The sequence below is a fragment of the Adlercreutzia sp. CNCM I-6207 genome (assembly GCF_977072305.1).
Window position 1 is genome coordinate 1 of record NZ_CDRVLZ010000011.1, and the last position, 56,541, is coordinate 56,541.

The window sequence follows — 56,541 nt, forward strand, 5'->3', positions numbered from 1 at the left end:
GCCCAAAGTGGAAAGGGTGCTCCGCCATTTGTTCATGGCCGACGCGAGTTTCCGCAGCTCGAGGAAGCGAGATAATCCCTATACTGGTTGACTGTCAAAATTAATTAAAAAAGATTTTGATCTCGCGCTCGGCGGACTCCGGGCTGTCGGAACCGTGGATCACGTTCTCGTCCATGATGAGGCCGAAATCGCCGCGGATGGTGCCCGGGGCCGCCTCGGCCGGGTTGGTGGCGCCCATGAGCGAGCGGCACTTGGCCACGGCGCCCTCGCCGGAGACGACCATCTTCACCACGGGGCCGGAGGTGATGTACGCGATCAGCCCGTCGTAGAAGGGCTTGCCCTCGTGCTCGGCGTAGTTGGCCTTCGCCTGCTCGGGGGTGACCATGCCCAGCTCCATGCGCTCGATGGTGAGGCCGGCGCGCTCGAAGCGGTTGATGATCTCGCCGATGTGCCCGTTGCGCACGCCGTCGGGCTTGATCATGGAGTAGGTCTGCTGGATAGCCATGGAAATCCTTTCGTTTGAGGGTCTTGCTTGCAGACGGCCCGCAAGGCGCGGGCCGGGATTGCTGAAATCGGAAAACGGCCCGATGCGCTTTAGGCCTGGCTTGGGAAGTACAGCTCCACGTTGCTGACCTTCCACGTGATGCCGTCGCGCACCATGGAGACGCGGTACTGCACCTCGCCGCCCTCCTCGGTCTTGGCCGTGGCGTACACCGTGGACTCGGTCATGGAGCGGCTCACGCCGTCGATAGTCACGTTGGAATCGGACACCACCGGATCGAGCATGGCCGGGATGGCGTCTTTGTCCACATCGGCGGAGAACACCTTGTCAGCGGCAGCGGACGGGTCGCTGAACAGCTCCCGGGTCACGGTCTGCACCGTGGGGTAGCCGTAGCCCTGAGTATAGGCGAACACGCCGGCCGCAGCGGCCAGCACGATGACGATGACGAAGAACAGCAGGATCTTCAAGCCGACGTTGCGGCGCTTGCGGTCCTGCTTGGCCAGACCGCGCGACCACTGCTCGAGCTCGGCGTCGGTGGCCGTGAAGAACCGGTCGTTGTCGACGTTCTCGTAGGCGCCCACGTAGCCGGGGAAGCTCGCCGGGTCGGCCTCGTAGGTGCCCTCGTCGTAGTAGAAGGCCTCGGAGACGTCGCCGCCCTCGTAGGCGCCCTCGTCGTAGACGCTCGTGCCGTCGGCGGCCACGTCGAGCCCCGACGTATCGGCCAGCTGCAGCACCTGGGTGGCCTGGTTCTGCTCGGACGTTCCCTGGGCCACGGCACCCACGGCGCGCTGGTAGTCGACGCTGGCCGAATCGGACAGGTAGTACGTCTTGTCGGCGATGGCCTCCTCGAAGGCATGCACCGCCTTCTCCATCTGGCCGCAGGCCACGTAGGCCTGCCCCAGGCTCGCCTGCAACTTGTTGCGCGTGGCCGGCTGCATGTCGAACTGCAGCGCGCTCTCGTAGGAAGCCACGGCGTCGGCCGGGCGGTTCAGGGCCATGAAGCACACGCCCAGGTTCAAAAGCGCCTTGGTGGGGTCGGGGTTCGACTCGTCCAGAGCGGCCTCGCGGAAGGCCACGCCGGCCTCGGCGGACTTGCCGAGCTTCATGAGCGCGTTGCCCATGCCCATGTAGGACTTGTAGGGAGTGGGGTTGGTCGTGTCGGCCACCGACTTCTCGAAGCAGTTGATGGCGTTCGTGTAGTCGCGCAGCGACGCGTAGGCCATGCCGAGGTTGCACTCCACCGTCGCCAGCGCCCGATAGGCCGTATCGGCCGTGGCCTGGCTGTAGGCCTGAATGGCCTCGCGCGGGTTCTTCAGCTTCACCAGACAGTTGCCGATCTGGTGGTAGAGAAGGCCCATTTCCCCGGGAGTGAGCGGGAAGTTCGTGTCCTGCAAGCATTCCGTGAAAGCCATCAGCGCGCCGCGGTAGTCACGCAGGCGGTAGCGCTCATTTGCTCGATCGAATAACTCGTTGTTCATAGACTTCCTTCACTCGACATTCGGGGCGCCGCTAAGACGGCGCGGCAGTGGGGTGAGACGGCTCGGACGGCGGGCGCCGACCCCTCTCGCGGGGCGGTACTTACTCGGCGGCGTTCTCGATGACGACGGACTCGATGACATCGCCGGCGCGCAGCTGTCCGATGACGTCCTTACCCTCGATGGTCTGGCCGAACACGGTATAGCCGGAGTCCAGGTTGTGCTGAGGGCCCAGGCACAGGTAGAACTGCGAGCCGGCGGAGTTGGGATCCATGGAGCGGGCCATGGCGAGCGCGCCGTCCTCATGGGAGTTGTTCGGGTTGGTGGTGAACTCCTCCTTGATGGAGTAGCCCGGGTTGCCGGTGCCGAAGGGGGCCATGCCCGGAGCGCGGCCGGCGGCCACCTGCTCGGGGGTCGCCTCGCGGGTGTTGGGGCAGCCGCCCTGGATGACGAAGCCGGGCACGTAGCGGTGGAACTTCAGGCCGTCGTAGAAGCCCTTCTGGGCCAGCTCCACGAAGTTGCCGACGTGGATGGGGGCGTCGTTGCCCGCCAACTGCACGCGGATGGGGCCCTTGGAGGTGTTGATGACGGCGATCTCCTCGCCGGTGGGCTGATATTCCGGGGTGTAGAGAGCCATGGGGCTCCTCCTTTGTTCTCGGCGACGCGGACGGCCGGCGCTTGGGGGCGCTGCGGGCGCGAATGCGTCTCATTGCATACGGGGAATGATTCTAGCAGGTTAGGAGCCGGACCGCTCGAAAATGCTAACCACTTCCACATGGTAGGTCTGCGGAAAGAGGTCGACGGGGGTGACGCGGATAAGACGGTAGCCCTCCCGCTCGAAACGGGCCGCGTCGCGGGCCCAGGTGGACGCGTCGCAGCTGACGTAGGCCACGCGCCGCGGCGAGGCGGCGGCGATGGAGGCCACGACCCCGTCGGCGAGTCCGGCGCGCGGCGGATCCACCACGAGCGCGTCCAACTCCCCCAGCTCGGGAAGCTCCCGGGCGGCGTCCCCACCGACGATGTCGATGTCGACGCTGGCTCGCTCGGCGTTGCGGCGCAAGTCGCGCACGGAGCTACCGGCCGACTCCACGGCCACCACCTCGGCCCCGGCCCGGGCGAGCGGCAGCGTGAAGGTGCCGGCGCCGGCGTAGAGGTCGGCCACGTAGTCGCCGGCCTCCACCTCCAAACCCGCGAGCACCAGCTCGACGAGCTTCTCGGCCTGGGCCGTGTTCACCTGGGCGAAGGAGGGGGCGCTCAGAAGCAGGCGGCTGCCGGCCACCTCCTCCTCCCAGCAGCCCTTGCCGGAGATGGCCTCCACCTTCTTCACCTTGCGCGCGCGCCCGGGATCGGCCACGACGCGGACGACGGAGGTGTTCTTCAGCGCGCTGGCGAGGGTTTTGGCCGCCGCGGCCCGCGGGAAGGGGCCCGGGGTCGTCCACAGGGCGATCTCCACATCACGGGTGCGCAGGCTGCCGCGCACCCCCACGCGGAACAGGCCCAGGTCGCTGCCGCCGGAGAGGTAGCGCAGCGCGCCCCTAAGCGCCTTGGGGGCACCTTCGATGTTCCGGTGGGCCAAGGGGCACGCGTCCAGCGAGACGACGTCGGCGCTCCCTTCGGGACGCATGCCCAAGATGAGGCGGCCGGCACCGTCGGCGCCGCAGGACAGCTCCAGCTTGTTGCGGTAGCCCCACTGGCGTTTCGAGGGCACGCAGGAACCGACAAGGGCCTCGGCGCGGGCCGCGTCCATATGGGCCGTGCGCACTAGAGCGTCCACCACGTTCGCCCGTTTGGCGACAAGCTGAGCCTCGTAGGCGAGGGGCGCCCAGGGACATCCCCCGCAGCCCGCCGCGCACGGGGGCGCCACGCGGTCGGGCGAGGCCTCAAGGATCTCGGCCGCACGCCCGCGGGCGAAGCGGGGCTTCTCCTCGGTCAGCTCCACGCGGACGACATCGCCCGGCACGGCCCCTTCCACGAACACAGTCTTGCCGTCAGACAGGTGCCCCACGGCCGCCGACCCGAAGCTCATGCGCTCGATGGGCACCACCTCGCCGGGCGCGCCCGAGGCGCACGGGGCCGAAGCGGGAGCCGTCGCGACCTCAGGGGCCGCCGCGTCCTGAGCCTTCGCCGTGTCGACGGAGCGGTCGGACGCGGCGTTATCGTTCCTGGTGGACGTATCGATCACTGGGGGCTCCTGTTCCGTTCTCGTTCCATCTGAGGGGTATTTTGCGGATTTGCCGTCCGCGGCGGCGCAATTGCCCTATAATAGCGCAGCACCCGCCTGGCGGGACCCTGAATTCGTGCCCTCGTAGCTCAGGGGATAGAGCACTTGCCTCCGGAGCAAGGTGCCGCAGGTTCGAATCCTGTCGAGGGCACCACCTTCAACGCGCAAGCCCCGCCCCCGCGGGGCTTTTTCATTGCCCTACCGCTGGCCCACAACGACGGTGAGGGCGTCGGGGACGCAGTCGATGAGGAAGTGCGTGCCGAAGAGGGGCTCCCCGTCAATCTGGGCCGGCGGCTCCTCCTCGAAGTCGAGCACGAGGGAGGACGCCCGCCGGAAATGGATGTGGTCGCTTCCCGCGTGCTTGCCGCCCCGGGCGCGCAGAAGGAGCGCCAGCGCCCGCATGGGCGAAAGCTCCGGCGTGGCCCAGCAGATGTCGAGCAGCCCGTCGTCGAGGCGCGCCTTGGGTGTGATGCGGAAGTGGCCACCGTAGGTGGGCCCCACCTGCACGGCTACCAGATAGGCATCGTCCCATTCCGGATGAGGGGCGCATCCCGGCTCCGCCCCCAGGACATCCATCTTGAAGGAAAACACCTGCAAGTGGTGGAACAGCTGATCGACGGCACTTTCCAAATAGAGCATGGTGCCGGCGCGGCCGGACTTCTGGCGACGGTCCATGGTGTCAAGCGCGATAGCGGCGTCCAAACCGAAGGAGAGCGTCTCGGCGAAGTAGCGGCCGTTGACGCGCCCCACGTCGGCCCGCACCGTTTGAAAGCGCAGAATTTCGGTGACCGCCGTGGGGACGGAGTAGGCCATGCCCAACGTCTCGGCGTAATCGTTGCCGGAGCCCACGGGGATGACGGCCAGGACCGGGCGATCCTGGGGGGCGCGGGCCATAAGGCCGTTCACCACCTCGTTCACCAGGCCGTCGCCGCCGAGCGCGATGACGCAACCCACGTCGGGGCCCAGCTCGCGAGCCAGCGACTCCCCGTGGCCGGCCCAGGCCGTGGTAAGCATTTCGAAACGCCCGTCGCCCACGCGCTCGCGCAGAAGCCGCGCCGCCTCGGAGGCGGCCACGGCCCCTCGCCCGCTCTTCGACACGGGATTTGCGATGAGGACGATGCGCCCCTCTTCTATGGAAGGAACCACGACTTGCCTCCTAACCAAGCAGCCGACGCAACGCCGACCTGCGATTTCCCTCATTCTAGCACCGAGTACCGTGTCCCTCACCTACCAAGTCGCGCTGTTCGCAACTCGTTTTCGAAACGGAGGGGTCGCCCGCTCGCTACTCGAGGACGGCGCCGGTGTCGCCGTCGAGGAAGATCTTGCGCGTCACGAAGTTGTACACCATGACGATGGCCGTGGCGACGATCTTCACGATGAGGTAGCTCACGCCCAGAACCGACGAGCCGAGCCACATGAGCAGATCGTTCACCCCCAGGCCGATGACGGAGAGCACCACGAAGATGACGAACTCGCGCCGGCGCGAAAGCCCTTGCTTGTGCGTGAACACGTAGCGCATGGAGGCCAGGTAGTTGAAGACGACCGACACCGTGAAGGAGATGGTGGCGCTGATGAGGTAGTTCACGCCGGCCAGCTCTGTGAGCGCCACCATGAGGCCATAGTCGATGACGAAGGCGATAACGCCCACCACGCCGAACTTCATGAACTGCTGGACGAGCTTTCCCATCGTATTCTCCCTAAGGCCTTTCATAAAGAAACCCCGCTCGCAAGCGGGGTTCAGCGATTCTCAAGTGGTGCCCCCAACGGGAATCGAACCCGTATTTCAGCCTTGAAAGGGCCGCGTCCTAACCGTTAGACTATGGGGACCGCTTAAAACAGCTTGCATAGTATGGCAGAGTGCACCGCACTTTGCAAGGACGTCGTTCGCTTTTTCTCGGCGACGGCCCTAGCGCTCGGCATCCGCCTCCATCACCCGGTACACGCTCATCTCCCACTGGCGCCGGTGGGACTTCGCCACGGTGTCCAGGATGAGCCCGGCCGTCCAGGAGAGCGCCGCCACGATCATGAGCGCCACGGCGAGCACCGCGGAGGGGAGCTTCGCCACGTAGCCGGTGCCGAGGTACTCCGCCACCACCGGCAGCCCGAAGCACAGCCCCACCACGGCGAGCGCCAGGCCGAGCCATCCGAAGAAGGCCATGGGGCGGTAGTCGCGGAACAGGCTCGCGATGGCCGCGAGCACGAGCATGCCGTCGGAGAAGGTGGACAGCTTGCTCTCCGAGCCCTCGGGCCGGTCGCGGTAGTCGATGGGCACGTCGGCCACCCGCCAGCGGCGGTCCACGGCCCAGATGGAGATCTCGGTCTCGATCTGGAAGCCCCCGCTCATGACGGGCATGGTCTTCACGAAGGCGCGGGTGAAGGCGCGGTATCCCGTCATGACGTCCTCGAAGGCGTAGCCGTAGATCACCTTGATGAGCCGACGCACCAGGTTGTTGCCGAAGTTGTGGAAGGGCCGCTCGTTCTCCTTGCCGTAGGCGCCGTTGGAGATGCGGTCGCCCACGGTCATGTCCGCCTCGTCGGCCGCCAGAGGCGCGATGAGGTCGCCGGCCGCCTCGGCCGGGTAGGTGTCGTCGCCGTCGACCATGAGGTAGTACTCAGCGTCGATGTCGCGGAACATGGAGCGCACCACGTTGCCCTTGCCCTGGCGGGACTCCCGGCGCACCACCGCCCCGGCCGCCGCCGCGATGTCCGCGGTGCCGTCGGTGGAGTTGTTGTCGTAGACGTAGATCGTCGCCTCGGGCAGCGCCGCGCGGAAGTCGGAGACCACCTTGGCGATGGTGGGCGCCTCGTTGTAGCACGGGACGAGCACGGCCACCCCCTCGCCGCGCCGGGCCGCATCCACCGCGGCAGCCGTGGCCTCGGCGTTGGAAACTGTCGCTATATCGGTCATGGGAAGACAAACCTCCTGTCCATTGTTGACCGCGTCCATTATCTTAAATGAACGCGGGGGCGCGGAAAATCCCCCGAGAAAAACTTTGACCGAATCGGCGAAAAGCCCCTGCGACCCATAAGCGGATTTTCTGGCATCTTGGCGGGCTTGCCGCCGACGCGGGGCCGATGCGGGGAAAATAGGCTATGATAGCTTCCATGAACACACCTGCATCGAAATCGACGGAGCCCTCGGCTCAGATCGCTCCCGCCCCCGCCCAGACGCTCGCCGTCCCTGCCGAGCCCTCGCCCTCCCCCCTCGCCACGGGCGCCCAAGGCGCCACGGCCGCCGAGGCCATTGCGCGCGCCCTGGCCGAACCGGCCCGCACGGCCGAGGAGGCCGTCGCCCGGCCGCTCATCCTCGTAGTGCACGCCTCGGTGGGCTCGGGCCACCGCTCGGCAGCCAACGCCATCGCCGAGGCGCTGGAGGAAGCCGGCGAGGCCGCCCGCGCGGCCGGGGACGACAACTCGCTGGAAGCGCGCTCGGAAGTGCGCGTCCTCGACATCCTCGATTTCGGGCGCATCGTGTTCGACGGCGACAAGACCGCCTCCATGTTCACCGGCTGGACGCGTCCCTTCTACGACCTCACCTGGCGCTACACCCTCACTGGGCGTCTTCTGTGGGGCGGCGGCACCATTTGGGCGCGCCTCATGTACCCGAAGTTCACCGAGTACGTGCGCCGCCTGCGGCCGGCGGCCATCGTCGCCACCCACATCACCGCCGCCAACGTGGCCGTGAGCGCTCGCATGATCACGGGCCAGAGCTTCCCCATCGTCTGCGTGCCCACCGACTACGAGGCCGAGGGGCTGTGGCCCCATCTGCACACCGACCTGTTCTGCGTCGCCAACGAGTCCATGGCCGAGACGCTGCGCCCGCGGCGCGTGCCCGAGGACCGCATCCTCATCACCGGCATCCCCGCCAGCCCCGCCTTCTCGCGAACCTACGACCGCGCTAAGGCCCGCGAGGCCTTCGGACTGCCGCAGGACAAACAGGTGGTGCTGGCGCTCGCCGGGGCGAAGCTCCCCCAACCCTATGTGCACTTCCGTGCCGCCATCGGGGAGATGCTCCCCTTCATGCACGCGATGCCCTCGATGCAGCTGGTGATCGTCGCCGGGGCCGACGAGGACTACGAGCGCGAGCTGCGGCGCCAGGTGGCCGAATACGGCCTGGCCAACGTCACGGTACTCGGCTACGTGAACGCCATGGCCGAGCTCATGGAGGCCGCCGACGTGGTCATCTGCAAGCCGGGAGGCCTCACGGTGACCGAGTGTTTGTGCGCCCATGCGCCCATGATCCTCTTGGGCCGCGCCTACGGCCAGGAGAAGGCCAACGTGCGCATGCTCACCGCCGCCGGAGCCGCTATGGCCGCCACCACGCCTCGCGAGCTCTTGGACACCCTGCGCCACATCAGCGACCACTCTGCGAGCGCCCATGCCATGCTGATGAACGCCTCCATCCTGCGGCGCCCCAACGCCGCCGAGGACATCGCCCGGGCCACCTTCGCCCTCATCCGGCGCGAACCGCCGCGAGACGCGAAGCTGCGGGCCAAGCACTTCCTGCACTTCTACTGGGGCAAGAAGCCGGCCCACGTCCGCTAGGACGCCCCAACCGCTACCGCCACGATCCGAACCACGAAAGAGAGCTTCATGACCACCTTTGCCGAACTCGGCCTTTCCGACGCCGTTCTTGCCGCCGTCGATCATCTCGGCTACACCGAGCCGACCCCCGTTCAAGCCCAGGCCATCCCGCTCGTCCTCCAGGGGCGCGACATTATCGCCGCCGCCAAGACCGGCACGGGAAAAACGGCCGCCTTCTCGCTGCCGAGCCTGGACGTCCTCGCCCGCGCCGAGCGCAAGAAGGCGCCGGCCATGCTCGTCATCACCCCCACCCGCGAGCTGGCCATGCAGATTCAGGAAGTCTGCCAAACCATCGCCCGCACCCGCGGCCTGCGCGTCGCCAATGTGGTGGGCGGCGTGAAGATCGAGCCGCAGATCGACCGCCTCGCGCGCGGCGTGGACGTGCTCATCGCCACGCCGGGGCGCCTCATCGACCTCATGAACCAGAAGGCCGTCGACCTCTCCCAGGTTCAAGTGCTCGTGCTGGACGAGGCCGATCGCATGCTCGACATGGGATTTCTCCCCTCGGTGCGCCGCATCGTGGAGGCGACGCCGAAAAGCCGCCAGACACTTCTGTTCTCGGCCACCATCGACAAGGGCGTGCTCGACCAGGTGGACGCCATGCTGGACGATCCGGCCATTGTGCAGATCGCCGCGAAGGGCGAGACGGCCGACACCGTGGAACAGTACATCGCGCACGTGCCCCACACCCTGAAGCCCGACCTTCTGGCGGCACTTTTGAAGGAGCGGGGGCACAAGCGCGTCATCGTCTTCGCCCGCACGCGCCATCGGGCCGATGCTGCCTGCCGCAAGCTGAAGCGAGCCGGCTACCACGCCGAGGCCATCCATTCCGACCGCTCCCAGAACCAGCGCAAGCGCGCCCTGGACAACTTCGCCTCCGGCGAGACCGACATCCTCGTGGCCACCGACGTGCTGGCCCGCGGCATCGACGTCGACGAAGTGTCCTATGTGGTGAACTACGACGTGCCCACCCAGGCCGAGGACTACGTGCACCGCATCGGCCGCACGGGCCGCGCCGGAGCCGAGGGCTTCGCGATCACCTTCGTCAGCCCCGAGAACAAAGACGAGCTGGCGGCCATCGAGAAGCTCATCAAGCGCGACATCCCCGAGATCGAGATCGCGGGCTTCAACTTGGAAGAGGCCGCCGAGGCCGCAGCCGAGCGCGCCACGCGGGCCAATGCCCGACGCGACCCCGAGCTGGCAGCGGCCGCCCGCGAGCTCGCCAAGAAGGAGAAGCGCCGCGCCAAGGAGAAGGAGCGTGCCGAGCAGGCTGCCGCCGAGTCGCGCCAGCGCGGCACGCGCAAGAAGCAGGGCGGCAAGAGCGCCGGCGCCGCGCACAGCTCGAGGAAGAGCGGGACGGGATCTAAGGCGGCTCCGAAATCCAAAGCGCCCAAGGGCGGCAACCGCGCGAAGACGGGTTCCGCGGCGGCAAGCGGCGCGCCGCGTACGTCGAGCGACTTCCGCCCCGGTCGCGCCCATCGCGCTGCCGTCGCCGCCAAGCGCAGCGGCGGCAAGCGCCGCGGCTAAGAGCATCTACGTCATAAGTTTTCCGTAGGGGGCGACCTTGGTCGCTCCCTGTCGCAAGGATCGCCATCGCCGAGAGGGCCGACCGAAGTCGGCCCCTACGGAGTCGTGCACAAGCCGACCATTGCCGGAACATGGCGGTGGCAGCCGAACCACAGCGGCCCGTTGCGCCCGCGAGCGGGCAAGCCGTCCAACGTTCGGGCTGCTCGCCGGGAAGATACCCTCCGTTTGCCGTACTCCACATTCAGCGGAGGATTGTTCGGGTATTGTAACCTCAGTATTTCTGGGGAAGGGAATATTGCATGAAGATCGCTGTCGCTTGCGACGGACTCGATATAGCCGCGGCTGCGGCCACCTGCTCGAGCTTTGCCTGTTACACCACGCAAAGCGGCGTCGTCACAGGCTGCAGCAACGTGCCGAACATGGGGCTCACTCCGCGCGAGCGGGCCTCCATCCTGCAGCAAATGGGCGTCGATGCCCTCATAGCCCGTCAATTCACCCCCGAGGGCCTCGCGGCCTTGGACGAAGCGGGCATCGAGGCCGTCATCTCCAACGCCGCGTCCCCCCGCGAGGCGGCGGATCTGTACCTTTACCGCACGCTCATGGGTGAGGAGGGCCTATCGGAAAAGAGCATCAAAGAGGAGCCTCTCGGCGAGCTGGACGACGCCTTCGCCCGCATCGAGCTTAAGCTCGTCGCCCAAAGCGCTTAGCCCTCGCTCGCACTCCCTCAACGAAAAAGGACCCCGAAGGGTCCTTTCTTTGTGCGCTCTTTCGAACGAAGCAAATTAAGCCACAGCTTTTTTCGCAACTTCCACCAGGGCGGCGAAGGCCGTCGGGTCGTTCACGGCCATGTCGGCGAGCACCTTGCGGTCGAGCACGACGCCGGCCTTCTTCAGGCCGTTCATGAACACCGAGTAGGACAGGCCGTTGATGCGGGCCGCGGCGTTGATGCGGGTGATCCACAGGCGACGGATCTCGCGCTTCTTGTTGCGGCGGTCGCGGTACATGTACTGAAGCGAATGCTGCACCTGCTCCTTCGCGGCGCGGTAGGAACGAGACTTCGCACCGTAGTAGCCCTTCGCACGATTGAGGACGGTACGACGCTTCTTGCGGGCATGGACGGAACGCTTTACACGAGGCATATCTTAATCACTCCTTGAAGACGAATGGGACTAGCGAAGGCCGAGCTGGCGCTCGACGACCTTGGTATCCGCCTTGGCGACCTCGGTCTCGTGGCGGAAGTTGCGCTTGCGCTTGGGGCTCTTCTTGGTGAGGATATGGCTCTTGAACGCCTTGGCGCGCATGAGTTTGCCGGTACCGGTCTTGCGGACGCGCTTGGCCATACCGCGATGGGTCTTCATCTTGGGCATTAGTTGTCCTTTCCTTCGTCGTTCTTGGAATCCTTTTTCTTTTTCGCGGTCGCGGGCAGAGGCGCGATGAGCATGTGCATGTTGCGCCCCTCCATCTTCGGCTGGTTCTCGATGACGGCAACGTCCTTCAGGTCGTCGGCCAATCGTTCGAGAATGGAGAGGCCCTGCTCGGGGTGGGCCATCTCGCGGCCGCGGAACATGATGGTGATCTTCACCTTGTTGCCGGCCTCCAAAAAGCGCAGCACGTGCTTCTTCTTGGTGGTGTAGTCGCCCACGTCGATCTTCGGCCGGAACTTCATTTCCTTAACCTCGATCTTGTTCTGGTTCTTACGAGCCTGCTTGGCCTTGATGGCCTGGTCGTACTTGAACTTCCCATAGTCCATGATGCGGCATACGGGCGGCGTGGCGTTCGGAGCGATCTCCACCAGATCGAGATTCATGTCGTCGGCGATCTGTTGGGCCTGGTGCGTGGGATACACGCCCATCTGGTTCCCGTCGAAATCGATGAGACGGCACTCGCGCGTGATGATCTCGTCGTTGAGCCGGGGCTCTTGAGCAGCTATCGCGCTCACCTCCCTTTCGTGTTCTCACACATAAAAACCCGCCGGGCCAACAAGGCGCACGGCGGGCTTACACGCAAAGTTTCTATCTGCGGGTACCCATCAGCAGCCTTGAAAGGCGCCGAACCAGGTGGAGAGCTTTCGCCCTCGCTTGATTGACAGCTTGCCCAGTATAGCGTTGCCGTCGCTCCCGCGCAAGGGAAATTCTAGGAGTTTACATATATGAAGATGGTGCGGACGGTGTCGGCCAAGTTGTCCGAGGCGTTGGCCATGGAGTAGTCGTAGGAGAGCACCGCCGACCAGGCATGGGGCGCACCGTCGATGTCCACCTCGCCGTTGAAGGAGCAGTACTCCTTGGTGCGGGTCGTGCCGTCGGTGTCGAAGGAGGTGTAGGACTCCGCGTCCTCGGGCAGCTCCACGGCGCCCTCGGGCACCGACACGCCGGCTTCGGCCAGGGTCTTCTCGATGATGTGCTCGGTGCGCACGGCATCGGCGAAGCTGAGGGAGCCGTAGCCGAGCGAGCTGGTGGACGTGGAATAGCCCGCCTGAATGATCTTGCCGTCGGCGTCGAGTCCCAAATACACCGTGGGCGTACCCGTACGGCTGTCGGCCGGCTCAGCGGTGAGCGCGACGCGCACCTCGCTCTTGATGGGGTTGCCCTCCTCGTTCACCGCCCGGGGCTCGGCGGCCGTGGCGCCGTGCTGCAGGATGTCGATGGCCTCCTGCTGGGTGTGGCCCAGCAAGCTCACCAGGTCGGGCACCGTCGTCACCTTGGCGGCATCGGCGGAGTCCGTCGCGTCCTCGGAGGCGATGGCGGCGACCTCCTGCTCCGAGGAGAGCGCCTGCTGCACCGCGCTGGAAGAGGCCTCCTTGTACAGCTGAACGCCGAAGTAGACCATGGCGGCCAGAATGAGCACGAGCAGGATGATGACCACGATAAGAATGCGGCGCATACGGCGCGACTTGCGCATGTACTCGGGCAGCTCCGCCTTCTTTCGGGCCTTCTCGTTCATCTCACTCGCGTGCTTGGCATGGCGCCCGCGCGAGGCGCCGTCGCCCTTCTTCGCGCCATGGGCGGCCTTGCTCGCAGGCTTGGTTGGCGCCACGTCGGCCGTCACCACGCCGAGGGACACAGCGTCGGGCACGGGCGAGGCGTCCGCGGCATCGGCGCCGTCGGCGTCCAGCGGACGACCGGCGTAGAAGTCCTCGAAGACCGCTTCATCGGGAAACGACTCGCCGGCGGGCAAGCCCTCGTCGTCGAGTACTTCCCCATCGCCCAAGTCCACCTCTTCGAAGACGCCCTCCTCGTCGACGACGACATCCTCCCCGATGATGGAGCCGTCGCCCTCGTCCACGGGGGGCATGGCCGTGGTGAAGCCATCCGCCGACACGGGGTGGAAGGCCTCGGTGAGGCCCATGGCATTGCCGTCGTCGGCGCTAATGCCGGCGTCGCGGTTGCGCTTGCTTCTTCTCACCATGTGCTCGCTGTTCCTCTCGCTTCTCGAAGGCCCACGGGGCTAGTGGGCCAAAAGGTACCAGGCCGCAAAGGCGACAATGCCCAGCACGGCCACGACGATGATGACCTTCTGGGTCGTGGACATCTTGGTCGCTTCCAAGTCATCGAGGGTCGTCTCATGGTAGGAGGCGGCATCGGCGGTCTCTCCCGCACCCTCCTTTTCCACGGCGGCCTCTTCCACAGCCTCCGCTACCGCGTCGTCGGCCTCTTCGGCGGCCGGCTCGTCGACCGGCTCCTCAAGGGGCGCTTCCTCGACCGGCTCCTCGGCGGCCGGCTCTTCTACGACGCCGGCCTGGATGACCACATCGTCGTCATCGTCGGCCGTGACCGTGATATGCGAGAACTCCTTGGAATTCGCCATGGGAGCTTGCATCCTTTCTGTTTGGGGTTGCCCTATTATAGCCGATGGGCCGCGCGGCGCGCATCCGCTGCACCAGTTCTGCATCCGGGCACCACGCGAGGGCGCCGCGCGAGAGCCGCCGGGCCGACGCCCGCAGAGCCGTCGCGGCGGCCGCCCCTCAGCACCCTTTAGGCCAGAAGGTCGACGACGTTGAATCCCTCGCCGCTGGCACGGATGACCTCACCGTTGCCGAAGCAGCACACCGGTCCGGCCCCGGCGATGGCGTCCACCGAGGAGGCCAGCGCGCGCACGTCATCGATGCCGGCTGCGCACACCTCCTCGCGCACCCGGGCCCGGTCTTCCAAGGTGGCGCCGGAGAAGTATAGGCCGTCCTGGCGACGCAAAAGCTCGCGGGCCTTGGCCGGCGCGTCCAGGGAGGCCACCGTGGAGACCACGTAGCCGTCCATCTCCGATTCCGTGGGGTTAAAGACGCCGGCGAGCCAGTCGCCGGAGGTGCGGAAGCGCTCGACGGTCTCGTCGATGCGCGGGTCGCGGTAGGAGTAGAAGCGGCTCGAGCCCGAGCGCGTCGTCTGGAAGCCGGCCCCGTAGGCGCCGCCCTTCACGCGCACCTCCGTCCACAGAAAATCGTAGGACAGGATGCGCGAGGCCAAAAGCCACGCGCCGCCGTAGGGCTCGCCGAGCAGGCGGCGGTCCCAGCCGCAGGCGGTGTAGGTGACGTCGCTCGCCACGACGAAGGCCTCGTGCCCATCCTCGGGCGCCGGCACCGTGAGCACCGGGGCGCCCGCCATGCCGCCGAAAGGCGAAGACGCCTCCCGGAAGGCAGCGAGCGCCGCCTCGTCGCCCCCGAAGGAGAGCGTGCAGCCGCCGTCGGTGAACAGGCGGCGGGACAGCTCGGCCAGCTTCGCGGAAAGCTCGCAGGCCCGCTCGTCGAAGCTCGCGAGCAGCTCCTTCAAGAAGCGGTAGAAACCGACGCCGGAGAGCGCCTCGCGCACCACCCCGGCCGGCAGGTAGTAGGAGGCGACCCGCGCCATGGCGGCGCTGTGGCCGGCCGAGGCGAAGGCCTGCTCCATGGCGATGCGCCGCTGGCCCAAGATGTCGCGGATGCGCTCGGTGTCGGAGAAATCGGTCTCGCGCAGCACTTCCTCGGCCAGGTGTGCCGCCCAGGGCACCTCCTCGTCAAGGGCGGAGGAGCCCATGACGAACATCGGGCGCAGCCGCTCGCGGTTCTCGGCGTCCTCGTGCACTTCCACGGCGAACCCGAGGTTGCCCAGATGGGCCTGAACGAGGGTGTCCAGTTCGGCTGCCGTGTGGCGGGACGTATCCAACTTGCCGAGCACGCAGGCCAGCACCGTGGCGTAGGGCAGCTCGTCGAAGGCGAGGCCGTCCATGGCGAAGTAGCGATAGGCGTAGGCGATGCCGCGGCAGGGCAGATAATGGCGGATAAGGCGCCAGGGCCCGCACTCCCCCACCTCCCACATCGCCTCGGCGGGCGCCTCGCCGATATCGGCCCGCGAAAGCTGCGGAAGTTTCGCGAGGGCCTCCGGCGCGTCCGGCGCCTCCTGGGCCTCGCGCAGCGCGCGCACGGCCTCGCGGATAGACGCGGCCTCGTCCTCGGTGAGCGCCGCGGCCGCCTCGCGCTCGCCGGCTGCCTCGGCCTCTTCGGCGGCCTCGTCGCTTTCCGTGGGCACCACCTCGGCGCAGGCGCGGTGGTCGTTATCCAGGAACAGCTCGCGCAAAAGCGCCTCGAAGTACCCCTCCTCCACCTTCTCGCGCAGGCTGGCGAAGACGTCCTCGAAGCGCAGGTAGGCCGCCGGGTCGTCGTCGGAGTACAGCCATCCGGCCATGGCGGACATGGCCAGCACCACGCCGTCGGGGTAGCCGAAGTTGCGCTCGCGCATGACGAACTCGGCGTGGGAGAGGGCCGCCCGCACCAGCTCGCGGTCGAGCCCGCCCTCGGCGAGGCGCCGGGCCTCGGCTTCCACGATGGCGCGCAGCGCATCGGCGGCGCCGGGCCGGGCGCCGCGCAGGGACACCACGGCGAAGGGCTGGGCCACGGAGTCGGCCACATACCCGATGGCGTCGTCGGCGATGCCCGCGTCGAGCAGCGCCCGCTTCAGGGGCGACTCGTTGGCCCCCATGATGGCGTCCATCAGGATGTCGGCGGCCACAATGCGCTCGCGCTCGGCGGCACGCCCGATGACGAATCCCACGGCAGCGCAGGCGTTCTCCGGTGCGGTGGCCATGGGCACGACAACTGGCTCGGGAGCCACGGGAGCCTGCAGCCCGAGCGGATTGATGTCCAGCGGCCCGCGCTCTTTCGCGGCCAGCGGCGCCAAATAGCGCTCGTCTAGAAAGCCGAGGAAGCGGTCGGCATCCAGGTTGCCGTATAGGATGATGTAGGCGTTGTCGGGACGGTAGTGGCGCCGATGGTTCTCGAGAAAGCCCTCGTAGGTGAGCGTTGGGATTGCCGCCGGCGTGCCGCCAGACTCGAAACGGTAGGTCGTGTCCGGGAACAGCGCCGCCGACAGCCCGTCGTAGAGCACGGAATCGGGCTCGGAGAGCGCGCCTTTCATCTCGTTGTACACTACGCCGTTCACCACAAGGCGCTCGCCTTCTCCCTCCCCTTCCAGCTCGCGGTGCCAGCCCTCCTGCTGGAAGATGACGGGGCGCCGGTAGATATCGGGGTGGAAGACCGCGTCCAGGTAGACGTCCATGAGGTTGACGAGATCCTGCTCGTTGGTGGACGCCACGGGGTACATGGTCTTGTCCGGGAAGGTCATGGCGTTTAAGAACGTCTGCATGGAGGTCTTCAGCAAATTGACGAAGGGCTCCTTCACCGGGAACTTCTCCGATCCGCACAGCACCGAGTGCTCCAAAATGTGGAACACGCCGGTGTCGTCGTCGGCCGGGGTCTTGAAGGTGATGGAGAAGGCCTTGTTGGCGTCGTCGTTCTCGATGAACATGAGGCGGGCGCCGGAGGCGGCGTGATGCATGAGGTGCACCGTACCCTCCACCTCACTTATCGGCTCGCTTTTCACGGCGGTAAAGCCGTGGGAGGCGGCCACCTGTTCCAAATCGGTCATGGTCTGTCTTCCTTTCGAAGGGTTCCTGCGAAGGGCCCCGCGACCGGCCCTGGCGGCCCGGCGCGGAGCAACGGAGTGTTCGTGAGTATTCTACCCGTCCGCGCGTCGCCGTTTCCAACCAATATGGTGTCGTTATGATTTCTCCGCGACGGGGGAATTTTCGCTATAATCAGCCCCGAACTATCTAGACGAGACGAGACAGATACGGAGTATCCCATGCTCGAACTTAAGAACCTGGTGTTCGAGGTGCCGGCCGACGACGGGGGCACCAAGCGCATCATCGGCGATCTCTCCCTGACCATTCCCGACGACCGCTTCACGGTCATCACCGGACCCAACGGCGGCGGCAAGTCCACGCTCGCCAAGCTCATCATGGGCATCGAGGAGCCCACGAGCGGCCAGATCCTCTTCAACGGCGAGGACATCACGGACAAATCCATCACCGAGCGCGCCCGCCTCGGCATCGGCTACGGCTTCCAGCAGCCGGCCCGCTTCCGCGGCATGAAGGTGAAGAAGCTGCTCGATATCGCCGCCGGCAAGAAGCTGCCCATGCTCGCCTGCAACGAGTATCTCTCGAAGGTGGGCCTGTGCTCGGCGAGCTACCTCACCCGCGAGGTGGACAAGTCGCTTTCAGGCGGCGAGGTGAAGCGCATCGAGATCGCCACCATTCTGGCCCGCGACCCGAAGCTGGCCATCTACGACGAGCCCGAGGCCGGCATCGACCTGTGGAGCTTCGACCGCCTCACCGAGACGTTCCGCGACATCCACGAGGCCCGCGACGGGCGCTCCATCGTCATCATCTCGCACCAGGAGCGCATCATCTCGCTGGCCGACGAGATCGTGCTTCTGCGCGACGGCCGGGTGGCCGAGACGGGCACGCCGGCCGAGCTCATGCCGCGGCTCGGATTCGCGGCCCGCAGCCTGGACGATCACGGCTGCCCGCTTTCCACCCCCACCGAGCTGCACCTGACCGAGATCCCCACCACCTGCTAAACGTCACCAATGCGGGCGGACTGCCGGGTATTCCGATTCGCTCAGACAGTCCTCGCTTTGGGGAAGTGTCCACTGGACACTTCCCGTCGCTGCGGAACTCGCTCGGTCGGAACACCCGCCATCCCGCCCGCCGCACGTCTTTTCTAGTTGCAAAAGGAGACAACTATGACCGTTGATCTTTCCCCCATCGACGAGAACCTGCTCGCCGAGATCGCCAATATGCACGGCATGCCGAAGGGCGCCTTCAACGTGCGCAAGGACGGCGAGCTGGTCGAGCGCCATTCCTCGGCCTACATTGACATTTCCACCAAGACCGACAACCCCGGCATCGACATCCGCATCGCGGACGGCACCAAGGGCGAGACGGTGTACATCCCCGTCATCGTGACGAAGTCGGGCTTGAAGGACGTCGTGTACAACACCTTCTACGTGGGCGAGAACTGCGACATCACCATCATCGCCGGCTGCGGCATCCACAACGATTCCCACGACGCCTCCGAGCACGACGGCATCCACAGCTTCTATCTGGGGAAGAACAGCCGCGTGCGCTACGTGGAGAAGCACTACGGCGAGGGCGAGGGCACCGGCGAGCGCATCCTGAACCCCACCACCAACGTGTACATGGAGGAGGGCTCCTCCTGCGAGATGGAGATGGTGCAGCTGCGCGGCGTGACGAGCACGGTGCGCGACACGAACGCCGAGCTGGGCGCGAACGCCAAGCTGGTGCTCACCGAGAAGCTGCTCACCCACGGCAACCAGACCGCCATTTCCAACATGAAGGTGGAATTGAAGGGCGAGGGCTCTTCCGTGCAGGTGATCTCCCGCTCGGTGGCCCAGGACGACTCCGTGCAGGTGTTCAACCCGCTCGTCATCGGCGAGTGCGCCTGCCGCGGGCACGTGCAGTGCGACGCCATCATCATGGGCAACGCCAAGGTGAAGGCTATCCCCGGCATCGAGGCCGCCAGCGAGGACGCCATGCTCGTGCACGAGGCCGCCATCGGCAAGATCGCCGGCGACCAGATCGTGAAGCTCATGACGCTGGGCCTCACCGAGGAAGAGGCCGAAGCCGAGATCCTGGACGACTTCCTGAGCTAGGCTCCAGCTAAACTCGACAAGCCCGCAAAGCAAGCGGTCCGACGGAACTTGCCGTCGGACCGCTTTTGTGTTGAGAGGATGAGGCGGATCGCTACTCGGTCGCGTCCTCTTCGCCGGAACTGCCGGAGTCGCCTGCATCGCCGGAGTCCTCGCTGCCGGAGTCGTCGCCGGCGCCGGTATCGCCGGACTCATCGGAGCTGTCCGACGAGTCGCCGGAGCCGGTGTCTTCGGAGCCTGTGTCTCCCGAGTCGCCGGAATCGCCGGAGCCTGCGTCGCCCGAATCGCCCGCATCCTCGCTATCGGATCCCGTGGCGGCGTCGGCGGCGGAAGCCGTTAGATCGCTGACCACCGTGAGGTCGCCCAGGGCCACGGTGGTGCCGAGCCACTTGCGCTCGATGACGTTGATGGTGCCGTCGCTCACCAGGCGCGCGAGCACGTCGCCGGCGGCCGTCTGCAAATCGACGTTCTCGTTCGAGACGCCCATGCAATAGCCAGTCGGCGACATGAGCATGGCGACGATGGACACGTCGAGCCCCTGGCCATGGGCCGCGTACAGGCCGATGACGGCGTCGGCGGCCACGTACTGCACGCTTCCGGCCTCAAGTGCCTCGAAGGCCTCCTTCAGGCTGTCGGTGGGCGTGAGGCTGGACTCGCCGAACCCGTTGGAGACGGCCCAGGCGCTCTTCGAGGAAACCTGGGCGGCGAAGGTGGCGCCGGAATCCTGCGTGGGAATGCCCGCGTCGGGGCTCAGCGCGAACAGGGCGATGCCCGTGGGCAGGTAGGAGGCCGAGCGCCAGAAATCGCCGTCGCTCGCGGAGTCGTCGATGCCGAGCACCACGTCCACCGTGCCGTTGGCGAGCGCCCCGGCCGGATCGCTGCCCACGTCCACCACCGACAGCTTCAGCCCCAGCTCGTCGGCGAGAGCCGCGGCGATGTCCACGTCGATGCCGATGATCTTGCCGCTGCCCATGCCGGCCAGAGGCGGGTTCTCGGTGTTGACGCCCACGCGCAGGGTGCCCTCCTCGCCGATGACCGGGGGCGCCACCTCAGCGGACTTCAGCTCCGGCTGGTAGGTGCCCGATCCAGTGCATCCGGCCAGGCCGAACAGGCCGACCGCGAGCAGCGCCGCAAAGGCAACCGCAACGAACGAACGCTTTCTCACATCATCCTCCGTCTAATTCAATCGGTACGTTGCCTCTTTCGACTGACCTAGTCTTTGACCCCACACTCGCGCACCGGGGCGTTCGCTTGCGCTAGTAGCCCTCTCGCCCGTCGCGGCGTCCGTGCCGCGAAAATGTCAGCGGGCGGTGCGACTTACCTCTAGGATACGCCATGCTCACGGCGGGCAATGCCCACGCGCTTACGTGGATCCTTTCGACCGCATCTGCCATGGACTTGGAAAGACGTCGCGCCTTTCCGCAACTACAGACCCGAAAGAAGCATCGCTAAGTGTAGCAGAAGTGGGCTTAGACGGGGCAAAGCCCCGCAGAACCTCCGAAGTGCGAAAGCCGTGCGGCTGGCGCGGGGCGCGGGATGGGACGCGAACGCGGTCGGCGCGGGGAGCGAAACGGGACATTCCCGCGTCATTGCCACGGTCGTGCGCGCGTAGACTGCCCCCATGAAGCCGATGAAAGGACAGATGGCGCTCTTCGATGAGCGAAAACCGGCGAAGAGCCGTCGGGAGGGCGCGGCCGCGAAACACGCCGCTCCCTCCCGCCGCCTGCGCGCGAACTGGCGCGCCGTACGCGATTTCGCCGCGGACATGGTGACCGAGACGCTCTACCCCACCCGCTGCGCGGTGTGCGATAAGCCCGGCGCGGTGCTGTGCGGTTCCTGCGCCGCAGCGCTCCCCTACATCGACGCGCTGACGGCCTGCCCGCGCTGCGGCGCGCCCTTCGGCGTCGTGCAGTGCTCGGAGTGCACGTCCGTGCTGATGGAGCCCTTCGGCTACAAGGAGCCGCCCTACGACGAGATGGCGAGCGCCCTCGTGCTTACCGAGGCCGTCCGCCGCATCGTAACGGTGTACAAGGACCAGAACGAGCGCGGCCTGGCACGGCCCATGGCCCAGATCATGGCCCGCTACCTGCCGCCCCGCTGGATGGGCGCAGCGCCGGTCGTCACCTTCGTGCCCGCCACGGCCGCCGCCCGGCGCCGGCGCGGCTTCGACCACGCCGAGCATCTGGCCCGCGAGCTGTCGTTCATCGCCGGGCTGGACTTCGCCCCTCTGCTCGTGGCCGCCCGCAGCCGCGACCAGCGGAAGCTGGGACGGACGGGGCGCATCGGGAACATGAGGCACTCGCTCACCGCGCTGGCCGGCGCCAGCATGCCCGGCGCCGTCATCGTCGTGGACGACGTGTGCACCACCGGCGCCACCCTGTTCGCCGCCACCGAGGCCCTGCGCGCCGCCGGCGCCAAGATCGTCCGGTGCCTCACGTTCGCGCGAACCTAGGGCACAGCCTTTCGCCCCGAGGATGCGCGAGACGCATCCTCGGGGCGGGGAGCTGGCCGACCCGCCCGTTTCGCTACCTTAGGCAACGGGAGAAAGGCAGGCAAATGGACCTTTGCGATTGGGTTCGTTTTGCGGCTTGCTTGCTGAACCTGATGGCTCGAATCCGCGAGTACGCGGATTCGAGCCGAAAGGCAAGGCGGGCACGTCATGCAAGACGGCCCAAATAACAAACGGTTCAGGGGAGATTTCACTGGCCAGTGGCTCCCCTCGAGCCTGCCTGATATTCTAGCAAGCATCGCTAGAAAATGAAAGGAGCTATTTCGAGGAGAGACGGACGCCCTCGGCCTCGGAGAACTCGGCGACGTCCACCGAGATGGAATGGCGGATGGGCTTCCACGCCGCTTTTTTCACCAGAGCGATGAGCGCGATAGGAATGTAGGTGAGCATGAAGAAGGGGAAGGTAAACATGTAGCGGATCTTTTTCGCCGTGGTGGTGCGGATGGAGTCCCATTCCACGAAGGTGGTGAGCACGCCGAAGACGAACATGAACACGATGTAGTTGCACAGGCAGAACACGACCGAGGTCACCGAGCTCGCGATGGCCACACCCGTGGACATGACGCCCGTAGCCGCCAGCACGATGATGATGGTGTTGAACAGAATGGAGATGATGGAGAGCAGCATGCCCGGAGCGATGGTCATGAGCATGTCGTAGCAGGCGAAGCGGTAACCGCGCGGGTTGGTCAACGTGCCTTTCACCAGGCCGCCCGCATAATGGGCGAACACCTGGTAGAAGCCCTTGGCCCAGCGGAAGCGCTGGTTCCACGAATCGCGGAAGGTGATGGGCTGCTCGTCGTAGAGCACCGCCGTCGGGCAGTAGGAGATGCGCACGCCGTCGATGATGGAGGCGGCGGAAAACTCGATGTCCTCGGTGAGCAGGTGCCACTTCCAGCCGCCGGCGGCCTTCAGGATGTCGGCGGCGATGAAGAAGCCCGTGCCCGACACGGCACAGGAGGTGTTCAGCGTGAGGCGCGCCTGGTTCAAGAACTTCGCCTCGCGCAGGAACCATACGCCGTAGCCGGCCGAGATCCAGTTGCTGCCGAAGTTCTTGGAGTTGCGGTAGGAGGTGGAGGCCTTCGCACCGTTATCGAAGGTGGCGTTCATCTCGCGGAAGTAGTTCACATCGAGCACGTTGTCGGCGTCGAAGACGAAGAACGCCTCATAGTCGCGATCGGCGTACTGCTCCCAAATGGCCTTCAGGCCGTAATCGAGCGCATAGCCCTTCCCCACCAGCTTGTCGTTGCTGCGGGGGAACACGATGGCGCCGGCCTCGCGGGCCACGTCGGCCGTGTTGTCGGTGCAGTTGTCGGCGATGACGAAGATGTCGATGAGCTCGGCGGGATAGTTCTGCACCTTGATGGAGTGGATGAGGTCGGCGATGACCGTCTCCTCGTTGCGCGCCGCCACCATGACCGCATAGCGGTGGTTGGCGCGCGCCACCTTCTTCGGCGCCCGGCGCGTCAGCACCACGAGCACGTAGAAGAGCTGGTAGGTATAGCAGATAGTGAAGGTAAGAAACACGCAGAAATTGAAGATGTCGACGAAGGACAACGCCGACACTTGCGATGCTACGGTATCGAACACCTTGAGGCTCCTAGGACATGACATGCGCCCGCACGGTCAGTGGCGTGGGCGCGGCTGCACAAACGGCTGAAAGTATAGCCCTTTCGAGCCAAGTTGGCAGCGCCAGTTGGGCCATGACGGCCGAAATGGGGGCAATCGAGGCCAAAGTGTTCCTTTTCACCGCATTTGCCCCACACCCCCTCCACACCTGTAAGGGAAGCGTAAGGTTTTTCCGACAACCGGGACACCGCCCCGCACCGCCTGGGAGCTGTGCTACCCTGTTCCCCATGCAATGGCACCCCGGCGGAACCGCGCCCCGGCAATCGCGCCCGCGCCGCGCCCGCCTTCAAGAAAGGAAGCAATCTGTGAGCCAAGCCTGCGACATTCTTGACATCAACCTGGCCGACGAGGGGCAGGCCCGCATCTTGTGGGCCGACCGCGACATGCCGGTGCTCGCCCGCATCCGCGAGCGCTTCGCCGAGGAGCGCCCGCTGGAGGGCGTGCGCATCGGCGCGTGCATGCACGTGACCACCGAGACGGCGAACCTCATGCGCGCTCTTGTGGCCTCGGGCGCCGAGGTGTGCCTGTGCGCCTCCAACCCGCTTTCCACCCAGGACGACACCGCCGCCTCCCTCGTGCGCGACTACGGCGTGAAGGTGTACGCCATCGCCGGCGAGGACGCCGAGACCTACGAGCGCCACATCGCCGCGGTGGTGGCCAGCGACCCCCAGATCATCATGGACGACGGCGCCGATCTGGACACCGCCCTGCACACCAAGTTCACCGACAAGCTCGCCGGCGTCATCGGCGGCACCGAGGAGACCACTACCGGCGTGGTGCGCCTCATGGCCATGGCGGCCGAGGGCGCGCTGGGCTACCCCGTCTTCAACATCAACGATGCCAACACCAAGCATTGCTTCGACAACCACTACGGCACGGGCCAGTCCACCTTGGACGGCATCGTGCGCGCCACCAACCGCCTTCTGTGCGGGCGCACCATCGTCGTGTCGGGCTACGGCTACTGCGGCAGCGGCCTGGCCCAGCGCGCCCGCGGCATGGGCATGGACATCATCGTGTGCGAGGTGGATCCCCTGAAGGCGCTCGAGGCCCACATGGAGGGCTACCGCGTGATGAAGGCGGAGGACGCCGCCCGCTTCGCCGACGTGTGGGTGACCGTCACCGGCGACTGCAACGTCATCGACGAGCCGGCCTTCAAGAACATGAAGGACGGCGCCATCATCTGCAACTCGGGGCACTTCGACTCCGAGATCAACATGAAGTGGCTCAAGGCCAACGCCGTGAAGATCGAAGAGCTCAAGCCGCTCGTGGAGGAGTACACCCTGCCCGACGGCCGCACCATCACCGTGCTCGCTGAGGGTCGCCTCGTGAACCTGGCCTGCGCCGAGGGACATCCCGCCAGCGTGATGGACATGAGCTTCGCCAACCAGGCCCTGGCCGCCGAGTACCTGTACAAGCACGCCGACGAGCTGGAGAACAAGGTGTACGACGTGCCGGCCGCCATCGACGACGACGTGGCGCGCGTGAAGCTGGAGACGCTGGGCATCGAGATCGACACCCTCACCGAGGAGCAGATCGCCTACATGAACAGCTGGAACTTCTAGGACCGAGAGACAGATCGCGCAAGTCGGGGGCGCTCCTGTGCGGGGCGCCCCTTCTCGTAGGCGCGGGCCGCTAGCGGGGCTTGCGCGCCTCCAGGGCCACAAGGCGGTAGGTCGCATCGTCGCCGGGCACCGTGGGAACGCGATGGTCGAACACGCTCCCCCGATCGGCGGCCACCTCGTGCTCCTCGCGCAGGGCGGGGACCATGAAGCCGGCCTCGGCCAGCCAGCCCATCAGCTGCGCCCGCGAAGGAGCCGCCTGCACCGCGTTGCCGAGACGCTGGGCCGCCTGCACGAGAAGCGCGCGGGTCGCCGAGGGCCCCTCGCTCTCGGCCACCGCGCACTCGATGAGAAGCGAGCCGCCGGATACGAGCACCGCCCAGCATTCCCGCAAAACCCGAGGCGGATCGGAGAAGAGCGCAAACGAGCTGTTCAGGTACACGTAATCCGCCGACTCCGGCGCCACCGCCTGCCTCAGCTGCTCGGGATAGGCTACGGCGAACGCCATATTGCTGCGAGGCATCCGGCTGCGCTCCAAAGCCGCCGGCACGCCGGCGCGGGCCTCGTCGATGAGCGCCGACCGCCAGTCGATGCCCACGACGCGCCCCGTCGGACCCACGAGTTCGCTGAGCTTATAGCAGCCCTTGCCGCGCCGGCAGCCCACGTTCACAACGCAGACTCCGGAAAGCGCACGCCGCGGCAGCTCCATATGGCAGCGGGCCGGAAAGCCCCCTTCCCGGGGAAGCCCGTCGTAGTGTCGTCGCAGTGCGTCATCCGCCATGCCAGCCTCGCTTTCTCGATTTCGGGTATTATACTCGCACCCGTACATTTCCGAGAGAGGAGCGCCATGATCGTCACCACCACGCCCACCGTCGAGGGCTACCGCATCACCGGCTACTACGGCATCGTGTTCGGCGAGGTCATCACCGGCATCAATTTCCTGAAGGACTTCGGCGCCGGCATCCGCAACCTGGTGGGCGGCCGTTCGGCCGGCTACGAGGAGGAGCTCATGCAGGCCCGCAACGAGGCCGTGGCCGAGATGCAGCAGCGGGCCGCCGCGCTCGGGGCCCACGCCATCGTGGGCGTGGATATGGACTACGAGGTGCTCGGTCAGGGCAACATGCTCATGGTGACCGCCTCCGGCACCGCCGTCACCGTCGAGGCGGCGTAGAGGGTTAGCCGCGAGGAGTTCACGTACCCCGCGAGCGTCATGCCGCGCCCGCGGGCCTCGCGCACGGCCGCATCGGTAGGACCCGATAGCGACGCCACCGTGCCCACGCCGAGGCGCGCCGCCTTGCGCAGCATCTCGCTGCTGACGCGTCCGGTGGTGGCGAGCAGGAACCCCGTGGCGTCGATGCCGCGCGTCAGGCAGTGCCCGGCCAGCTTGTCGAAGGTGTTGTGGCGGCCGATGTCCTCGTAGAGGGCCACCATCTCGTCCCGGCAGAACAGGGCCGAGCAATGGGTGCCGCGCGTAGCCGCGTACTCGCGGGCCCCCACGCGCATGGCCATGACCGCACCTCGGATGAGGTCGATATCCCCCGGGGTCGGGACCGGCAACGTCTCGGGGAGGGAACAAGCGCCGGTCCCGACCGCAAGGGAGGGAAGAAAACGGCCCGAGGGGGCGGCTAGCGCCTTTCCCCCGAACCCGGAGGTAATCACAGGCGCAGCGGGACGCCGCACCGGATGGGAGAGCGAAAGGCGCGCGATGCGTCGCGCCGCATCCATGTCGAAGGCGACGACTTCGCGCACATCGCCGATGACGCCCTCACTGAACAGGAAGCCGTACACGAGCTCGGAGAGGTTCGCGTTCGAGCACATGAGCGTTGCGAGCTCGCAGCCGTTCGCGACGATGGTCAGCTCGTGCTCGCAGATGACCTCGATGGCCTCGGCGGCAATATCGCCCTCGTCGCAGCAGACCACGGAGAAGTAACTCCGCGGGAAGGCCTCGCACTCCCCCGCCACTCGCACCGCGCGAGCTTGCACTGTGTTTTCCACGACTCCCCCTCTCAGGAGGCGGCCCGGGCAGGGCCGCCCCTCTTCTCGGCTTCATGCGGGGCGACTCCGCAGAGAGCCGCCCCTCGCCTCTGCCCGAACCCGTTAGGCGGGCAGCTGCACGCCGTACTCGCTCACCAGACGATCGGCGATCTCGGGAACGCCGGCGGCCTCGAAGGTGGAGACCTTCGGCATGCCGGTGGCCACATCGAAGCCCATGACCTCGTACCAGGCGTCGAGCATCTTCTCGTAATGCTCCTTGGTCAGGCCTGTCTCGGTCTGATAGAAGCTGTTCTCCAGATTCTCGGCCGAGTACTCCTGGTACACCTCGTCGAACAGCAGATCGTCGTTGCGGTCGCAGCCCTGGCGGGTGAGGATGGCGCGCTCGAGCAGGAACATGCGCTCGCCGAAGGCCGCCTCCTCCTCCTCGCCGAAGTCGATGCCCGTGACCACCTTGAACAGCTTCTTCGGAATATCGAAGTCGCCCTCGTGGCCCTCGGTGTAGTTCGAGTAGATGCCCATGGCGCTCATGGCGATGTAGCAGAAGATCAGCGAGTCGTCCAAAGCCTTGAACTGGTGGTTCCACTTGCAGAACGGGGCGATGGAGTCGCTCTCCCAATCCCAGTTGCGGATGTCCTCGTAGACCTGGGGGCTGCCGAAGAGCTTCGTGGAGTTGCCGTCGACCAGCGCCTGCCACTCGTCGGAGCCCGGTGGGAGCAAATCGCCGTTGGAGCCGAACAGGAGGTAGGTCTCGGCACCGGTGCAGCGGATGTCGGTGGCGTTAAGGTTCGAGGTGGCGAAGCGCAGCAGACCGGGGGCCAGGTACGCGCCGGGGATGTACCAGCCGCAGACGCCGCCGCCGTTGTGCTTAGGGCTGTTGCGGATGCCGCGGATGGCACGATAGAAGTACTTGGCCTCAGGCGTGCCGATGTACTCCTCGAGGAAGTAGCGCCAGCCCTTGGCGATGGCGGCACCCACCTCGGTGGACTGGTAGGCCACCGAGTACATGAGCTCGCGGGTGAAGTCCTCGGTACCGAAGTTCGTCCAGTCGATGCCGGTGTTTTCCTCGGTGAGGATGTTGCCGGCCTGGAAGATGGGGTCGAGGCCCTGGAACCAGGTGTTGCAGTCGGACAGGCCCAATCGCTCGTTCAGCGTCAGGCGCTTCATATGGGCGCGCCCCACGTACTCGCCGCACGCGGCGCTCTCGGCGGAGACCGGAATGGCCTCGGTGCAGCGCAGCTGGCCCAGGCTCATGCCGGATCCGTCCTTGAAGCGGACGCCGTAGCCGCAGCCGCCCCAGGGGCAGGAGTAGCAGCCGGTGTAGGCGATCTCGAGCTTGCCCTCCGGGTCGCGGGCCTCTTTGTACAGGTCGGTGTCGGTCAGGGGAAGCGACGCCTGCCAGGAGCCCACGTAGGAGTTCGCCGGCGCCTCGGGCGTCGTCTCGTAGAGCTTGCGGCAGCACAGGTTCTGGGTGTACTCCACCAAATCGAGCAGGCCCTGGGGATCGGCGACCTTCACGGAGCCGGTACCCTGGATGGAGATGGCCTTCAGGTTCTTCGAGCCCATGACGGCACCGAAGGAGCCCATGCCCGTGGCCGACGACTCGTCGGACAGGATGGTGGAGAACATGGACATGTGCTCGCCGGCAGGACCGATGGAGGCGATCTTCGCCTTGTTGCCGGAGCGGCGGTACAGCTCGTTCTGTACGGCGAAGTTGTCCATGCCCCACAGGTCGCGGGCATCGCGGATCTCGGCGATGTCGTCGTTGATGTAGAAGTACACCGGATAGGGCGCCTTGCCCATGAAGATGATGCCGTCGTAGCCGGCGAACTTCATCTCGGGCGCAAACGAGCTACCGAAGCTTGAGCGGGCGAAGGAGCCGGTGTCCGGGTAGCCGGCCGGCGAGACCGCCTGCACGAAGGTGCGGCCACCGTCGAGCATGGTGCCGGTGAGGGAGCCGGTAAGGAACGTGAGCACGTTCTCCGGATCCAGCGCGCCGGCGGTGGTCGGGCACTCCGTCCACTGGATGATGGAGCCGAGGCCGCGGCCGCCGATCCACTTGTCGGTGTCGTAAGTGTTGGTGGGGATCTTCTCCACGGTCATATCGGTCAGGTTGACCTTCAGCAGGGTACCGACGTACCCGTAGTATTCGTCTGCCATTGAAATCTCCTCAGATAGATGTGCGGTAAGACGGTGGGCCTAGTACTCCTCGTCGACGCCCTTGACCCAGTAGCTGATGTCGCCGATGAGCACGACTTCGGCGATCTGGGACGGGTCGTCGATGGCGAAGCTGAACTCGAGGGGCAGATGCTCGTGGATGGACATGCACCACATGTGCTCCTCACTCGAGCCGAGCACATTGCCGGACGCGTCCTTGAAGTCGCAGTGCATCTTCACGCGCAAATCGGCGCCGTCCGACGAGGTAACCTGGCCCTTGACCTGCACGCCGCCGTCGGCGGGCACGAGGGCCCAGTCCTGCTCGTCCATGGCCTTGCCCGCATGGGGGCCGGTGTACTCCTTGGTGAAGGTAACGCCCTCGAGCGCGCCTTCCGTGGATTTCTCCACGTAGTCGTCGATGCCGGGACGGACGACGGTGTACTCCTCCCAGGAGAGCTGCGAGGCACCGAGCGGGCAGCGCTTCACGCACATCGGGTCGCCGCCACACAGGTCGCACTTGATGCAGGTGTTGGTGGCGGGGTTGTACTTGATGCGCGAAGCGGCCGGCGCGAACACGCAGGCGTTCAGGCAGGTCTGGCAGCCGACGCACTGCTCCTGGTCGATGACGCGGGCGCCGGTGGCCTCGTCCACGTGCAGGGCGCCTGTGGGACAGGCCGCCAGACAGCGGGCGTCGTCACACTGCTGGCAGTACAGGACGTCGGTCAGATAGGCCTGCTGCACGTCGGTCTCCACCTTGTTGCGGGCCAGCTGCGGGTTGATGAGCTGCTCGTGGGACAGCACGCAGGTAAGCTCGCAGGTGCGGCAGCCGGAGCAGATGTACTGCTGGTGCACCACGTGGCCCTTGGCCTTGGGCACCGCCTCCCCGGTGCTCGCCAGCTCTCCTTTGCCGGCAGGCGCGCAGCCCGCAAGGCCGGCCATCACCGCGGCGCCGGCGATGAGGCCGCCGCCGGTGAGGAACCCGCGACGAGAGACGCCCTTGGCGCCCTCCTCCGCGACGGCCGTCTCTTCAATAGATGTAGCCATACTACCTCCCCCTTCTTCCTGGGATCGAAACGAAACGCTAGGGGCGCGCCCCTCTCTGCGACGCTCTCCCCTTACGCGTTGCATTCTACGGAGGGCCGCCGGCACCGAACGTGCACGGCGCACGAGTCGGAGGGGCTACATTGTGGCGCGCATCACAATGTTGGCCGCCGCAATGGTGCACAATGCACGAAGCGGCGAATACCCTGTTTGGGGAATGGGGAGCGCCGCCCCGTTGAGGGACAATGGATCGGGGAAGTTGCGAAGAGGAGGGGCTCCATGAGACTCAGGGATTTTCAGAAGGCCGAGGAGTTCGGCGTCATCCACTGCCCGGTGCGCCACCTGTGTCCCGTGGGCTGCGTCTGCGGACTCGGCGATACGGAGCGCTTCGAGGGAGGCGACAAGATCATGCCCGCCGTCGTGGAATACGACAAGGGCGACCTCTTGTGGACCGACCACCGCTACGAGCACCACGTGTTCGCCATCCGCGAGGGGGTCGTAAGCTGCATGGCCCATATCGACCCGGACGGCGAGGCCCCTTTCACCCTCTACGGCGCCGGCATCGCCGTGGGCGTGGCCGACTTGTACGTGCCGCGCGTCTCCACCAACACCTACCATTTGCACGCCCTCGTGCCGGGGCGCATCTGCTCGCTGCCCTCAAAGGCGCTCAAGCGCTGTCTGGAGACGCTGCCCGGCGACCGCCAGCAGCAGATCCTCGCGGCATCGGCCTACAACCAGGCTACCGGCGCGCTTATACAGTCAATGATATCCTCGCGACCTCTGGTCGGCCAACGCCTGGCCCTTCTGCTGTGCGCCCTGCACTCCCTGGTGCGCCGCAGCGGCCAGGAGCCCGGCGCGCTGCGCGTGACCCACGACGAGCTGGCGGCGCTCACCTTGTCCGACCGTGCGTCGGTCACCCGCGCCCTGCACCAGCTGCAGAACGACGGCCTGGTGACCCTCGGCTACCGCGCGGTGACGGTGAGCGAGAGCCTCCTCGCCCAAAACGCCACCTGGGTAGAAGAGACCTGCAACCGATTCACTATCCCGCAGAGCTAGGCCCGCGCTTACCGCATCGCGAAGGCGTCATCCAAGGTATGGGCCACACCTTCCGGCAGTCCAGCTCGGTCGTCGAAGTCGGGACAATGGCAGAGAGGGTTTTAGCTGCAATATACTGCCATTTAACTGATCATTTTATCTTCTAATGGCAAGATATTGCTCGTTATGAGAGTGAAGGGCCCGCTAAGAATTTAATCCTCGGGAAGGGAGCGAGTCTTGCCGCAGACGACCTTCACGCCTACGGGCATCTCGCCCTCGGGCAGACCGCTCTGGACGGTCTCGGCTCCTTCTACGGTGGCGTAGGGCCAGTCGAGGATGCCGCCGAAATCGTACACCTGGGCATACCCCAGATCGGACAGCTTTTGAGCCGCCTCAGCCGAACGCACACCGCTTCGGCAGTACACAAGCACCGGCGCGTCCTTATCCGGCGCGACCTCCTCAGCCGTCTTCGCGTCTATGGCGTCCAGGGGAAGCAGCCGTGCATTCACGATATGGCGCTCGGCGTACTCATCGGCCGTGTGCACGTCGAGCACGGCAACCTTGTCGGAAACCATCAAATCGTGGGCCTCGTCGGCAGATATCTTCCGCACGGCGCCCGCATCTTTCCGAACATCAGCGAACTGCCCCTCCGAAGGGCCCTGACCATCCGGCGCTCCCGCGCAACCCACCGCGCCGGCCAGCGCGGCAACGAGCAGCATTGTGAACGCCCCCGCACGCGCCATCCATACCCCACGCTTTATCACATTCATCGGAATCTCCCTCTCATCTCACCAAAGCGGCTATGCCATCGCCTCGAGCAAACGGCACGGCAATGTCTCCCATTGTAGACGAGACGACGGCAAAAATCCGAACTTACGCCGCCTCGCCGCCTTCCAACCCGCGCGCGGTCTCCAGCATGGTAGACAGCTCGTAGGGGCTGCCGTGGCGGACGGCGCAGATCTCGGCCATGATGGAGAGCGCTATCTCGGCGGGCTCGCGGCCGCGCAAGTCTAGCCCGATAGGCCCGTAAATGCGGGCGATCTGCTCGTCGGGGCATCCCTCCCCCGCCAGCTGACGGCAGCGGGAGAGCTGGGTGGTGGAACGGCCCAAAGAGCCGATATAGAACGCCGGCGAGGCCAAGGCCGCCTGAAGGGCCGGCACGTCGATCTTCGGGTCGTGGGTGAGGGCGCAAACCGCCGTGTTGGCCGTAAGGCGCACCGGGCCATCCTCGGCGAAGGCCTCCTGGGGCCAGGCGTGCACGAGCTCGTCCACCCCGGGGAAGCGCTCGCCGGTGGCGAAGACCCGGCGCGGGTCCACCACCACGGTGCGGAAGCCCATGACGTGGGCGATCTCTGCCAGGCGCATGGCGATGTGCACGCCCCCGATGCAGACGAGCTGCGGTGCGGGGCGCACGCGGGCGAAGAACCAGTCGATGCCGCCTTCGATCACGTGGCCCGCGTCCTCGGAGGCGGGGCGGGCCGCCACGGCCTCGGCCACGGCGAGCAGGCAGTCGGCCTCCCCCGCCGTCGCCACGGCCGCGCCGTCGCACCGGGCCACGGCCACTTCGGCCGCCACCGCGGGCGCAAGCGAGGCGACGGCGGCCGTAAGCGCCTCTTCATCGGCCACGATGGCCATGGCGCCGAGGGCATCCATTCCGCCTTCTCGGACGGCCGCATCGTCTTGGGAGGGATCGTCGACGCGGTCGCCCGGGAAGACGGCCTCCACCGCCGTCACGCGCGCATAGGCCGCATCGGCCCGAATCAGCGCCTCCTCCACGGCGAACAGGGCCCGGGGCAGATCGCCCACGAACACCTCGATGTTGCCGCCGCAGGATAGGCCCACTTCCTGGGCGCGGCGGGTGGAGGCATGGAACTTCTCCAAGGAGGAGAGGCGGCTGCCGGCGCATTCCATGGCCACCTGGGCCACGGCGCCCTCGATGCAACCGCCGGAGACCGAGCCGGCCAGGCGCCCGTCGTCGGCGACGGCCATGACAGATCCGGGCACGCGGGGCGAGGAGCCCCAGGTCTTCGTCACCTGGGCAAGCGCCACCGCGCGCCCCTCGTCGAACCACCGCCGCACATCGGAAGCAACCTCGCGCATGATCTCTCCTCCTCTGGATCGGCAAGGGCAGAGCCCTTGCCCTACGGATTCATCCCTACAGTTCGTGGCAAGTGAGGCAGTCCTCGTCGGCCAGGTTCTGGTCGGCGTGGCTCTGGGGCACCTGGGTGCCGGCCCCCTGGCCGTCGGCCGTGTGGCAGGTGGTGCAGGCCGTGCCCTTGGTCTCGCCGTGCACGACTTCGGGAATGTCGCAGGCGATGCCGTAGACGGGCACGTACTCCCCCTCGCTGTAGTCGGTAATGCCCTCGAGGGGCTCGAGGTTCTCGGACACCACGCCTCCGGCCGCGCCGCCGGCGATGCGCTCCTGCTGGAGCTGCTCCTCCTCGGAGCCCTCGATAGCGGCGCCGGCAGTCACCTCGGCCTCGGCCGCCGGGTCGTAGGGGGTGTACTCACCCTTCACCACCATGTCGTTGGAGGCGAGCCCGTCGGTGGGCGCTATCTCCGTTGCCGCCGGGGCGCAGCCCAGGCAGGAGGCGGCCAGGGTCGCCGAGCACACGAGCGCCCCCAGAACCGTCCTTCTCTTCGCAATCTTCATCATGATTTCTCCTTCGTTCATCGCCTGCGGGCGATTGGCTTACTCGTAGTCGGGGGCCAGTGGCGCCGCAACGGCGGCCAGGGCATCGAGGCTGAGCCCCACGGCCTTGAACTCGACGGGCGGCACCTGGGCGTCCTCGGCCATCTCGGCGGGGAAGGCCGCCGGCCCCTCATAGGCGAGCACCGTGACGGGGCGCCGCGTGCGCAGGGTGCGCAGACGCGAGATGAAGGCCCCCAGATGGGAGGGAGAGCCCATCTCGCCCGGCGACAGCACCGTGCAGACATGGTCGGCGGCCACCTGGCGCTTCTCCTTGCGATCCACGAGGGGCCGCACGTCACGCACCCCGTCCAGCTGGTACAGAAGCAGCACCCGGTGCCCCATGAGGTTCTCGGTGTTGCCGCCAGCGGAGGTGTCGCGAGCCGGGGGCGCCATCACGTCGTAATAGTCGATCTCGCGCGCCGCCTCGCACTTGCAGGCGAACACGCGCCCATCGGCCGTCTCGAAGACCGCCTCGGGGTGGCGCAGCTCGCGGGAGGGCACCTGCCAGCCCATGCGCACCTCGTCGGTGGGCACGGCCACCAGCCGCCGACCGTCCTCGCTGGCCACGGCCCAGAACCGCACGGGGCGAAGGGCCGCCATAATACCCAGGTAGACCCAGGCCTCGTAGGCGCAGCGCATAAGCACGTCCGCCGAACGGGCGGCCTCGGATGCGGCCCGGCCGTGAACCTCGGCCAAGGGCACGCGCCCGGAAGCCGCATCCACCACCAAGGACGAGAGCGGCTCCGCCAGGGCGCGGTGCGCGTCAGTGAGGAAGTGCTCGAGACGCTCGGGGAGCCGATAGGCCCCAAGCCCCGATGCCGCCAGCAGCTCCTCGCGCCCGTCGCCCAGCGCGCGGGCGAGGCGGCCCGCCTGGGGCAGCCGCTCGCCGAGCACCTCGGCAGCCAGCAGGTCGGCCACCTCGTCCACCTGGTCGTAGAACGCCTGGCGCACGGGAGCCGCCACGGAAAGGGACGAGGGGCAAAGGGACACACCCTCAGTGTCTGAGGCCCACTGGCGCAGCTGGGCCAGCGAGCGTCCCCAGGTTGTCTGTCGTTCGGCCATGAAGCCCACCTCCGCGCGCTCGCCGCTAGGCGATGGCCTCAAGCGTGCGCTTCACCAGCGTGCGCGCGATGTCCACCTTGTAGGCGTTCTTGCCCAGGGGCTTGGCCACGGACACCGCCGCCTCGCCGGCCTTCGCCGCGCTATCGGCAGTCACGCCCGCTGCCACGGCCTCCTCGGCCTCCTTCGAGCGCCAAGGAGCCGGGTGCACGCCGCCGAGCACCACGCGGGTCTCGCCGCCGGTTGCAGCCACAGCGCAGTTCACCACGGGGAAGTCGATGGACTTGCGCAGGGCGAACTTCTGAAACGCGCTCTTCTCGGCCTTGGGCACGCGGAACTCCTTCACCACTTCCCCGTCCTCCAGCACGTTGGAGCGGTGGCCGTGGGCGCCGAAGAACTCCTCGGCGGGAACCTCGCGCTTGGTGGTGACCACCGTGGCGCCCAGGGCCACGAGCGCCGGCGCCGTGTCGTGAGAGGACACGGCGAAGCAGCCGTTGTCGTCGCCGAAGATGGAGTGGTAGCGGTTGTCGCCGATGCGGGCCGGGCAGGTGGCGCCGCCCTTGCGCCGGCAGTGGAAGCGGTCGTCGGGCACGCGGAAGTACCAGCAGCGGTGCATCTGGCAGACGTTGCCGCCGATCGTGCCCATGTGGCGGATGGTGGGCGACGCCACACGTCCCGCCGCCTGAGCCAGCGCCGCGGCATAGGTCTTCACCAGCTCGTTCTCGGCCACATCGGACAGCTTCGCCAGGGCGCCGATGCGCAGCGCGTCGCCGTCCTCCTCGATGGCGTCCATCCCCTCGATGGTCTTCAAATCGATGACGGTCTCGGGGTACTCCGGGAAGATCTCGTCTTTCAGGGTGCCCAGAAGATCGGTGCCGCCGGCCATGACCCAGGCCTTCCCGCTTGCCGCCTCTTTCGCGGCCTGATCGGCCGAGGTGGCCTGCATGTGCTTGAAATGCTTCATGGTTCAATCCTCCTTTAGGCCTGCTGCTTGGAAGCAAGGGCGGCCAGAACCTTATCCGGGGTGAAGGGCTGGACGTTCACCCAGGCGCCGATAGCGTTCTGGATGGCCAGGCCCACCAGGCCCGCATTGGTGTGGGCGTGGGCCACACCGGTGGAACCGTAGGCGCCGCCGCCCATGCGCGTCTCCACGGGCACGCCCTCGATCTTGGGCTGGTCGAGCGCCGTGGGCACCTTGTAGTCGTACATGTTGCCGTTCAGCAGCACGCCGGTGTTCTCGTCCCAGATGAGTTCCTCGCGAAGGGAGCGGCCCTCGGCCTGGGTGAGCGCCATCTCGATCTGCCCCAGGGCCGAGGCCGGGCGGATCACCTTGCCGAAGTCGTGGGCCGACACGTAGTCGGTCACTTCCACAAGACCGGTCTCCGGGTCGACGGCCACCTCGCAGAAGTCCACGTTCATGGTGCGCACCACGTCGTTTTGGAAGGGAATCTCCGGCTTGCCGCAGAAGCCCACGGCCAGCTGGCCGGTACCCGTGATGGGCATCTGCTGCGTCGGGTCGGCCTTCAGGGTGATCATCGAGTCCACGAGGTCCACCTCGTCGGGAGTCACGCCGAACAGCGCCGCGCCCGTGGCGAGAATCTGGGCCTTCAGCTGCACGGCCGCCTCTTTCGCCGCCCAGGTGCAGGTGCTGCCGCGGTCGGCGGCGTCGCCGTTCTGCCAGTTGTTGTAGTTGGGGGCGTAGTAGACGATGACGTCCTCCAGCTTCATGCCCATCTCCTCGGCGATGACCAGCTGCACCGCGTCGGGCCAGTAGGTGCCGATGAGGGCCTCGGAGTAGGGCATGTAGATCTTGCCGTCCACGCCCATGCGCAAGTTGATGTTGTAGGAGATCATGCCCCAGGTCATGGACCAGCAGGCGCGGGCGGCCACGCCGTGGAGGCGGCCGTCCTCAAGGGTCTTCTCGCCGGCCTTGTGCCATTTGGCGTCCCAGTCGAAGGCCTTCTTCCCCGCCTCCATGCAGGCGGACAGCGAGGGGTCGGTCACGCTCACGTTCTTCATGATGACGTCGGTGATGGGCATGCCCAGCGCGTCGGCGATATGGGCGAAGGCCAGGTTCACCGGCTCCCACATGTCCTTGCCCGGGTCGGCCGTGGTGCAGGCGCCGTTGGTGACGTAGTAGGCCATCTCGGAGTAGATGTTCGGGCAGCTCGTCGACTTGAATGCCTGGGCGTTGGGCGGCAGCACCAAATGCCCGTGGGTCTTGTCGCCGTAGCCGCCGCGGGCGCCGGACTGGTGCACGTTGCGCGACTGCACCGCGTGCAGGGTACCGTCGTCGTTGTAGCCGATGCGGGCCGTGATGTAAGTCTGCGGCACGGCGGCATCGAAGGACTGGCGACGGGTGTTCACGAAGCGCACGGGCACGCCGCCCAGGCGCTTGGAGAGCACCGGAGCCAGCTGGGCGCCGCGCTTCTCGACGAAGTCGCAGTAGCGCGAAGCCATGTACGGCGTGAGCGCGCGGAACTTGTCGGCATGGCTGCCGAAGCCCATGAAGGCCGACACGATGGGGCCGTTGGAGGGAAAGTGGGCGTGGTTCGTGACGTAGCACATCTTCTCGCCATCGGGGTTGCCCCAGGGATCGTCGTCCCAGTAGCTGAAGTAGGCCGGCGGCATGCTTCTGAACTGGCTCCACATGGGGCGGCCGTACTCGATGACCTCCACGTGGTCGGATTCCTTCAGGCCCTGCTCCACGTTGCCGATCTCCCATTCCACCGGAGCGCCGAAGGTGTTGCCGGTCATATTGGAGTCGGGGTTCATCTCGGGGCGCAGAATGGGGGCGCCGGGCTTGGCGGCCTCGCGGCAGTCGGTGATGAAGGGCAGGGCCTCCCATTCCACCGCCACGGCGTCGAGGGCCCGCTTGCAGGCCTCCTCGTTGTCGGCCACCACGACGACACCCACCTCGTCGCCCTCGAACTCGGCCTCGTCGCCCAGAAGGGGGCTCGCGCCGAACTCGTAGTAGGAGGGGCGGTACTTCGGCATGGAGGCGATCTCCTCGTCCTCGTAGGTGAGCACGAGGTGCACGCCTTGCACCTTCTCGGCCTCGGTGATATCGAGGCTCTTGATCTTCGCGTGGCCGTAGGGGCTGTGCAGCGCCATGGCGGTGAGCGTTCCGGGCATCCACAGGTCGGTGGGATACTTGGCCGCGCCCGAGATCATGTCCCAGGACTGGCGGCCCGGGTGCTCCCAGGTGCCCACGTACTTGAAGTCGGTGCGGTCGTCGTTAACGCCCGACAGGATAGATTCGCAGCTGGCTCCCATTAGTTGCCTCCCTTCATGGCGCTGGCGGCCTCCTGGATAGCCTGCACGTGGCGGCTGTAGGTGCCGCAGCGGCAGATGTTGCCGGCCAGCTCCTCGCGGATCTGCTCCTCGGTGGGCTCGCCGTACTTCTCGATGATGTACTTGGCCACGGTGAACTGGCCCGGCGTGCAGTAGCCGCACTGGGCCGCGTCGTGCTTGGCGTAGGCCTCCACCAGCGGGCGGAAGCGCTCATCGGCGGCAATGCCCTCGGAGGTCTCGATGGCCCTGCCCTCGCACTGGACGGCCAAGGTGGTGCAGGCGAGCGCCGGCACCCCGTCGATGAGCACCGTGCAGCTGCCGCAGCCACCGCGGTCGCACATCTCCTTGGCACCGCCGGCGAGCCCCACGGCCTTCAGCAGCGTCTCGCGCAGGGTCCACTGGGGCTCCACCTGCACCTTTAACTCGTTGCCGTTGATGTTCAGGGTGGCGCACTGGGGAACGCCGCAGTTGGCGTCGGGATGCTCGGTTTCGAAATGGCTCACCAGGGCGTCGTAATCCACGGCCTTCGCGCCGCAGACCGGGCAGGTGTACACGAAATCGGTGACGGTGACGGTTTCGGCCACCGCCTCCTCCGGCACGCCGAGCACCGAGCCGATGCCCAGGCCTGCCACCCCGGCGGCCAGGCCGGCGATGCCCCCGGCCTTGAAGAAGTCTCGGCGAGAAACGGTTTGCGCCATGCTCCTCCTCCTTCTACTCATGAGTCTTGCTGACAGTGAGTAGATTACGGGGCAGAGGGGTAGGCCACATTACGCAAAGGGGGTATACCCCCGGGGTATTTTAAGGAGGAAGAACCCGCGAAAATGCAGGCAACGGGGTGGCAGCGTGCCTCCACGCGCAGTTCACCCCAAGAGTACTTCCTCGCTTCGCTCGGGCGCCGCACGCGACCGGAAGTGCCCGTCGGGCACTTCCGCCAAGCGAGGACTGTTTGAGCATGGAGGTATGCTGCCACCCCATCGCCGGAGGGACGCGAAGAACCCTCAGCCTACAGCACGCCCTCTTCCCGCAGAAGCGCCACGGCCTGCATCTTGGAATGAACGCCGAGCTTGGCATAGATGTTGCCCAGGTGCTTCTTCACCGTCTCGCGGGACACGACGAGCATCTCGGCCGCCTCAGCCACCGAAGCCCCGTCGGCCACCACCCGCAGCACATCCAGCTCGCGCTCGGTTAAGGCATCGGATGCGCGCGGGGCTCCCTTCAGGGCCTCCTCTATCATGCGGGCGGCCTCGCGGTCGTCGGCAGCCTGGCCAGATCCAGCCCCATCGCGCTCCCCCTTGGCGGCCTCGACTCGCAACAGAGCCGCCAGAGGCTGCATGTCGGGGGCGTTCTCGGCGAAGGCAGCCGCAAGCCCCCAACTGCGGGACACGGCGAAGGCCTGGCGAGCAAGGGCAACAGCCCCCTGGAACCGGCCGGCGCGCTCGGCGGCCACCGCTGCCGTAACGCAGGCGCGCACCTTGAGGGCCGCATCCTCGGAGTTAACCCCGTCGGCGAATGCCGCCGACTCTGCCGCCACGTCTTCTCCGTGGACGAGCCGCTCCATCAGCCGGAAGAGCCCGAGACGCCCGGCACTGCCAGTGCCGCGCATCTCGCCTGCCGATTCCCCGTTCCTCGAGCCACGCCAATCGCGAATCATGGCCAAGGTGGGCATCATGGAAAGCGCCGCCGCCTCCTCGACGGCCAGAGCGCCCGTGAATGCTGTACGCCCCGACGCTCCATTGCCCCGGCCGTAGGCGTCCTTAGCCTGCAGTACCAACAGCTCCGCCCGGCGCGCCGCCACCACGCCGTGGACGGAGAGCTCCTCGAACCAGCCGCAGGACTCGGCGAAGGAGACCTCGTCCCCGCGCTCGTAGGCGACCTCGGCCAGAGCGCGCCAGGCAAAGCCGAGCATGGGCTTGGCAGCACGCTGCCCAGGCTCATACAAATCCAGCGCCTCGCGGGCCGCGCGCTCTGCGTCGGCCACTTGACCGACCGCTGCCTGGAAGACGGCCAGGTTGCACAGGGCCGACGCGAGCAAATTCGCGTTGCCCACCGCACGCTGCACCGGTAGCGCCTCTCCGTAGCCGGCGATGGCGCCCAGAGGATCGCTCGCCCAGAGCGTCGAGGCACGCACCTGCATCATCATGCCGCGCAAAAAGCCCTCCTCCTCCGGCAGGAAGCGGAGGGCCTTCTCTGCGAACTGGGCGCTCTCGGCCTGCTTGCCCTCAAACGATGCCAGAAACGCCTTCTGAACCATGCAGAAGGAGAACAGGAAATCCTCGCCGTCATCGAGCCGCAGAAGCGCCTTCTGGATCAGCGCGTGGCCCCGCAGGCCGTCTCCGGCGTAAGCTGCGGGCAGAGCGGCCACGGCGCACAAGAAGGGGCGCTCATTGAGCAGGGGCGCGGGCAGAAGATCGATCCAGCGCAGCAGCGCCTCCAGCTCGTCGTTCATCCACAGCGACTTCCAACGCTGCTCGATGATGTCGCAGATGGCCCCGTAGTCGCGCATCCAGAAGGACAGCCCCACAGCCGCATCGTCGAAGCCCTCGTCGAGCAGCCAGCCTCGGGCCCGCCCGGCCAGAGCCAGGGACTCCTGTTCGGGCATGCGGCGCAGGCGGGTGTGCAGCAGGTCCTGGAGCATGGCATGGTAGCGGTACCACGTAGCTCGGCCCTCCCCTTCCAGGCGCTGCACGAACAGCCCCGCGTCGGCAAGGCGGTCCACCCGGCTACGCACCTCGGCCTCGGTAAGCCCCGTGATACGGGCGCCGAGTGGGGCGCTGAAGGACTCGACGATGGCCGTCTCGGTCATGAAGCGCATGAGATCGGCCGGCACTCCCTCGAGCACCTCCTCGAGCAGATAGTCGCTCACGGACGCGCGGGCTTGGCGCATGATCGCGGTCACCTCGACGGCCCCGGCGTTGCGACAGCGCATCTCCAACAGGCGGCAGCCGGCGGGCCAGCCCTGGGTGGCCTCTTCCAAAAGCGCCTCGTCCTCACTGGTCAGCGCGAGGGCCGCCCCGCGGAACAGAGCCGCCTGCTCCTCGGGGCTCAGCCGCAAGTCGTCCTGGCCGATCTCCACGAGGGCGCCGCGCACGCGCAGCTTAGCCAACGGCACCTTGAGGGGCGTGCGCGAGGTGAGCACAAGGTGGACCTGCGGCGGCAGGTTGCGCAGAAAGTAGGCCAATGTGTCGCCCACCACCGGCGCGTCCTGGACGACATGGAGGTCCTCGACAACCAGCACGGCGGTGTCGGGAAAGGCCCCAAGTTGCGCAAGCAGCTCGGTAAGCGCCTCCCGCGCCTCCACCGCTTCCGTCCAGGCCACCTCGGCCATGTTCCGGGGGGCGCCCAGGCGCTCGTCGGCACGGGCCAGGGCGCAGGCGAGGGCGTGCCAGAAGCGGGACGGGTCGCTGTCGTCCTCCTCCAGGGCGCACCAGGCCACGGGCCCGTCGAGCCGATCGGCCCAAGCAGCCAGGGCCGTGGTCTTGCCGAAGCCGGCTGGAGCCACGAGCGTCGTCACCGGACGCGCGATCGCCTGGGCGAGCTTCTCCCGTACGCGCGGCCGCTCGATGGCGTCCGGCTCCGGAGCCGGGCAAGTGATCTTCGACGGCAGCAGCAGAAAGGAGCGGCCGCGCCCGGCCGCCTCGCTATCGAGCTCTCTCATGGCTCCCCCTCCGTTTCCCCAGCATGTTTCCCTAATATGCCAGGCCCGAGCGCTGTTTGTCAACGGCGTTTTCCTCGAAGGCGACCGCGTCTTTGGCCAGAGCGGGCTCCCCGAGGCCGTCCTGCAGGGACACCCGGGCCGCCTCAGTGGCTAGGGCCGCCCGCACCACGCGGGACACCAAGTCGACGCACCCGCGGCGCGTGCGCCCCACCTCCAGGCCGCCGATCAGCGCGCAGGTGGCATCGAAGTCCACCTGCGCCGCCTCAGCGACGGGAAGTCCGACCACGTGCTCCATCACCGCGTCGGCCGCGGCAAGGCACAACGTGCAGCCGTAGCCGTCGAAAGCGGCCGCATCCACAACCCACGGCCCTTCCTCGCCTGGCCGAAGCACCAGACGCACCTCCAGCTCGTCGCCGCAGAAGGGATTCTCTCCCGCCGCTGACACTAGGACGCCCTCCGTTCCATCCGGGGAGGCGCCCATACCTTCAAACCCGCGAAAGCGCGGCTGGCGCGCCCGCGCCTCCAAGGCCGGATCGTCAATTCTCATTCCCATGGCTCTCACGCCTCCCGCGCCACGGCCAGCCTCTCGACCGCTTCCACGAGGGCGTCCACCTCCTCTCGTGTCGAATAGCCGGCGAAACTGGCGCGCACCGAGGCCCGCGCGCCCAGGGCATCGTGAACCGGGCGGGCACAGTGATGCCCAGCGCGGGCCATGATGCCCCACCCGTCGAGAGCCTGTCCCACATCGTGCGGATGGACGCCCGCTATCGCGAAGCTGACGAGCGATTCGAAGGGCGCCTCCACCTCCTGGCCCAGCACCGTCACGCCGGGAAGGGCGCCCAGGGCGCGGCGGGCCCGCTCGGCGAGAGCGCAGGTGTGGGCGGCCACGGCCTCAAGCCCCGCCGCCTCCAACGAGTCGAGCGCCGCCGACCAGGCCGCAGCTGCGGCAATGGGCGGCGTGCCCGCCTCGTAGGCCTCAGGTCCGGGAACCGCGCGCCAGCCGTCGGCGCCAACCCGGGCCGCCATGCCGCCGCCCCCGTACACCGGTTGCAGGCCTGCGAAGGCGCGCGGGGAGCACAGAAGCGCCCCCACTCCGGTAAGGCCCCCCATCTTGTGGGCCGAGACCGCGTAGAAATCGGCCCCAAGCGCCGCAAAGTCCACGGGCTCATGCCCCGCGGCCTGGGCGCCGTCCATCACCACCATAGCGCCGGCCGCCCGGGCTTCGGTCGCAATGCGCGCCAGGGCCGGCTGACGGAATCCCAGCACGTTGGACTGCTGGCACAGCGCCACGAGCTTGGGTTCCTGCTCGGCGAGGGACGCCCAGGCCTCCTCGTCAAGCAGCCCCTCGGGGGTAAGGGGTAGCCATGCCAGGCACAGCCCCTGCCGTTCGGCCAGCATCTGCCAGGGCACGAGGTTCGAGTGGTGGTTGTCGGCGGCGACCACCGCCAGGTCGCCCGGAACCAGATGATGGGCCGCCCACCCGAGGGCCGCCAGGTTCAAGGATTCCGTGGCCCCGTGGGTGAGGACGACGTGCTCCGGCTCATCGACTCCGAAAAAGGCCGCCACGTGCTCGCGGGCGCTCTCGAAGGCGTCGGTGGCCTCCTCGGCCAGCCGATGGGCGCCCCGGTGGATGTTCGCGCAGCTCGTCCGCAGGAAGCGGCCGTGGGCCTCGATGACCGAATCGGGCACGAGGGCTGTGGCCGCGCTGTCCAGGTAGACGAGCGGACAGGTGCCGTCGCGCCCGACCCGGCGCTCGATGATGGGGTACTGGGCCCGATCGAGCGGGCAAGAGGCGCTAGCCACGGGCGATCGCCTCCTCCAGGCGCCGGAAGTCCTCCGGCGTGTCAGCGTCCTCGAACAGGCGGGGCTCGTCGAAGTGAACGTGCCGGGCATCGATATTGCGCCGCGCGCGCAAAAGCGCCCGGGCACCCTCGTCGCCTGTAAGGGCCAAAAGCTCGTCGAACAGCCCGCGATCCGCAAGGCACGGGTTCCCGTGGCCCCAATCGTTCGCCGCCAGATACATCTGGCTCTTTTCCGCGTCGTATTCGCCGATCAGGGCATTCAAGTGAGAGGCGGTCACAAAGGGCTGGTCGGCCACGAGCATGAGCACCGCCGTGCATCCGCACCCGCGAGCGAACCGTACGGCCGACTGCACCGAGGATGCCTGCCCCGTCCTCCAGCGGCGGTTGCGCACCGTCACCAGAGGATCCCGGCCCTCCCCGGGCCACGAACGGTCGGCGCCCTGTGGGGCCAGCACCAGATCGGTGGCGCCGCGCCGGGCAAGCAGCGGGGCCATCAGCTCGTGGTAGGCGCCAGTCACCACGCAGGCCACGTCCGCCGCGCAGCCGAGGGCCGCATCGAGGGCGCGGTCGAGCAGCGTAGTACCTGCGAAGGGCTCGATGAGCTTGGGAAACCCCATGCGCTGTGACTGCCCGGCCGCCAGCACCGCCACGCACACCTTGGAAAACGCCACCGTCGGCCTCCTTTCTTCTGAAGGGAAGTCTAAGCCGCCCCTGCCTTCCACGCATACCCCGAAAGGGGTATTCCCCGCGCATCCCCCTCGCCCTATCATCCCATGCGGGCCCAGCGCCCTGCGCAACCGACGACATCGAGGAGCACCCATGAGGCCCGACGAACACCTCCACCGACTGGCCAGCGAGACGAAGTGGTGCCCGAAGCGCGGCACCTGCCCCCTCGCCTTCCTCTGCGGCGCGCCCCTGGCCGACGGGCGCGCCCTCCTGCCGGCCATCGACGAGTTCGATCGGGAGGACCTCGTCTGGACCGACCTCTCCACGCGGCCCCGGGTGCATGTGGTGCGCAGCGGCCTCCTCCTGTCGAAGGTCTACACCAGCGACGACCAGGAATTTCCCTACGCCCTGTTCAGCGAGGGCTTCGTCAGCGGCCTGACCGAGCTGTACACCCCCTTCGTCGCCTCGAGTTTCTACTACCTGCAGGGCATCATCCCCGGCCAGATATGCCGCTTCGACAGCGACGACGTCAGGGAGATCGTCGACGGGCTGCCCGCCTCCCAGTCGCTGGCCCTCGCCAACATCACGCTCATGAACTCCTCCACCGCCAACTACGGCCAGATCCTCACTCTGGCCCACGGCACCGCCCGGGACAAGGTGGCCTCGGTCCTCGTGCGCATCGTGAACCAGCTCTCGGCCCACGGCGAGCCCCCGACCGACCTCCCCCTCACCCACAGCGACGTGGCGCTCATCGCGCACCTCGAGCGGGCCACGGCCAGCCGGGAGCTGAAAGGGCTCGCCAAGGCTGGTGCCGTGGAGCTCGGCTACCGGCTCATCCGCTGCCGGAGACCCTCTTCTCCACCTACCGCCATCTGTTGGAAGGGCGCCTCCCCCACTACGACACGGCCCGCTCGGCATCCTCCCTGTCCTTCGCTCAATGTGTCGACCGGCACAATTAACGCCGCCGTCTTTGTCTTCCGGAACACATTTCGCCCCTTGCATCCCATGGGATACTGGCCGCGCCCGGGCCTTGAGGGCCGCGGGCGGAGAACCGAGGAGCCTCCCTTCAGAGGGGAGGACGTAGGAAGAGAGGGATGCTATGAGTAGAAGCGACATGCGGTTCACACGCCGCGGGTTCGTAGCGGGAGCCGGTGCCACGGCCCTGGCGGCCGGCCTTGCCGGATGCGCCTCGGGCACGACCGGAGACGAGGCCACCGACCTCGCCAGCACCGCGCCGGAGCCTGCGGCCTACGACGCCGCGGAGGGGACGTGGGTCCCCACCACCTGCAACATGTGCTTCAACAACTGCTCCATCAAGGCCCATGTGGTCGACGGCACCGTCGTCGAGCTGACGGGCAACCCCGACAGCCCCATCGGCTCGGGCCACATCTGCGCCAAGGGAGCGGCTGGCATCATGCAGCTGTACGATCCGGCGCGCATCACCAAGCCGCTCAAGCGCACCAACCCCAAGAAGGGCTTCGACGAGGATCCGGGCTGGGAGGAGATCAGCTGGGACGAGGCCTACGACACCATCGTGCAGAAGTTCGGCGAGGCCGCGGCGAAGGACCCCAAGCTGAACATGGGCGCCTCCATGGTGGCCGGCCTCATCGGCAGCGTCTGGCGCTCGCTTACCCTGGGCTGCGCCTTCGGCGTGTCCGAGGGCACGTCCTCGGACATCTGCGGCGCCGGCGTCCACATCTGCGAGTTTCTGCTCACTGGCGACGGCAACGCCATGCCCGACTACGACAACGTCGACTACCTCATCCAGTTCGGCACCCAGGCGGGCACGGCCACGCGCCACGGCTTCAACATGACCGCCGACAAGTTCGCCCGGCGCCGTGCCGAGGACGGGCTGCGCCTCGTCAACTTCGACCCCCACATGAGCGCCGGCGCCGAGAAGGCCGATCTGTGGGTGCCCATCCGCCCCGGCTCCGATGCGGCGGCGGCCCTGGCCATGGCCTACGTGTTCATCCACGAGCTCGACCTCATCGACCGCGACTACCTGGTCGAGCGGACCAACGCCCCGGCCCTTGTCGATCCCGCGACCCAGCGCGTGCTGCGCGCCGAGGGCAGCAACAAATCGCTGTACTGGGACGAGGCCGCCAACGCCGCCAAGCCCTACGACGAGTGCGAGAAGCCGGCCCTCGAGGGCGAGTACGAGGTGGACGGCGTGAAGTGCCACACCGCCTTCAGCGTGCTCAAGGAGCACATCCGCGAGATGACGCCGGAATGGGCCGAGGACATTACCACGGTGCCCGCCGCCACCCTGCGCCAGGTGGCCGAGGAGTTCGGCCGCGCCGCCCGCATCGGCGAGACCATCGAGATCGAGGGCAAGACCTACCGACGCCGCGGCGCCGCCGTGGACATCTTCTCGGGCCTCTCCCGCCACAAGCACTCCATCCTGAACGTGTGGGCCTGCCTGCAGCTGAACACCCTCATCGGCGCCACGAACTCCGTGGGTGGCTTCATTGGCTTCGCCACGAAGTGCCACGGCTGGGCCGACAACAACCCCACCGCCGGCTTCGACCTGGGCATCTGGGAGGAGGATGGCTTCATCGAGTGCAACTCGCTCATGATCGGCGCGCCCAACTCGTTCTACAAGATCATCCGCGAGCGCGACTACACCCCCACCACCCAGGGCCTGCTCGAGCTGCAGCCTCTTTCAGAAGACGGCCACTTCGTGCACATGGCCATGGCCGATCCCGATCTCTACCACACGACGCGCCCGCGCAATCTGTTCTGGTACGCCTGCAACCCCATCAAATGGTGGGCCAACGTGGAAGAGCAGGTGAAGGTCTACCAGGACATGGACTTCATCGTCGGCGTGGACATCTATCTGAACGACATGTCCTACTTCTCCGACATCATGCTTCCCGAGGCCTGCTACCTGGAGCGCTATGATGTGCTGCCCCAGTTCTACATGAACCACCGCATGATCGGCTCGCTGGACACGCCCTGGACGCTGGCCATGTGGCAGCCGGTGGTGGAGCCCAAGGACGGCGCCCCCGGCTTCATGGAGATCTACGCCGAGATCGCCGATCGTGCCGGCGCCAACGAGTTCTTCATCCCGGCGGTCTGCGGCCTGTACCGCGTGAAGGAGGAGTACATGTTCCCCACGGACCAGAAGCTGGACGTGGAGCAGTTTATCGACGCGGTGTATAAATCGAACATCGACGAGGAGCACGGCCTGCAGTGGTTCAAGGACAACGGCGGCGTGTACACCTACCCGCGCAAGGTGGACGAGATGTACATCTGGGATGCCGAGGCGCCGGGCCGCATCCCCTTCTACTGGGACTTCATGCTCGAGGCCAAGGAGAAGGTGGAGGCCAAGGTGGCCGAGCTGGACATCCCCTGGGAGACCGACGACTACATCCCGCTGCCCGAGTGGCGCCCTGGCGTGGAGTTCTACGCCGACGACCCCGCCTACGACATCTTCCCCGTGTACTACACCAACGCCTCCAACACCGACACCTGGACCGTGCAGAACGCCTGGCTCAACGAGGTGAACGAGGAGGACGGCATCACCTACCTCATCGAGATGAACACCGCCACGGCCGCCGAGAAGGGGCTCGCGAGCGGCGACACCGTGCGCCTGACCTCAACGCCCGGCTACACCGTGGAGGGTCGCCTCGTGGTGACCGAGGGCATCCACCCCGAGTGCGTCTCGTCGGTGGTGGGCACCTGGGACGCGAAGTCGAAGTACCTCACCATCGCCCAGGGGAAGGGCGTGAACCTCGTCACCCTCATCCCCGGCCAGGATCCCAAGCGCATGGACCACATCGTCTCCGCGTTCGACCAGCTGATCCGCGTCAAAGTCGAGAAAGTATCTTAGGGGGTTTGAATTATGACATACGGAATGCTCATCGATCTTAAGCGGTGCGTGGGCTGCCACGCCTGCTCCGTGGCCTGCAAGGAGGCCCACGGAACGCGGCCCGGCGTGCGCCGGTCCCGCGTCGAGCGCGAGTTCGAGGGAACCTACCCCGACGTGCGCAAGACCTCGCTGCCCCTGCTGTGCATGCACTGCGAAGTCGCCCCCTGCGTGGAGGTGTGCCCCACCGGGGCCACCTACAAGCGCGAGGACGGCATCGTGGTCATCAACAAGGAGGAGTGCATCGGCTGCGAGTCCTTTGTGGGGGCCTGCCCCTACCAGGCCCGTTCCAAGGCCGCATCCGAGGACGGCTACTTCGGCGCAGAGCTCAACGAGTACGAGGAGCTGATGTACCCGGTCATGCCGGCCGGTGCCGTGGACAAGTGCACCTTCTGCGCCGAGCGCATCGATGCGGGCGACGGACAGGTTCAGGCCTGCGTGGCCGCCTGCCCGGCCGGGGCCCGCGTGTTCGGCGACTTGGACGAGCTGCGCAGCCAGGCTGAAGGGGCCGGCGGCTACCAGCTGCTGCCCGAGGAGGGCACGAACCCCAGCGTGTGGTACCTGCCCTTCAACGTGAACGAGTAGGACTGCGACGCACGTTTCTCCCTTGCTTACCCTCCCTCTTCAAGGAAAGCGGCGCCCCTCGAGGCGCCGCTTTCTCGTGCTTTCCTATCCCGCTCTTGCATTTACCGTGACGATTCGCCCCGAAAACACACCGCCAACCCGAGCGAAAGCAGCGCAACCGCAAGCAAGATGACGTAGGCAGGAAGATAGCCGCCCGTTAAAGCCCTTGAGAACCCCGAAATGGTGGGGCCGATGCATGAGGCGACCAAAACATTGAGCGTGGCAACAGCGTAATTCATGGCATAGTGCCTCAGCCCGAAGTACTGGCCCACGAAGGCGGACTCCACCGATACCGAGCCCCCATAGGCTGCCCCAAGCAGCAGAAACCCAGCTACAACCAGCGGAAACGAACCGAGCTCCTGGGCGGCGGCGCACAGAACCATAGAGACAGCGAAGGCAAGGGACACCGCGGCCATGGCACCGCGCGAGCCGAGGCGATCCCACAGGCCGCCTGCCACGAGACGGCCCACGCTGTTGAAGCCCGAGAGGGCGCCCATGGCCCCCGTGGCTGCCATCACCGCCCACGCCTCGCGCGTTCCCATCACATCTAGAGCCGCAGGAACCGCGTTGCTGATAAGCGCCAGACCCCCACTGCTTACGAGCGATATCCAACAGAAGAGCGTCCAGAACGCCCGGGTTCGAAGCATCTCGCGCGTCCCGAGGGACGCTGCGGCGTTCGGGGTATCGACATCGGAAACCGCTTCGCTTGAATCCGACGGCGTCAAGTCATCCCCCTCGGCCGCGTTCGCCCGCGCCAGCATACCGCCCGTGCTCGGCTGGCGCAGCACCAGGGAGCCCGCCGCCAGCATGCCACCAGCTACAACCGCCATAGCGGCAAAAGCCGTACGCCATCCCGCCTGGGCAATTAGCGCCCCCACGACCGGCCCGAGCACCAGAGGACCCAATCCCACGCCGGCCAAAAGCACACCCGAAGCAGCGCCCTTGCGATTGGAGAACCAGGGAAGCACAGAGTTTAGAACGCAGTTTGCCCCCATCCCCGTAGCAAAACCGCAGCATACGCCATAGGAGACCGTGAGCCAACCGTAGCTGGCGGCCAGGGCCGAGCCGGCGAAGCCTACCGCGGCGAAGCCAGCAGCCAGCAGCATCACGAATCGTGGGGAGGTGCGCGGCGAAAGCCATCCCGAAGCCAGATGCCCCAAGCAAAGCCCCATCATCGACACGGAAAAAATACGCGAAGTATCCACCGCCGTTCCGCCGAAAGCGTCCTGCAACGGTCCGGCAAACAACGACCAGGCATACACCAGACCCAAGACCATATTCAGGCAAAAGCCCGCTGTCCCCACGACCGTGCTCCCACGAAGTGCGCGATGCACCATCACTCCCCCTCTCATCTGCAGGACACAACCTCGAGGCACCCCTTCCCTCGCCTTTTGACCCTTTTGGGAAAAGAGCAGGAAAGGCCCCGAAGCACGGGAGGGAAATGCTTCGGGGCCGTCGCAGCCTTAGGCGGCCGCGCACTCACCGGACAATTCGGCGAATACCGCTTCGGTCTGCCTCAGCGCCGCTTCCACCAGCAGGGAGAACCCGCGGTAAAAGTCAGACTGGGCATGATCCTGCACCAGAGCGCGCCATTTCGGCACCCATGTTAACAGATGACAGACGACAAAGGACACGGCGTCGGCGTATTTGGCGGCAGCATCGGAATGGCGGCCGGCCTCCGCGTCGTCGGCCGCCATTCCTAACACATGCCCAAGGAACAGCAGCTCGTAGGCCAGATGATCGTCGGGCTCGTGGGAGAAATTATCCACGCGCAGACCGTAACGAGCGTACATGGCACGCACCTCGAAGGTCTCATGCTGGAACACCATGCGGTCCTTGTTGAAGTACACCGATTCCCACAGAGGAGCGACCACACGGCGCGTGCCAACGAATAGGCGCGTATACTCAGCGGAAAGGTCATGGAAGTCTTTCTCCGAAAACGGAACCGAGCAACCATCGTTCCAAGCTGCGAGCATCTTCAGCGCCTGCTCGCTCTCCTCCCCCTCTACGAAGGGAACCTCGTCGAAAGCCCGTTCGTTGGCCAAGGCCGTCAAAAGCTCGGAATCGGGCACGCCGTGGATGACACGACCCAGCAAGGTGAAGAGCACCGAGGCTGCGCGCGCCTGTTCGGCCGCATTCTTTGGCTCCTCTTCCCGGATCAACACTTCCATGATGGCTCTCCCTTCTTGCTACTGCTCGAGCGACAGCATGCGCCAGTCGTCGTCGGCGGCCGCGCGGCCGTTGCGATGGGCCACGATGACCACGTTGGGCTCGGTCTGGGCAGAGTCGGGCAAGGGCTGGATGTCGCGCACGTCGCCGTACTCGGCGCGCAGCTCGTCGATGTCGCCGATCTTCAGGGCGCGCTGCGGGCAGATGGCCACGCAGGCCGGCTCCTCGCCGTGGGCCTGCAGCTCGGCGCACATGTCGCACTTCTCGGTGATCGTCTTCGCCTCCACGAACTGCGGGGCGCCGTAGGGGCAGGCCTTCACGCAGGACTGGCAGCCGATGCAGTCATCGGCGGTGATGGAAACGATGCCGGTCTCCTCGTCCTTGTGGTGGGCGCCGGTGGGGCACACCTCCACGCAGGCGGGGTTCTCGCAGTGGCCGCAGGAATAGCTCACCGGGTAGGAGAACACCTGGGCGGGCGTGCAGGCGCCGGTCTTCTCGTCTACCGTCCAGCCGCCGCCGCACACCTCGCGCACGATGCGGGCGCGAGGGCCGATTTCGAAGCTGTGCACGTCCTTGCAGGCCAGCTCGCAGGCCTTGCAGCCCGTGCACTCAGCGCTGTTGATCAGAAATCCCTTTTGGGCCATGATTTACTCCTCCTCGAAAACTTCGCGGGCTTCCCACAGGTAGTCGGGCTGCAGCGGCTCGCCATCCCATTTATCCACGCGAACAATGGTGCTGTTGTAAGACTGGTATCCCGTAGGCGTGAGCTTCGGGCCGCACAGCACGTTCATGCTGCCCGCCATGTCGATGCCGGTCTCCTCGTCAATCTCAACCCAGGCACCCTGCCCCATGGCAAGTACACCGGGCATGATGGTGTCGATCACCATGAGGGGGCGCAGGCACTTGCCCCACTTCGAGGTTATGAGCACCGTCTCGCCGGTCTCGAGCCCCAGCTGCTCGGCATCCACCGGGTTCATGTACAGCGGATGATCGAAGGCCTCGCGCAGGTTGGGAACATCGGCGAAGGTGGAGTGCGAGTGACGCAGGATATGCCAGCTGATGATCTGGAAGGGGTACTCGCCCTTCTCCTTGGTTTCCCAATTGGAGAACGTGTCTTCGTAGCCCTCGACAGCCGGAATGTACTTGGCAATGGGCGGCACTTCGGCAAAGCCCCAGTTGTCTACCGCGTCGACGAAAGCCTGGCAGTAGAACTCCATCTTGCCGCTCTCGCTCTTCACGGGATTGTTCTCAGGATCCTTGCGGAAGGCCTCCATGGGCACATAGTTGCGTCCGTCGCCCTCGCTGCGCTCGATGGTGTAGATGCCCTGGCGCTTGAAGTCGAGAATCGGGATACGCCCCTCTTGCGGCGTGCCCTCGACACCCAGCTCGGCCAGGTCCTCTTCGGTGATCGACACCAGATTCTCCCAGGTGTCGTCGGCATTGGCCGACACCTGGGCGGCAGCGACCATGTTCACCACATTCTGCTTCTCGCTCACCGGGCGCAGAACATTCTTGTCGACACCCAAGCGGTCGGCCAATTCGAGGGCAATCTCCGGATCGCTCTTGCACTCGAACAGAGGGTCGCACACCTGGCTGGTCCAGATCATCTGCTCGCGATAGGCCACGGTAAAGTCACCGAAACGCTCCCACATCGAGGACACGGGCAGCACGATGTCGGCGTACTTGCAGGTGGTGGTCATCACCAGGTTCTGGGCAATGACAGTGTCCACCTTGCGGTAGGCCTCGATGCCCAGCATAAGGCCGGCGCCCTGGTTCAGGAAGTTCTCGTGGCGGTCGTAGATGAGGTGCGTCGGGTTCTTGTACTTGTTTCCGTCGAGGCCCGTATACTCCTGATCGTAGACGATGGAGGTCCACATCTCGTTCAAGTCGACCTTCTTGTCGTTCAGGGGGTTCGGGATGTACTCGATGGAGCCCAGCGTGCCGTTGCGCGGCTCGCCCAGCATGCCGCCGCCCTTGAAAATGGTCGAGTAGCCGCCCAACTCCCAAGCGTGGCCCTTGTCGCAAGCAGCGCAGCATCCCGGCTTGCCTATGAGTCCGGCCATGGCGCCAAGGCACATGAGAGCCTGGCACATCTGAGAACCGGAGCTGGTACGCGCAGGGGCCGGGGACATGATGATGGCGCAGCGCTCGGTGCGGGCAACTTCCAGAGCCAGCTTCTCGATGGACTCGGCTGGCGTGCCGCAGATCTCGCTTGCCCACGCGGGAGTCTTGGGGGTCTTGTCGTAGGTGCCCAGCACGTAATCGAAGAAATTGTCCTTCGGATCGGCGCCCTCGGGCATGTGGTCGGCGTCGAAACCGATGCAGCAGCGCTCGAGGAAGTCCCAATCGATGAGCGGGTCTTTCTCCGGATTGTCCTGGGTGAGCAGGACATAGCACATGGCCAGCATCATGGCGCAGTCCGTACCGGGACGGATGCCGATGAACTCATCGGTCAGAACGCGCGCCGTGGAGTTGTAGTTCACGTCCACGGAGATGAACTTCGTGCCCGCGGCCTTGCACTGCATGTAGTCATAGGTCTGAACGCCGGCGCGGCTCCACGCGGGGTTCGAGGCCCACAGCACAATGAGCTCGCTCGAGCGCAGGTCCATGCGATCGTTCACGTCCTCGGCAAGGCCGATGCGGTTTTTGATCTCGGTCCAGGCTCCTGAGGACACCGAGCCCGTCTGCTCAAGGCAGCCGCCCATCATGTACATCATACGTCCGATGTCGAAGTCGCCGGTACGCTGGGGCACGCCGCCAGGCAGCAGGATGCCCTCGTTGCCGTAGGTGTCCAGCACGCGCTTGATCTCGCCGGCGATGAGGTCGAGGGCCTCGTCCCAGCTGATGCGCTCCCACTCGTCCTTGCCGCGCAGCTCGCCGTGGGCGTTCTCGCCGCCGCCGGGCTGCCAGTTCTTGCGCTTCATGGGGTACTTGATGCGGTCGGCACCAAAGATCATGCCACGCAAGGCACGGCCGCGGGCGCAGGCGCGCAGCTGCGGGCAGTCAGGGCTGTCGTCATGGCTCTGGTCGGTGCCCATGCGCACCACCTCGCCGTTCTTGACCAGGGCCTTGTTGAAGCCCTTGGAACCACAGTCGGCCCAGCAGTTACAGGGAATCCACGTTCCCGGATCCTCCTCTGTCCCTTCCCCCGTTTCGGCAAGATCAGTCTGGTCGAAACCAGCGCACCCCGTTGTGCCCAGGGCTGCCGTTCCGATGGCCGTGAGGCCCGTCCACTTCAGAAGGCCGCGGCGGGTGATACCGCCACTGACGCGCACGTCGCTTTTCGCTCCCTCTTTCATGCACCTCTTCCTTTCTCTCTTCTTGCGAAGACGTTCCGTCGTCTTCAGGGCACGTATTCTAGGAGCGCGCCCTGCGGAGACCCAAGGGAGGAGGATCCTATATATTCGATTTCATTGATTTGCCTAATATGGACGATGCCTTATTTGAAATGTCAACAGCAAATCGAATACTATTCCGTCCATATTATTGTTTATCCATTTTGCCGTCATAAAGAATTACCCCATCGCAGCGACTGGCACACACGGAAGGAAAGGCCATGGAATTCGGAGCTGATTTCTCTCACGACGAGGGCAAGGACGATTTGCTTGCCCTGCGCGCCGCCCTCGACAACTACCATCGCGCCGACGAGCCCTGGGTGGAGAAGCCCTTCGAGGCCACCCTCCTTACCGCCCGCAAGATCATCCTCAGCGATGAGACCATGGGTGCCATCGCCGATCTCGAAATCAGGCTCGCCCGTTACGACACCCTCATAGGCTGCTCGCCCTACCGCTCGACGGTCGTGCAGCTCATGTCCCGCTTCGAGGGGGTGTGCGCCGCCGTCGCCAATGGCTTCAAACCCGACTGGCGCACCTGCTGCTACCTCGACTACTACTTGGCCCATGGCGCCGTGCCCGCCGTCGGGCTCAGCGCCGCCCTGGCCAAGGCCACCGGCGCCGACAGCCAGACCGTGCAGTCGTCGCTTTGCGCCCACCAGATCGAGGCCATCGTCACGCGGCTTTTGGAAGAGGAGCAGTCCTCCACCCGTCTCTCGGCAGAGCGCATCATTGCCCTCAACGACGCCCTCTGCCGAACCATCAACCCCACCTGGGAGCTCGGCATGAGGAAGTGGGACCCCCTGTCGAGCCCCAGGGCCGCGGCGGCGGCTACAAGCTGCCGGCGGCCTCGTCGCTCAAGTACTTCCTCGAAGATCTCGCCGACTTTACCGCCACCTCGAAGCTCGACCCCATCACCAAATCGGCGCTCATCTTCTTTCAGATCGATTCGGTGCGCATGTTCCCCCATCACTTCGATCAGCTGGGGCGCATTATCTCTTTCTACCTTTGGAGGCACACCGGCGTCGTCATGCACGCCATACCGCCCATATCGGTCACACCCGCCATCCACCCCCAAAAACACCTCGAAAAGCTAAAGCCGTACCTCCACCAGGGAGAAACGGTCGATATGCTCATTCTCGACGACTGGATTTACCACGCTGCGCGCTCAACGCAAAACGCCGTAGAGCTGGAACGCGCCTGTCTCGCAGAGGTGGAGCGTCAAATTGCCGAATGGCAGGAATGCCTGAAATCCTCGTCGGGGCGCAGCACGGGAACAATCCACGAGATCCTTCCCCTCATCTTCGTCAGACCTGTGTTCTCTGTTTCATCCTTGGCCAAAGACGCCCACAGCGCCTACTCGACGGCGAACCAGATGGTGCTGAGCCTTGAGCGAGCCGGAATTGTTCGCCAGGCAAGCGCGGGAAGGCGCAACAAGCTCTATGAATGCCCCGACGCCCTAAATTTCTTCGGAAAGATGGTACCCGAGCTGGCCTCGCTTTAGCGAACGAAGAAACACTCGCTCCCAAGAACGCCCTGGAGCAAGACGGCAGTGAGACGGCCAACCGCCCCGGTGAGCCATCCCATATTCCCTATTCCGCGTGCTTTAGGGCCTGGTCGAGCTTCTGGCTGATGACCTTTGTGACGCCGTCGCCCTGCATGGACACGCCGAAGAGCACGTCGGCCATTTCCATGGTGCGGCGCTGGTGGGTGATCATGATGAGCTGGGTCTCGTCGCGCAGGGTGTCGATATAGGCGGCCAGCCGGCGCAGGTTCGAGTCGTCGAGGGCCGCCTCCACCTCGTCCAAGATGTAGAACGGGGTCGAGCGGATCTTGTAGACCGCGAACAGGAGCGCCAGCGCCGTGAGCGACTTCTCGCCACCTGACAGCAGCATCATCTTGGCGATGCGCTTGCCCTTGGGCTGGGCGTTCACCTCGACACCGGTGTTCTCCATATCGTCCGGATCCACAAGCGACAGGTTCGCGCGGCCGCCGGGGAACAGTGTGGCGAAGATCTCCTGGAAGTTGGCGTCCACCTGCTCGTAGGTGCGGACGAAGTCCTCCTTCATACGGGCGTCGATGACGCGGTTGATCTTCGCAAGCGCCCGGCGCGCCGAATCCAGGTCCTCCAGCTGGGCGGCCAGGTAGTCGTAGCGCACCTTCAGCTCGTCGTACTCCTC

At 66.3% G+C, this 56,541-nt stretch carries 49 protein-coding genes and 2 tRNA genes (1 of these 51 only partly in view); 15 read left to right on the forward strand and 36 right to left on the reverse strand.

Annotated elements, in window-relative coordinates:
- Positions 1 to 100 precede the first annotated feature (100 nt).
- The 4 genes from ndk to rlmD all read right to left on the reverse strand — a co-directional run bounded on the left by ndk (position 101) and on the right by rlmD (position 4,159).
- The gene (gene ndk, locus ACW4QM_RS06825; protein WP_114539746.1) at positions 101 to 505 is read right to left on the reverse strand and encodes a nucleoside-diphosphate kinase; all 405 of its coding nucleotides are present in this window, start codon (positions 503 to 505) and stop codon (positions 101 to 103) included.
- 89 nt (positions 506 to 594) lie between these two features.
- Positions 595 to 1,980, reverse strand: a complete 1,386-nt coding sequence (locus ACW4QM_RS06830) for a tetratricopeptide repeat protein (protein WP_455798311.1) — start codon at positions 1,978 to 1,980, stop codon at positions 595 to 597.
- 100 nt (positions 1,981 to 2,080) lie between these two features.
- Positions 2,081 to 2,614, reverse strand: a complete 534-nt coding sequence (locus ACW4QM_RS06835) for a peptidylprolyl isomerase (protein ID WP_114539744.1) — start codon at positions 2,612 to 2,614, stop codon at positions 2,081 to 2,083.
- A gap of 99 nt (positions 2,615 to 2,713) precedes the next feature.
- The gene (rlmD, locus tag ACW4QM_RS06840) at positions 2,714 to 4,159 is read right to left on the reverse strand and encodes a 23S rRNA (uracil(1939)-C(5))-methyltransferase RlmD (protein ID WP_455798312.1); all 1,446 of its coding nucleotides are present in this window, start codon (positions 4,157 to 4,159) and stop codon (positions 2,714 to 2,716) included.
- A gap of 117 nt (positions 4,160 to 4,276) precedes the next feature.
- On the opposite strand from rlmD, the gene ACW4QM_RS06845 reads away from it, so the two are divergent.
- Positions 4,277 to 4,352, forward strand: a tRNA-Arg gene (locus ACW4QM_RS06845).
- Positions 4,353 to 4,396: 44 nt separating this feature from the next.
- On the opposite strand, the gene ACW4QM_RS06850 is transcribed toward ACW4QM_RS06845, so the two are convergent.
- The 4 genes from ACW4QM_RS06850 to ACW4QM_RS06865 form a co-directional block, all read right to left on the reverse strand.
- Positions 4,397 to 5,344: a diacylglycerol/lipid kinase family protein gene (locus ACW4QM_RS06850; protein ID WP_225885608.1), complete on the reverse strand. Its 948-nt coding sequence runs from the start codon at positions 5,342 to 5,344 to the stop codon at positions 4,397 to 4,399.
- 136 nt (positions 5,345 to 5,480) lie between these two features.
- Positions 5,481 to 5,885 (reverse strand): GtrA family protein, encoded by a 405-nt coding sequence (locus ACW4QM_RS06855; protein ID WP_114539743.1) that lies wholly within the window; start codon positions 5,883 to 5,885, stop codon positions 5,481 to 5,483.
- Positions 5,886 to 5,950: 65 nt separating this feature from the next.
- Positions 5,951 to 6,025: transfer RNA gene (locus tag ACW4QM_RS06860), tRNA-Glu, on the reverse strand.
- Positions 6,026 to 6,104: 79 nt separating this feature from the next.
- Positions 6,105 to 7,106, reverse strand: coding sequence for a glycosyltransferase family 2 protein (locus ACW4QM_RS06865; protein WP_117284853.1), 1,002 nt, complete (start codon positions 7,104 to 7,106; stop codon positions 6,105 to 6,107).
- Between the two features lie 197 nt (positions 7,107 to 7,303).
- Between ACW4QM_RS06865 and ACW4QM_RS06870 the strand changes: the two genes are divergently transcribed.
- From ACW4QM_RS06870 to ACW4QM_RS06880, 3 genes are all read left to right on the forward strand, one after another.
- Entirely contained in the window at positions 7,304 to 8,743 is a 1,440-nt protein-coding gene (locus ACW4QM_RS06870; protein WP_455798313.1) for a glycosyltransferase, read from the forward strand.
- Positions 8,744 to 8,791: 48 nt separating this feature from the next.
- Entirely contained in the window at positions 8,792 to 10,309 is a 1,518-nt protein-coding gene (locus ACW4QM_RS06875; protein WP_114549525.1) for a DEAD/DEAH box helicase, read from the forward strand.
- A 299-nt stretch (positions 10,310 to 10,608) separates the two neighbouring features.
- Complete coding sequence (locus tag ACW4QM_RS06880) at positions 10,609 to 11,016, forward strand: NifB/NifX family molybdenum-iron cluster-binding protein (protein WP_114539740.1); 408 nt, start codon at positions 10,609 to 10,611, stop codon at positions 11,014 to 11,016.
- A gap of 75 nt (positions 11,017 to 11,091) precedes the next feature.
- Here ACW4QM_RS06880 and rplT read toward each other — a convergent pair whose 3' ends face one another.
- From rplT to ACW4QM_RS06910, 6 genes are all read right to left on the reverse strand, one after another.
- Positions 11,092 to 11,448: a 50S ribosomal protein L20 gene (gene rplT / locus ACW4QM_RS06885; RefSeq protein WP_114539739.1), complete on the reverse strand. Its 357-nt coding sequence runs from the start codon at positions 11,446 to 11,448 to the stop codon at positions 11,092 to 11,094.
- Between the two features lie 30 nt (positions 11,449 to 11,478).
- Positions 11,479 to 11,676, reverse strand: a complete 198-nt coding sequence (gene rpmI, locus ACW4QM_RS06890) for a 50S ribosomal protein L35 (RefSeq protein ID WP_022739722.1) — start codon at positions 11,674 to 11,676, stop codon at positions 11,479 to 11,481.
- Positions 11,676 to 12,248: a translation initiation factor IF-3 gene (infC, locus tag ACW4QM_RS06895; RefSeq protein ID WP_227070203.1), complete on the reverse strand. Its 573-nt coding sequence runs from the start codon at positions 12,246 to 12,248 to the stop codon at positions 11,676 to 11,678. The genes rpmI and infC overlap by 1 nt, the downstream gene beginning before the upstream one ends.
- A 194-nt stretch (positions 12,249 to 12,442) precedes the next feature.
- Positions 12,443 to 13,714 (reverse strand): histone-lysine N-methyltransferase, encoded by a 1,272-nt coding sequence (locus tag ACW4QM_RS06900; RefSeq protein WP_117284912.1) that lies wholly within the window; start codon positions 13,712 to 13,714, stop codon positions 12,443 to 12,445.
- Positions 13,715 to 13,753: 39 nt separating this feature from the next.
- Positions 13,754 to 14,113, reverse strand: coding sequence for an SURF2 Surfeit locus protein 2 (locus ACW4QM_RS06905; protein ID WP_227070202.1), 360 nt, complete (start codon positions 14,111 to 14,113; stop codon positions 13,754 to 13,756).
- A gap of 167 nt (positions 14,114 to 14,280) precedes the next feature.
- Complete coding sequence (locus tag ACW4QM_RS06910; protein ID WP_302012416.1) at positions 14,281 to 17,196, reverse strand: insulinase family protein; 2,916 nt, start codon at positions 17,194 to 17,196, stop codon at positions 14,281 to 14,283.
- A gap of 216 nt (positions 17,197 to 17,412) precedes the next feature.
- Between ACW4QM_RS06910 and ACW4QM_RS06915 the strand changes: the two genes are divergently transcribed.
- Positions 17,413 to 18,189, forward strand: coding sequence for an ATP-binding cassette domain-containing protein (locus ACW4QM_RS06915; RefSeq protein WP_455798314.1), 777 nt, complete (start codon positions 17,413 to 17,415; stop codon positions 18,187 to 18,189).
- Between the two features lie 165 nt (positions 18,190 to 18,354).
- A complete protein-coding gene (locus ACW4QM_RS06920; protein WP_223900744.1) occupies positions 18,355 to 19,284 on the forward strand; it encodes a SufB/SufD family protein in 930 nt (309 codons plus the stop codon).
- Between the two features lie 91 nt (positions 19,285 to 19,375).
- On the opposite strand, the gene ACW4QM_RS06925 is transcribed toward ACW4QM_RS06920, so the two are convergent.
- On the reverse strand, positions 19,376 to 20,446 hold the full coding sequence (locus tag ACW4QM_RS06925) for a substrate-binding periplasmic protein (RefSeq protein WP_455798315.1): 1,071 nt from the start codon (positions 20,444 to 20,446) through the stop codon (positions 19,376 to 19,378).
- Positions 20,447 to 20,923: 477 nt separating this feature from the next.
- Here ACW4QM_RS06925 and ACW4QM_RS06930 point away from each other — a divergent pair, with 477 nt between their 5' ends.
- Positions 20,924 to 21,733 carry a ComF family protein gene (locus ACW4QM_RS06930; protein ID WP_237974052.1) on the forward strand — a complete coding sequence of 270 codons (810 nt, stop codon included), beginning with the start codon at positions 20,924 to 20,926 and terminating at the stop codon, positions 21,731 to 21,733.
- A gap of 315 nt (positions 21,734 to 22,048) precedes the next feature.
- On the opposite strand, the gene ACW4QM_RS06935 is transcribed toward ACW4QM_RS06930, so the two are convergent.
- Positions 22,049 to 23,377 carry a glycosyltransferase family 2 protein gene (locus tag ACW4QM_RS06935; RefSeq protein ID WP_022739712.1) on the reverse strand — a complete coding sequence of 443 codons (1,329 nt, stop codon included), beginning with the start codon at positions 23,375 to 23,377 and terminating at the stop codon, positions 22,049 to 22,051.
- A gap of 344 nt (positions 23,378 to 23,721) precedes the next feature.
- Between ACW4QM_RS06935 and ahcY the strand changes: the two genes are divergently transcribed.
- Positions 23,722 to 24,978 carry an adenosylhomocysteinase gene (ahcY, locus tag ACW4QM_RS06940; RefSeq protein WP_237974051.1) on the forward strand — a complete coding sequence of 419 codons (1,257 nt, stop codon included), beginning with the start codon at positions 23,722 to 23,724 and terminating at the stop codon, positions 24,976 to 24,978.
- Positions 24,979 to 25,048: 70 nt separating this feature from the next.
- Here the strand turns inward: ahcY and ACW4QM_RS06945 are convergent, their stop codons facing one another.
- Entirely contained in the window at positions 25,049 to 25,756 is a 708-nt protein-coding gene (locus ACW4QM_RS06945; protein ID WP_161127153.1) for a methyltransferase domain-containing protein, read from the reverse strand.
- A gap of 66 nt (positions 25,757 to 25,822) precedes the next feature.
- Between ACW4QM_RS06945 and ACW4QM_RS06950 the strand changes: the two genes are divergently transcribed.
- Complete coding sequence (locus tag ACW4QM_RS06950; RefSeq protein WP_161127152.1) at positions 25,823 to 26,146, forward strand: putative heavy metal-binding protein; 324 nt, start codon at positions 25,823 to 25,825, stop codon at positions 26,144 to 26,146.
- Here the strand turns inward: ACW4QM_RS06950 and ACW4QM_RS06955 are convergent.
- From ACW4QM_RS06955 to ACW4QM_RS06965, 3 genes are all read right to left on the reverse strand, one after another.
- Positions 26,086 to 26,970 (reverse strand): formate dehydrogenase accessory sulfurtransferase FdhD, encoded by an 885-nt coding sequence (locus ACW4QM_RS06955; protein ID WP_161127151.1) that lies wholly within the window; start codon positions 26,968 to 26,970, stop codon positions 26,086 to 26,088. The two genes, ACW4QM_RS06950 and ACW4QM_RS06955, sit on opposite strands and share 61 nt — an antisense overlap.
- Before the next feature lie 102 nt (positions 26,971 to 27,072).
- Complete coding sequence (locus ACW4QM_RS06960) at positions 27,073 to 29,127, reverse strand: aldehyde ferredoxin oxidoreductase N-terminal domain-containing protein (RefSeq protein WP_161127150.1); 2,055 nt, start codon at positions 29,125 to 29,127, stop codon at positions 27,073 to 27,075.
- 39 nt (positions 29,128 to 29,166) lie between these two features.
- Entirely contained in the window at positions 29,167 to 30,168 is a 1,002-nt protein-coding gene (locus tag ACW4QM_RS06965) for a 4Fe-4S dicluster domain-containing protein (protein ID WP_237974050.1), read from the reverse strand.
- A 276-nt stretch (positions 30,169 to 30,444) separates the two neighbouring features.
- Here ACW4QM_RS06965 and ACW4QM_RS06970 point away from each other — a divergent pair, with 276 nt between their 5' ends.
- Positions 30,445 to 31,221 (forward strand): Crp/Fnr family transcriptional regulator, encoded by a 777-nt coding sequence (locus ACW4QM_RS06970; RefSeq protein ID WP_161127148.1) that lies wholly within the window; start codon positions 30,445 to 30,447, stop codon positions 31,219 to 31,221.
- A gap of 191 nt (positions 31,222 to 31,412) precedes the next feature.
- On the opposite strand, the gene ACW4QM_RS06975 is transcribed toward ACW4QM_RS06970, so the two are convergent.
- The 11 genes from ACW4QM_RS06975 to ACW4QM_RS07025 all read right to left on the reverse strand — a co-directional run bounded on the left by ACW4QM_RS06975 (position 31,413) and on the right by ACW4QM_RS07025 (position 44,373).
- Positions 31,413 to 31,970, reverse strand: a complete 558-nt coding sequence (locus ACW4QM_RS06975; protein ID WP_455798316.1) for a rhodanese-like domain-containing protein — start codon at positions 31,968 to 31,970, stop codon at positions 31,413 to 31,415.
- A gap of 103 nt (positions 31,971 to 32,073) precedes the next feature.
- Positions 32,074 to 33,300: an XdhC family protein gene (locus ACW4QM_RS06980; protein ID WP_161127146.1), complete on the reverse strand. Its 1,227-nt coding sequence runs from the start codon at positions 33,298 to 33,300 to the stop codon at positions 32,074 to 32,076.
- A 55-nt stretch (positions 33,301 to 33,355) separates the two neighbouring features.
- On the reverse strand, positions 33,356 to 33,856 hold the full coding sequence (locus ACW4QM_RS06985) for a hypothetical protein (protein ID WP_161127145.1): 501 nt from the start codon (positions 33,854 to 33,856) through the stop codon (positions 33,356 to 33,358).
- Positions 33,857 to 33,892: 36 nt separating this feature from the next.
- Positions 33,893 to 34,954, reverse strand: a complete 1,062-nt coding sequence (locus ACW4QM_RS06990) for a hypothetical protein (RefSeq protein ID WP_161127144.1) — start codon at positions 34,952 to 34,954, stop codon at positions 33,893 to 33,895.
- A 25-nt stretch (positions 34,955 to 34,979) separates the two neighbouring features.
- The gene (locus ACW4QM_RS06995; RefSeq protein WP_161127143.1) at positions 34,980 to 35,915 is read right to left on the reverse strand and encodes an FAD binding domain-containing protein; all 936 of its coding nucleotides are present in this window, start codon (positions 35,913 to 35,915) and stop codon (positions 34,980 to 34,982) included.
- Between the two features lie 14 nt (positions 35,916 to 35,929).
- A complete protein-coding gene (locus ACW4QM_RS07000) occupies positions 35,930 to 38,227 on the reverse strand; it encodes a xanthine dehydrogenase family protein molybdopterin-binding subunit (protein ID WP_161127142.1) in 2,298 nt (765 codons plus the stop codon).
- Complete coding sequence (locus tag ACW4QM_RS07005; protein WP_161127141.1) at positions 38,227 to 38,943, reverse strand: 2Fe-2S iron-sulfur cluster-binding protein; 717 nt, start codon at positions 38,941 to 38,943, stop codon at positions 38,227 to 38,229. Before ACW4QM_RS07005 ends, ACW4QM_RS07000 begins: the two co-directional genes overlap by 1 nt.
- A 305-nt stretch (positions 38,944 to 39,248) precedes the next feature.
- Positions 39,249 to 41,900, reverse strand: a complete 2,652-nt coding sequence (locus ACW4QM_RS07010; protein WP_455798317.1) for a LuxR C-terminal-related transcriptional regulator — start codon at positions 41,898 to 41,900, stop codon at positions 39,249 to 39,251.
- 31 nt (positions 41,901 to 41,931) lie between these two features.
- Positions 41,932 to 42,453 (reverse strand): iron-sulfur cluster assembly scaffold protein, encoded by a 522-nt coding sequence (locus ACW4QM_RS07015; protein WP_161127139.1) that lies wholly within the window; start codon positions 42,451 to 42,453, stop codon positions 41,932 to 41,934.
- A gap of 5 nt (positions 42,454 to 42,458) precedes the next feature.
- Positions 42,459 to 43,703 carry an aminotransferase class V-fold PLP-dependent enzyme gene (locus ACW4QM_RS07020; RefSeq protein ID WP_161127138.1) on the reverse strand — a complete coding sequence of 415 codons (1,245 nt, stop codon included), beginning with the start codon at positions 43,701 to 43,703 and terminating at the stop codon, positions 42,459 to 42,461.
- Entirely contained in the window at positions 43,696 to 44,373 is a 678-nt protein-coding gene (locus tag ACW4QM_RS07025) for a nucleotidyltransferase family protein (protein ID WP_161127137.1), read from the reverse strand. The genes ACW4QM_RS07020 and ACW4QM_RS07025 overlap by 8 nt, the downstream gene beginning before the upstream one ends.
- Positions 44,374 to 44,521: 148 nt before the next feature.
- On the opposite strand from ACW4QM_RS07025, the gene ACW4QM_RS07030 reads away from it, so the two are divergent.
- The 3 genes from ACW4QM_RS07030 to ACW4QM_RS07040 are packed head-to-tail and all read left to right on the forward strand — an operon-like array spanning position 44,522 to position 48,821.
- Entirely contained in the window at positions 44,522 to 45,475 is a 954-nt protein-coding gene (locus ACW4QM_RS07030) for a Crp/Fnr family transcriptional regulator (RefSeq protein ID WP_161127136.1), read from the forward strand.
- Positions 45,468 to 48,200, forward strand: a complete 2,733-nt coding sequence (locus tag ACW4QM_RS07035) for a molybdopterin-dependent oxidoreductase (RefSeq protein ID WP_161127135.1) — start codon at positions 45,468 to 45,470, stop codon at positions 48,198 to 48,200. The genes ACW4QM_RS07030 and ACW4QM_RS07035 overlap by 8 nt, the downstream gene beginning before the upstream one ends.
- Before the next feature lie 12 nt (positions 48,201 to 48,212).
- Positions 48,213 to 48,821 carry a 4Fe-4S dicluster domain-containing protein gene (locus ACW4QM_RS07040; RefSeq protein ID WP_161127134.1) on the forward strand — a complete coding sequence of 203 codons (609 nt, stop codon included), beginning with the start codon at positions 48,213 to 48,215 and terminating at the stop codon, positions 48,819 to 48,821.
- A 101-nt stretch (positions 48,822 to 48,922) separates the two neighbouring features.
- On the opposite strand, the gene ACW4QM_RS07045 is transcribed toward ACW4QM_RS07040, so the two are convergent.
- The 4 genes from ACW4QM_RS07045 to ACW4QM_RS07060 all read right to left on the reverse strand — a co-directional run bounded on the left by ACW4QM_RS07045 (position 48,923) and on the right by ACW4QM_RS07060 (position 54,328).
- Complete coding sequence (locus tag ACW4QM_RS07045; protein ID WP_306506475.1) at positions 48,923 to 50,212, reverse strand: MFS transporter; 1,290 nt, start codon at positions 50,210 to 50,212, stop codon at positions 48,923 to 48,925.
- A gap of 111 nt (positions 50,213 to 50,323) precedes the next feature.
- Positions 50,324 to 51,031, reverse strand: coding sequence for a TorD/DmsD family molecular chaperone (locus ACW4QM_RS07050; RefSeq protein ID WP_161127132.1), 708 nt, complete (start codon positions 51,029 to 51,031; stop codon positions 50,324 to 50,326).
- A gap of 18 nt (positions 51,032 to 51,049) precedes the next feature.
- Positions 51,050 to 51,673 (reverse strand): 4Fe-4S dicluster domain-containing protein, encoded by a 624-nt coding sequence (locus tag ACW4QM_RS07055; protein ID WP_455798318.1) that lies wholly within the window; start codon positions 51,671 to 51,673, stop codon positions 51,050 to 51,052.
- A 3-nt stretch (positions 51,674 to 51,676) separates the two neighbouring features.
- Positions 51,677 to 54,328, reverse strand: coding sequence for a molybdopterin-dependent oxidoreductase (locus tag ACW4QM_RS07060; RefSeq protein WP_161127130.1), 2,652 nt, complete (start codon positions 54,326 to 54,328; stop codon positions 51,677 to 51,679).
- 257 nt (positions 54,329 to 54,585) lie between these two features.
- On the opposite strand from ACW4QM_RS07060, the gene ACW4QM_RS07065 reads away from it, so the two are divergent.
- Both ACW4QM_RS07065 and ACW4QM_RS07070 read left to right on the forward strand, forming a co-directional pair.
- Positions 54,586 to 55,458, forward strand: coding sequence for a hypothetical protein (locus ACW4QM_RS07065; protein ID WP_455798319.1), 873 nt, complete (start codon positions 54,586 to 54,588; stop codon positions 55,456 to 55,458).
- 32 nt (positions 55,459 to 55,490) lie between these two features.
- Positions 55,491 to 55,865 (forward strand): hypothetical protein, encoded by a 375-nt coding sequence (locus tag ACW4QM_RS07070; protein WP_455798320.1) that lies wholly within the window; start codon positions 55,491 to 55,493, stop codon positions 55,863 to 55,865.
- 88 nt (positions 55,866 to 55,953) lie between these two features.
- Here the strand turns inward: ACW4QM_RS07070 and smc are convergent, their stop codons facing one another.
- Positions 55,954 to 56,541: the 3' portion of a chromosome segregation protein SMC gene (gene smc, locus ACW4QM_RS07075; protein ID WP_161127128.1), read on the reverse strand. It continues 2,985 nt past the right edge of the window; the window shows 588 of its 3,573 coding nt (coding positions 2,986–3,573); the start codon falls outside the window, past its right edge; the stop codon is at positions 55,954 to 55,956.

What these genes read in the sequence shown, in the direction of transcription:
- ndk (WP_114539746.1), bottom strand. Translation starts at nt 505, where the DNA reads ATGGCTATCCAGCAGACCTACTCCATGATCAAGCCCGACGGCGTGCGC.
- ACW4QM_RS06830 (WP_455798311.1), bottom strand. Translation starts at nt 1,980, where the DNA reads ATGAACAACGAGTTATTCGATCGAGCAAATGAGCGCTACCGCCTGCGT.
- ACW4QM_RS06835 (WP_114539744.1), bottom strand. Translation starts at nt 2,614, where the DNA reads ATGGCTCTCTACACCCCGGAATATCAGCCCACCGGCGAGGAGATCGCC.
- ACW4QM_RS06855 (WP_114539743.1), bottom strand. Translation starts at nt 5,885, where the DNA reads ATGGGAAAGCTCGTCCAGCAGTTCATGAAGTTCGGCGTGGTGGGCGTT.
- ACW4QM_RS06865 (WP_117284853.1), bottom strand. Translation starts at nt 7,106, where the DNA reads ATGACCGATATAGCGACAGTTTCCAACGCCGAGGCCACGGCTGCCGCG.
- ACW4QM_RS06870 (WP_455798313.1), top strand. Translation starts at nt 7,304, where the DNA reads ATGAACACACCTGCATCGAAATCGACGGAGCCCTCGGCTCAGATCGCT.
- ACW4QM_RS06875 (WP_114549525.1), top strand. Translation starts at nt 8,792, where the DNA reads ATGACCACCTTTGCCGAACTCGGCCTTTCCGACGCCGTTCTTGCCGCC.
- ACW4QM_RS06880 (WP_114539740.1), top strand. Translation starts at nt 10,609, where the DNA reads ATGAAGATCGCTGTCGCTTGCGACGGACTCGATATAGCCGCGGCTGCG.
- rplT (WP_114539739.1), bottom strand. Translation starts at nt 11,448, where the DNA reads ATGCCTCGTGTAAAGCGTTCCGTCCATGCCCGCAAGAAGCGTCGTACC.
- rpmI (WP_022739722.1), bottom strand. Translation starts at nt 11,676, where the DNA reads ATGCCCAAGATGAAGACCCATCGCGGTATGGCCAAGCGCGTCCGCAAG.
- ACW4QM_RS06900 (WP_117284912.1), bottom strand. Translation starts at nt 13,714, where the DNA reads ATGGTGAGAAGAAGCAAGCGCAACCGCGACGCCGGCATTAGCGCCGAC.
- ACW4QM_RS06905 (WP_227070202.1), bottom strand. Translation starts at nt 14,113, where the DNA reads ATGGCGAATTCCAAGGAGTTCTCGCATATCACGGTCACGGCCGACGAT.
- ACW4QM_RS06910 (WP_302012416.1), bottom strand. Translation starts at nt 17,196, where the DNA reads ATGACCGATTTGGAACAGGTGGCCGCCTCCCACGGCTTTACCGCCGTG.
- ACW4QM_RS06915 (WP_455798314.1), top strand. Translation starts at nt 17,413, where the DNA reads ATGCTCGAACTTAAGAACCTGGTGTTCGAGGTGCCGGCCGACGACGGG.
- ACW4QM_RS06920 (WP_223900744.1), top strand. Translation starts at nt 18,355, where the DNA reads ATGACCGTTGATCTTTCCCCCATCGACGAGAACCTGCTCGCCGAGATC.
- ACW4QM_RS06930 (WP_237974052.1), top strand. Translation starts at nt 20,924, where the DNA reads ATGGCGCTCTTCGATGAGCGAAAACCGGCGAAGAGCCGTCGGGAGGGC.
- ACW4QM_RS06945 (WP_161127153.1), bottom strand. Translation starts at nt 25,756, where the DNA reads ATGGCGGATGACGCACTGCGACGACACTACGACGGGCTTCCCCGGGAA.
- ACW4QM_RS06950 (WP_161127152.1), top strand. Translation starts at nt 25,823, where the DNA reads ATGATCGTCACCACCACGCCCACCGTCGAGGGCTACCGCATCACCGGC.
- ACW4QM_RS06960 (WP_161127150.1), bottom strand. Translation starts at nt 29,127, where the DNA reads ATGGCAGACGAATACTACGGGTACGTCGGTACCCTGCTGAAGGTCAAC.
- ACW4QM_RS06965 (WP_237974050.1), bottom strand. Translation starts at nt 30,168, where the DNA reads ATGGCTACATCTATTGAAGAGACGGCCGTCGCGGAGGAGGGCGCCAAG.
- ACW4QM_RS06970 (WP_161127148.1), top strand. Translation starts at nt 30,445, where the DNA reads ATGAGACTCAGGGATTTTCAGAAGGCCGAGGAGTTCGGCGTCATCCAC.
- ACW4QM_RS06975 (WP_455798316.1), bottom strand. Translation starts at nt 31,970, where the DNA reads ATGAATGTGATAAAGCGTGGGGTATGGATGGCGCGTGCGGGGGCGTTC.
- ACW4QM_RS06980 (WP_161127146.1), bottom strand. Translation starts at nt 33,300, where the DNA reads ATGCGCGAGGTTGCTTCCGATGTGCGGCGGTGGTTCGACGAGGGGCGC.
- ACW4QM_RS06985 (WP_161127145.1), bottom strand. Translation starts at nt 33,856, where the DNA reads ATGATGAAGATTGCGAAGAGAAGGACGGTTCTGGGGGCGCTCGTGTGC.
- ACW4QM_RS06990 (WP_161127144.1), bottom strand. Translation starts at nt 34,954, where the DNA reads ATGGCCGAACGACAGACAACCTGGGGACGCTCGCTGGCCCAGCTGCGC.
- ACW4QM_RS06995 (WP_161127143.1), bottom strand. Translation starts at nt 35,915, where the DNA reads ATGAAGCATTTCAAGCACATGCAGGCCACCTCGGCCGATCAGGCCGCG.
- ACW4QM_RS07000 (WP_161127142.1), bottom strand. Translation starts at nt 38,227, where the DNA reads ATGGGAGCCAGCTGCGAATCTATCCTGTCGGGCGTTAACGACGACCGC.
- ACW4QM_RS07005 (WP_161127141.1), bottom strand. Translation starts at nt 38,943, where the DNA reads ATGGCGCAAACCGTTTCTCGCCGAGACTTCTTCAAGGCCGGGGGCATC.
- ACW4QM_RS07010 (WP_455798317.1), bottom strand. Translation starts at nt 41,900, where the DNA reads ATGAGAGAGCTCGATAGCGAGGCGGCCGGGCGCGGCCGCTCCTTTCTG.
- ACW4QM_RS07015 (WP_161127139.1), bottom strand. Translation starts at nt 42,453, where the DNA reads ATGGGAATGAGAATTGACGATCCGGCCTTGGAGGCGCGGGCGCGCCAG.
- ACW4QM_RS07030 (WP_161127136.1), top strand. Translation starts at nt 44,522, where the DNA reads ATGAGGCCCGACGAACACCTCCACCGACTGGCCAGCGAGACGAAGTGG.
- ACW4QM_RS07035 (WP_161127135.1), top strand. Translation starts at nt 45,468, where the DNA reads ATGAGTAGAAGCGACATGCGGTTCACACGCCGCGGGTTCGTAGCGGGA.
- ACW4QM_RS07040 (WP_161127134.1), top strand. Translation starts at nt 48,213, where the DNA reads ATGACATACGGAATGCTCATCGATCTTAAGCGGTGCGTGGGCTGCCAC.
- ACW4QM_RS07045 (WP_306506475.1), bottom strand. Translation starts at nt 50,212, where the DNA reads ATGAGAGGGGGAGTGATGGTGCATCGCGCACTTCGTGGGAGCACGGTC.
- ACW4QM_RS07050 (WP_161127132.1), bottom strand. Translation starts at nt 51,031, where the DNA reads ATGGAAGTGTTGATCCGGGAAGAGGAGCCAAAGAATGCGGCCGAACAG.
- ACW4QM_RS07055 (WP_455798318.1), bottom strand. Translation starts at nt 51,673, where the DNA reads ATGGCCCAAAAGGGATTTCTGATCAACAGCGCTGAGTGCACGGGCTGC.
- ACW4QM_RS07060 (WP_161127130.1), bottom strand. Translation starts at nt 54,328, where the DNA reads ATGAAAGAGGGAGCGAAAAGCGACGTGCGCGTCAGTGGCGGTATCACC.
- ACW4QM_RS07065 (WP_455798319.1), top strand. Translation starts at nt 54,586, where the DNA reads ATGGAATTCGGAGCTGATTTCTCTCACGACGAGGGCAAGGACGATTTG.
- ACW4QM_RS07070 (WP_455798320.1), top strand. Translation starts at nt 55,491, where the DNA reads ATGCTCATTCTCGACGACTGGATTTACCACGCTGCGCGCTCAACGCAA.